Below are 54,780 nucleotides of genomic sequence, written 5' to 3'. Positions count from 1 at the left end.
CGAAGTGGTGAACGTCTGCAAGGCGGCCCGCAACCACGGTATCCGGGTCCTGGTGGTCACGGACATGTCCAACTCCCCGCTGGTACGCCACTCCGAACAGGCCCTGCTGGTGCCACACGAAAGCAGCTTCATCTCGAACAGCATGGTGGCTTTCCTGAGTGCCGTGGAATGTCTGGTCAATGCGTGCGCCACGCTATCGGGAGAAACGGCTGCCGAGGCGCTGTCACGCCGCGACCGCTTCATCGACGAACTGAAAATCGAGATGCGTTGATCTCTTGTGCGCGTGGCTTGGAACTCGATGCCTGGCACGGCATCATGTGGCCCCTGAAAAATTCATCCATCCCGGGGTCACAATGAGAATCGTGTTGCGCTACTTCTTTCGCGGCGTACGGCTGGTGCTGTCGCCGGTCATGCTGATCGCCGAAAAGCTCTCCACACCGCAGAGCGTCGAACGCAGCGAACAGGAGCAGGCTGAGGTCGACGAGGCGTGCCGCCAGTTGGCGCTGTATCAGTTTCGCTCTTGCCCGTTCTGTATCAAGGTGCGCAAGGAGATGGCACGGCTGGGACTGAAGATCGAGATCCGCGATGCCCAGCTCGACCCGGATCGCCGCCGTGAGCTGGAAGAAGGCGGTGGCAAGGTCAAGGTCCCGTGCCTGCTGATCGAGCATGACGATGGCCATCAGGAGTGGCTGTACGAGTCCAACGCTATCAACGCCTGGCTGCACCGCCGCTTCGGTGCCGAGCCTCAGACGGGCTGAGCGCACTCGGCGGTGAACAGCAGCGTATCGGCCAGGTGGCGGGCATCGTCCTCCTTCAGATAAGGTAGCGTCTGGCGACCGTTGGCCAGCTCCAGATGCAGGGTGGCAACGCCGCGCCGGCGTTGCAGCCAGCTCTGCTGAAGCCGCAGCGAGATGAGATGGTGCATGGGAAAGATACCGGTGCGCTGGCCCACGACTCCGCGCCGCACGCGCAAGAAGTCTCCCTCTTGAGCCCAGCCGGTCGCGATCCAGCGCCAGTGGGCCAGCACGGCGGCCAACAGTGGCAGCCCCGCGGCCAAGCCACCCCAGGCCGGCCATGAGAGTTCGAGCGGTATCAACAAGCCCAGCACCAGTGCCGCCCCGCCGGCGAGCAGCAACAGGTAGCGCAGGAACAGCACCCGCCGATAGCTGGGGTCGACCCGCCGCAGCAGCTGCCCGCTACCGGCATGACCCGTGAAACGGCCCGGCTTGAAATAGCCCGAACCTGCACTGCCCTGCCAAAAGTGCGCCGTCAGCGCCTCCCCCTGCGCCTCGCTGAGCCCCGGTACCATGAAGCGGCGCGACTCTCCCGCATCGCCGCCCAGTGCGCCGTACTGGTGGCACACCAGATAGCCACGCCCGAGCAGCCGGCCGAGCCCCGTCTGTACCCACTCCACCACCTGCAGCCGCGCCAGGCTCAGGGTCTGCTCCTGGCGATGAAACAGGCCGCTGCGCTGAATCTGTCGCTCGCCGGCGTCGAGCAGCACGAAACCGTGAAAGCGCCACCAGGCGGCCAGAATGGCCAGCAGTGCCAGCAGGATCACCACCGCCAGGAGCCCCACGGCAACCGCCAGCAGCGGCGAACCCGGCATCCAGGCCTCGAAATCGAGCTGCGGCAGCCGGTCGTGCAGCCAGCGCTCGAGCGGGCGTACCAGCGGCGACAACATCGCCGCGATGAGGTAGATCGAGCGGCTGGCCAGGCCGTGCAGCACGATGGCTTTGGCACCGATGACAAAGCGCGGCACGGCCTGCATCTCGTCCGCCGGGGAAGACTCGGACGTTGCGCCCGGTCGTGGCTTGGTCGGCCGACGCCTGCCATCGGGCGGCCGCAGCTCCCTTTCGAGCACTTCCGCCCGTTCGCGGCGAATGCCCGGCAAGGCAATACGCGACGCCTCGCCGGCCAGCGTTTCCACTTCCCACAGCACCAGGCCGAAGGGGCGCATGTAGACCGGCTGACGAATGACGATGCTCTGTACGTGGCGTGCCGCCACCTTGAACTCGCGGTGTTCCAGCAATCCTTTCTGCACGATCAGCACGTCGCCGTCGCAGCAGTAGCGAAAGCGACGGTAGTAGAGCAGGCTGATCAACACTGCCAAGATCAACAGCACCGCCCCACCCAACGCCAGCTCACGCAGGCCCAGGCGCTCCACCAGTGCCAGGCCGGCCCCGGCGCCGAGCACCAGCGGCATGTGCTGGCGCAGCAGCGACGCACAGCCGCTGAGCAGCAGCAGAAGTACCGCCCAGGGTGAAAGACGCTGCCACTTCAACTCCCCGCCCAGCCCTCCGCCGAGCGGCGACGCTTCGCTCATGGCGCATCCGCCCCCGTAGGTTCCGGTTCCGCACGCTCCAGGCGGGCCAGCAGATACTGACGGATCGCCGCGGCCCGATCGGCGGTCAGGCCCTCCAGTACCATGTCCGCCCCTCTCCCGCCCGCCGTGAAACACACCAGGCGTACCAGGCCAAAGGCGCGTTCGACCGGGTTGCTCGAGGTCTCGATGTGCTGCAGACGAGCCAGCGGCAGCACCTGGGTGCTCTGAACCAGCAGACCGCGACGATAGATCAGATCGTGCTGACGCAGGCCGTAGGTCCGGCGTCGGGCCTCGAGCCAACCCAGCACGACGCTGATGACGCCCAGCAAGCCCACTCCCACCGCCGGCCACGGCTGCCAGGCAGCGATCTCAGCAATCATCAAGGGCATGAAGGCGGCCAGCGCCGTCAGCAGCAGCCAGTGCAGGCTGCGCAGCACTGCCTGGCAGGGGGCCAGACGAGGAGAAACGGGCTCCAATGGCGCCTCCGCAAGCGCAGGGAGATTCTGTGGATCCAGCGAGACATTGGTGAAGGTCACATCGGCTCCTTGCTCACGGCTGGGCGAACGCCCCTGCTCAGCAGGCCCACAGGCGCTATGCTGATAGATGAGGAAAACACTGCAGCATGGATGCGCTCCACCAGCGAACGTCGGCCTGCGTGCCGAGGGAGACAGTGTCATGGCGATCCCGGCCACCCTTAGGGAATACTTGAGAGCCTGTGATATCGACTACGAGGAGGTCAAGCACGACTACGAAGTCAGTGCCAGCCGCATTGCCCAGCAGTCGCACGTTACCGGCGAACAGCTCGCCAAGGCCATCATGCTGCACAGCCGCTCCGGCTATCGCGTCGCGGTACTGCCCAGCACCTGCGATGCCGATCTGGAGAGCCTGTCGCGGCTGTTCAACGAGCCGGTAGAACTTGCCGAAGAAGATGAGATCGTGAACCGCTTCAACGACTGCGACCCGGGGGCCATCACCCCGGTCGGCCAGGCCTATGGGCTGCAGGTCTATGTCGACGACATGTTGCGGCACCAGCCGGACATCTATTTCGATGCCGGCGATCACGAAACGCTGCTGCACATGAGCGGCAGGGAGTTCGAGAAGCTGATGGGCGCATGCCCCCACGGCCAGTTCAGCCGGCATCACTGAACGAGCCAGTGGTCGTGATTTTCGCACCCGGTCGCCCCGGCCGGGTGCCTCCGGGTCTCGCCCGCGCGGGGCTCCGGGTCTGCTGCTGCGCTATCGTTGGGCCATGCTCTCGAGCATGTGCGCCAGGGCCTCGGCCACCCTGGCCATGGTGACGTAGTCCAGTCGCTCGTGGGTGTCGCTTGGGCGATGGTAATGGGGATTGCGGAAGTTGGCGGTATCCGTGAGCATCATGGCCGGAAAACCCATTTCCCAGAAGGCCCAGTGGTCCGAGCGATGGATGTCGCCCATCTGTGGCGGCGCCACCAAGCCCTCCGAGGGTACCGTCGCGTGACGACGAAACTCACCGATGGCCTGATGGAGCAGCCGGCGCGACCCCAGATGAGTAACGAAAGCGAGGAAGTTTCCCCGGTCCGGATAGAACAGATCGAGGGGGAACGGATAGAACTGACTGTCGGGCTCGTCGCTGTAGTAGCCGAGCATCTCCAGCGAGATCATGCCCACGACGTTCCACCCCTCGGCCTTGGCCTGCCGCGCGTAGTGCAGGCTGCCCATGGCATCGCTGCCGAAGAACGGCGCCTCTTCATTGACGAACGCCACCAGGCGCAACGAGCGATCGAGCTCGGCCTCCTGCAGCAGACGCGCCAGTTCGATCAGCACGGCCACGCCGGAGGCGTTGTCATCCGCCCCCGGGCTGCCGCGCACCGTATCGTAGTGGGCCCCCACCACGAGCACTTCGTCGGCGCGGTCAGCGCCGGGGAAGACCACCTCGATATTGTGGAAGACCCGGCTGCCCGCAGGCACCTCCTGGCGCCTGGGCCGATGGCCGGCCTCTGCCAGGGCCCCTTCGATGTAGTCGGCAGCGGCTTCGAGCGCCTCCGGTCGCCAGTAGTGGCGTTCGCCGATGTCGTCGGACAGGGCCCGAACGTGACGCTGGAGTCGCTCCCGCAACAGCTCGCCTTCGGCACCCAGCGGCGGGGGGGCGCCATGGAAGGATGTGCCCGGCATATGCAGCATCAGCCAGTAGCCTCCTCCCAGCACGAGAACGAAGACGCAGCCGATCACGCCCAACACGGTCGCCAACGGCGAGCGTCTACGCTTCATCTCGGGCTACTCCCGGCAGTGCCAAGCCCGTTACCGACGTCTTCGCGGTCCGTTGCCATTCATCTCCCCTCTCCCTGGACACCCACCTTCCTCAAGATAGGTGCCTGACCTTTCGCTGAAAAGGGAAACGTTCACGCCGATTGGACGGCTTGGCTTTCATCAGAGAATACCGTCAAACTGAGGCCATACACAGCGAGGAGGCAGGCGATGTTCAAGTCCGTGCTGGTGATAGGCCGTTTCCGCGGCATTCGTCTGGAAGTCCATGTCAGTTGGCTGATCATCTTTGCCCTGCTGTTGACGACCATGAGTGCAGGGTTCAGACACCAGTATCCGGACTGGACCACCGCCACCGCCGTGCTCACTGCTTTGGTGACCGCTCTGCTCTTCTTCTCCTCGATACTGGCCCATGAATTGGGGCATAGTCTGGTGGCCATTCGCCGCGGCGTGCCCGTGACGGCCATCACGCTGTTCATCTTCGGCGGCGTAGCCCAGATGGCCCGCGACCCCGACAAGGCCAACGACGAGTTCTCGATCGCCATTGCCGGGCCGATCGTCAGCTTTGTTCTGGCGGCCAGCTTCGCTGTGCTGGCCATGCTGACGGCAGGCTGGTACCAACCGCTTACCGTAGCGCTGAACTGGCTGGCAACGATCAATCTGCTGGTGGCGCTCTTCAACCTCATTCCCGGCTTTCCCCTCGACGGCGGTCGCGTGCTGCGAGCACTGGTGTGGAGAGTTACCGGCGACCCCAAGAAGGCCAACGACACCGCCTTTGCCAGTGGCAAGCTGGTCGCCTACGGCCTGTTCGGCCTGGCCATCTGGAACCTGGTGGCCGGCAACCTGGTGGGCGGTCTGTGGATCATGCTGATCGCCTGGTTCCTGCTCAACATGACGCAGGCACAGGGACGCATGCACCTGCTCAGGGAACGACTTGCCGGGGTGCGCGCCCGGGACCTGGCTGAAGCGGAGATACCGCTGGTCGCTCCGCAACGCTCCATCGAGGCGTGGCTGCATGAGGACGTATTGCCTTCCGGTCGCCGCGCCTTCCTGGTGGGTACCGATATCGCCGATGTACAAGGGCTGATATCGCTCAGCGATGCGCGCCATGTGGAGCACGCCCAGTGGGCCACGACTCGGGTTGCCGACATCATGACACCGCTGCACAAGCTGCATCACGTTTCACCCGGCGCCAAAGCCGACGAGGTTCTCCAGATGCTCAATGAGCATGGGCTGAATCAGATTCCGGTGATGCAGGATGGGCGGGTAAGTGGCTGGATCGATCGGCAACGTGTGCTTCGCACTATCGAGATTCATCTGGAAGTGAACCGCTGAGTGCCTCCGGCTCAGCCACGCAGACTCGATTGCGCCCATTCGCCTTGGCACGATAGAGCGCCGCATCGAGGCGCTTGTAGCAGTGCGCCTCTGCCTCCTCCGGCCCCAGTTCGGCGACACCGAAGCTGCTGGTAAGGATCGGAACCGGCGGAAACGGCTCCTCAGCAATGGCCTGACGCAGCCGCTCGGCCAGATACACCGCCCCCAACAGTGGCGTAGCCGGCAGCAGCAGCATGAACTCCTCGCCGCCCCAACGCGCCAGCACGTCCACCTCACGCAGCAGGCCATGGCAAGTATGCACCAGTTTCTTCAATACCATGTCGCCCACGCTGTGACCGAAGGTGTCGTTGATGTGCTTGAAGTGGTCGAGATCGAACATGACCAGGCTCAGCGGCTCGCCGCTGCGACGCGCTCTCTTGCGCTCGCGGGCCAGCAGGTCGAGAAAGCGGTTACGGTTGACCGCTCCGGTAAGCGGATCGTGGCCGGCGTGATACTCGAGCTCCGCCTGGTGCTGCTTGGCCTGACTGATGTCGCGCATGATGGTGGCGATGCTGTCGATTGCGCCGCTTTCGCTGCGTCGCGTCACGATCAGCTGGGAAACGGGAATCTCGCCTTCGCGACCCACCACGGCGGTCTCCGCGTACCAGTAGCCATGCTCCATGGCGTAGGGAATGCCTTCCTCCTCGATGAGACGGCGCACCCACGGCGGATGCGCGCTGACCAACGCATCGGCCAGCATGTCGGGCAGAGTGCCGAACAGGTCGCGCCCGGCCTTGTTGAGATAGACCACGCGGCCCTGGCCATCGGCAATCGAGACGATGTCGGGAGAAGCGTCCAGTAGATGGGTCAGCCGGTCCCGGTTCACCTCGGCGGCATGGCGAGCCGTCACGTCCTCGACGATGCCGCTGAAGTCGACGCTGCCGTCCTCCGCGACCTGGCGCAGCGCGGTGACCTCGGTATGGATGAGGGCTCCCTTCAAGGTACGCAGGCGCAGCGGGCGACGGCTCACGACCCCGTCCCGCTCCAGATCGGCGATGAAGGACTTGAGCTCGTCGGCGCTCTCATACAGCGATGAGGGCCGTACGCTCAACAGCGCCTGAAGCGACTCGGCCTCGAAGATCGTCAGCATGGCGGGATTGGCCGCCGTGAAGCGGCTTTCCGGCTCGGCGGAATTGCGATAGACCCCTACGGGCAGGTTGTGGAACAGGTCGTTATAGGTCTCCAACAGAGCGCAGTAGCGCTTCTCGTCGGTGACGTCGATGATGATCGAATGGAGATATTCGCGTCCGCCCAGACAAACCGGCCCCGAGTAGACGTGCACGTCGCGCACGTCCCCGTTGGCCAGGCGATGCTTGAACTCGAAGAACAGCTGCTGGCAGGCTTCCGCCTTGGCCATGTTGGCAAGCACCACCTCAGGATCGAGGCAGTTGATGTCGGTGATCTTCAGCTGCTTCAGCACGTCGGCGGGATAGCCGTAAAAGCGCACGGCGGAAGCATTGGCGTCGACGATACGCCCATCACTGGGATCGATCAGCAGCTTGATGGCCGGATTGGTATTGAACAGCTGCTCGAAGAACGAAGCGTGATCGTCACTGGTCAACGGCGAGCCCCTTGCGTATCGACGTCTTGTCTCGAGCATGAGCAAGCGTCGTTATAATAATGTCTTATCGATATTTCGGCAGTTGCAGCCTGAGCTGAAGGCGTGAGCCTGCCGATAGTTTGAGCTTATGACGTCCTGGCGCGAATGCATAGGTTGCGCGGCGTCAATCGATGCGCACAGAAAGTGCCGATCTCTACCCTGAAGCCGGCTTCTTCGAGCCGTTGGACGCGGTCCATGGCCAACCACATCTCCAGCGGACGCCGAAACAGATGGCGTACCAGCTCCAGCCGGCTCACTTCCGCCAGCCGCTGCCAGCCCGCGGACTCGTAACGCCGATAGTCGAGCCCGTCCGGAAGCGTCAGCCCCTTGCGCTGCGCTGCCCAGTGGCAGAAGTCGTCGAAGCGCTCGGGCATCTGGCCATAGGCCAGGCTCGGCACGGGCAGGTAGGTATCTTCACCGCGCAGTTCACGCTGCAGCTCATCGAAGCCCAGCCGCCAGGCATTGGCCCGCTCACGATGCCGACGCACCCCCAGCGGCGCCGTAACGGTTTCCTGCACCGCCAGTGCCAGGTCGTTACGTTCCAGATGCAGGGAGTGGCTGTGGCACAGCGCCCGCCCGAGCTGCGATACGGGGCGATAGTCCGCCGCTTGCGTGCGGTGGTAGCAACATGGCGCCAGGGTCACGGTACAGCCCGCTGCCACGGCACGTTCGAGCAGCCCGAGATGCAGGTCGCCGCAGGCGTGCAGCGCGACGACATGCGTATCGGCAGAGAGAAAGCCCGCCACCTCGTCGGCCAGCACGTCCTGGCGGTACAGCCGTACCGGTGCCTGCTGCGCCGCGGCCAGCCGGCGGCCTTCCTCACACAAGCTGGCCTGCCACTCCAGGGCGCCGACCTCGCGGCCATGTCGCCGGGCCAGGGTCCGTGAGAGATGCCCCTTGCCGGCGCACCATTCCAGCAGGCGTTCATGAGGCGTGACGTCCAGGCATCGGATGAAGGCCTCGATCTGCTGCCATTTGCGCCCGCCGACATGCTGGCTCCAGGCCGCCGGCAACGGCTCGCCCTTGGCAGCCAGCGGCGGCAGCTCGACCAGCCCGGCCAGCTCGGCGACCGGCAACCGACCCGCGAGCGGCGAGGCGTGCCAGGGATCGGCCTGCAGGCGGGCGAGCTGGGCGTCGCTGAGCCCCAGCAGCGTTTCGGTCAGTTCCGGATGTCGCTCGCACCAGGCGGCACGACGCTGAGTGAACGGGAGCGGACGCCAGACCGATTGCCATTCGGCAAGCAGAGCGGTAAGGCGGGAGAAGCGCGACTCAATATTCGATGCGGGATGCGTTGGCATCGAACTCCACCGCGATGTCGATGCCCTCTTCCAGGCTTGCCTCTTCGCCCAGCGCCTGCTGCAGGGCCAGCACGCCCTCCACCCTGCCCGCCACATGGGCCTTGCTGCCTTCCACCTCGAAGGTATCCAATGCCAGGCGAACCTCGGCATTGTCGGAGGTGAACACCGGCGGCATCACGCTGGCGCCGATGGGGTGCAACAGATCGAACTTGGCGATTTCCCCCTCATCCAGGGTGATGCTGAGCGAGAGCGAATCACGCACACGCCAGCTGTCCGGCGCGCTGAAGCCAACCAGATCGATCACGACCCGATCGCCCAACTCGGTGAAGGTGGCGTTGGAATCCACCCCCTGGCTGAGAATGAACCATTCGCGCTCCTGGCCATCCAGCAGCCCCGTCATCATGCCGACGGTCTCGGCTTCCTCCTGGGCATGGGCCGCCCCCGTCATGGCCAACAGCATCACAGGCCCCAGCCATGACCGCAGCGTCGTTCTACACCTCATGTTTCCCCCTTGACGTGCTTCGGCACGCATCGGCAAACCGCGTCGCGGCCATTCTCCCGGGCACTTGTGAGACTGACAAGCCCCGTACAGAAGCGCCAAAACCCGTGTATGGCACACACTGAACTCCCCCGACCGTGCCACGCTATCCATTCAGCATAGCCGGCATGGAGCCACCACGAACCCGACCGCGCCGACAGTGCGCGCAGGCCGTTATGTCGATGAGCGACGAAATGGTAAGGTCTCCGACAACCCCGCGGGTCTGATGTTGCGCAACCCTCTCCCGGTGACAAGGACTACACGATGATCGATTTCTGGACCTGGACCACCCCCAATGGCCGCAAGGTTTCCATTCTGCTCGAAGAGCTCGGCCTACCCTACCGCACCCACGCCGTGGACATTACCCGGGGCGAACAGTTCGAGCCAGCCTTCCTCGAGGTGAGCCCCAACAACAAGATCCCCGCCATTCGCGATGCCGAAACCGGCACGGCATTGATGGAGTCGGGCGCGATCCTGATCTATCTGGCCGAGAAGGCGGGCCGCTTCCTGCCCAGCGAACCCGAAAAACGCTACCGCACCCTGGAGTGGCTGATGTGGCAGATGGGCGGCCTTGGCCCCTTTCTGGGACAAGCCCATCACTTCCTGAAGTTCAACGCCGGCAAGGCCCCCTATGCCGAAGAGCGCTTCCACGCCGAGGCCGAGCGCCTCTACCGCGTACTCGACGCACGTCTGGCCGACAATGCCTACCTGGCCGGCGATGAGTACACCATTGCCGACATCGCCTGCTGGCCCTGGGTGTCGCGCTACGAGTGGCAGCGCATCAGTCTCGACGACTACCCCAACGTGAAGCGCTGGTACCTGGAGGTTGCCGCTCGCCCGGCGGTGCAGCGCGGTTACCAGGTACCGCACAAGGTCAACGAGATTCCTCTGCCATGAGCCGCGATGCCACGACGAAAAGGCATGACGCAGCTCAGCGCAGCGTGCTGGTAACGGGATGCTCCAGCGGAATCGGTCATGCCGCTGCCCATGCCCTGGCCAAGCGGGGCTGGCGCGTGTTCGCCACCGCCCGCCGCGAAGAAGATCTGGCACGCCTGCGCGACGAAGGGCTCGAGGCGCTGCCCCTGGAGCTGGCCTCGAGCGACTCCATCGCCGCCTGCATGGAGCAGCTGTTGGCGCACACCGGCGGCAGGCTCGACGCGCTGTTTAACAATGCCGCCTACGGCCAGCCGGGGGCCGTCGAGGACCTCTCCCGGGACGTACTGCGTACTCAGCTGGAGGTCAATCTGCTCGGCACTCATGAGCTGACCACGCGCATCGTTCCTGTCATGCGCGAACAGGGCTTCGGCCGGATCGTACAGAACAGCTCGGTGCTCGGTTTCGCCGCCCTGCCGTATCGCGGGGCCTACGTGTGCTCCAAGTTCGCCCTGGAAGGACTCACCGATACGCTGCGTCAGGAGTTGTACGGCAGCGGCATCCACGTCAGCCTGATCGAGCCTGGCCCGATCGCCAGCCGCTTCCGCGAGAACGCCTACCGCGCCTTTCTCGAGCACATCGATGCCCAGCGCAGTTACCATCGCGATACTTACCGCGCCGTCGAGGCTCGGCTGGCGGGAAAGGGAGCCTCCTCCGGGGGCGCTTTCACCCTGGGGCCCGATGCCGTGGTCGACAAACTGATCCACGCGCTGGAGAGCCGCATGCCGAAAGCGCGCTATCATGTCACGCTGCCCACCCATCTCTTCGGCGTGCTCAAGCGTCTGCTCACCACCCGGGGGATGGACCGGGTACTGCTGGCATCGACACGCGACGAACGCAAAGGAGACTGAACTTGGGCCGACTCATTTCGTTGATCTTCCTGGCCGCCCTTGCCTATGGCGGCCTCTACTTCTATTACGGTCACGTCGTCAGGCAGGCCATCGATCAGCAGCTCGAGGCACGCGGCCTCACCGCCCTGGAAGTACAGCGCGTCGGATACGCGCCGTTGGCGCCACTCAGCACCCAGGCCACGATCCGTGCCGAGGTCAGTTATCGCGGTGCCGACGCCACGGTCACCGTGCGCCTGCATGGCCATCCCATCTTCTCCGACGAGGTGCGCATGGAACTCGACGGCCTGCAGAACCTGCGGCTAAGGTTTGGCGTGAACGGATAACCAACGAGGAGGCCCCCATGGGTAGTGCCTACGTGGTCGGACAGGTAACGGTACATGATCCCGAGCGCTGGATGGAGTATGTCGAACGCGTCCCCGAGACCCTCGCCCCCTGGGGCGGCGAGGTGGTCATGCGCGGGCAGCGTACGGCCATGCTGGCCGGCGAGCCGGGCCATCCCAACATCGTGATGCTGCGCTTTCCCGACCGCCAGGCCGTGGAGCAGTGGTACGCCTCCCCCGAGTATCAGGCCCTGGTACCGCTGCGCGACTCGGCGGCCCAGGTCGAGCTGGCCGCCTACGAGGGATGACCTTCGGCAGCGCGCGTGTGCATGCTATGCTGCGCGCTTTATCCCACGACAGGCTCGCATGCACGACAGGCTCGCATGAGAGCCTCTCACGACAGGAGTAAGACATGGCCAAGGCAACTGCGCGACACATTCTGGTGAACAGCGAAGAGAAGTGCGAGGCTCTCAAGGCCGAGATCGAAGGCGGTCGCGACTTTGCCGAGGTGGCGCGCGAGCACTCCACCTGCCCCTCGGGCGCCCGCGGCGGCGACCTGGGTAGCTTCGGCCCCGGCCAGATGGTGCGCGAATTCGACGAGGTGGTGTTTTCCAGTGAGCTGAACAAGGTACATGGGCCAGTGAAGACCCAGTTCGGCTATCATTTGCTGGAGATCACCAGCCGTAGCTGAAAACCAGCCATAGCCGGTTTTTGGCGGTAGCATGACGCCGCCCGCCAGGAGAAGCCGCTCGTGCCTTGAACTGCACGGCGGCTTTTCTCATTTGGCCCCCTGTGTCGAGCGGCCTCACGCGCTAGGATAGAGCCAAGTCGAATCGATCTTTCGCCAACAGGGACGTCGCATGACTCTCTCAGCCAACCCTTCGCGAATCAGAATGCCGGAGCCGGGCTCCACGGCCGGTGGCAGCGGCGAGGCCGGTACGCCGATGATTCAGGTCGAACAGCTCTCCAAGATCTATGGCGGCGGTTTCCAGGCACTCAAGGAGGTGAACCTGACCATCCGCCGCGGCGAGATCTTCGCCCTGCTCGGCCCCAACGGAGCCGGCAAGACCACGCTGATCAGCGTGATCTGTGGGCTGGTCAATGCCAGCAGCGGCAGCGTCCGGGTCGATGGCTTCGACAACGTGGCCCACTACCGAGAAGCCCGCGAGCGCATCGGCCTGGTACCCCAGGAGCTGACCAACGAGGCCTTCACCACGGTATGGGACACGGTCAGCTTCAGTCGCGGGCTGTTCGGCAAACCCAAGGATCCGGCGCATATCGAGAACGTGTTGCGCGCCCTGACCCTGTGGGACAAGCGCGACAACCGCTTGCTGGAGCTCTCCGGCGGCATGAAGCGACGGGTGCTGATCGCCAAGGCGCTGTCGCACAACCCGCAGGTGCTGTTCCTCGACGAGCCCACGGCCGGTGTCGACGTGGAGCTGCGCCGGGAAATGTGGGAAGTGGTGCGCGGCCTGCGCGACCAGGGCGTGACCATCATTCTCACCACCCACTACATCGAGGAAGCCGAGGAGATGGCCGACCGCATCGGCGTGATCCGTCGCGGCGAACTGGTGCTGGTGGAAGAGAAAGCCGCCCTGATGCGGCAGCTGGGGCGCAAGGAGCTCACCCTGCACCTCGCGGTACCGCTCGAAGCCCTGCCTGCCGCCCTGAGCGGCCACGACCTCGTGTTGGCCGACGAGGGACATGCGCTGGTCTACACCTATGACGTCAGCCGTCAGGACGAGGGCACCGGCATCGCCGGGCTGCTGGCCGACCTGGAGGCAACGGGCATCCGGGTGAAGGATCTGCACACGCGACAGAGCTCGCTCGAGGAGATCTTCGTCAACCTGGTCAGGGAGAGCGCATGAACCTGCAATCGGTGAAAACCATCTACCAGGCCGAGATGGCCCGCAGCCTGCGTACCGTGCTGCAGAGCATCGTCTCCCCGGTGGTCTCCACGTCACTCTACTTCGTGGTGTTCGGCGCGGCCATCGGCACCCGCATCAGCGAAGTGGACGGCGTGAGCTACGGCGCGTTCATCGTGCCGGGGCTGATCATGCTGATGCTGCTCACCCAGAGCGTCTCGACCGCTTCGTTCGGCATCTTCTTCCCACGCTTCTCGGGTGCCATCTACGAGATCCTCTCGGCGCCGATCTCCTATTTCGAGATCGTGCTTGGCTATGTCGGGGCGGCGGCCACCAAGTCGATCATCCTGGGGCTGATCGTGCTCGGCACGGCGCGGCTCTTCGTGCCCTTCTCCATCCAGTATCCGCTGATGATGCTGCTGTTCCTGATTCTTACCGCAGTGACCTTCAGCCTGCTCGGCTTCATCATCGGCATCTGGGCCGACGGTTTCGAAAAGCTGCAGCTGGTACCGCTGCTGATCGTCACGCCGTTGACCTTCCTCGGCGGCACCTTCTACTCCATCGACATGCTGCCCCCTCTGTGGCAGGCGGTGACACTGCTCAACCCGGTGGTTTACCTGGTCAGCGGCTTCCGCTGGAGTTTCTACGGCACCGGCGACGTCAGCATCTGGGCCAGCCTCGCCATCATCACACTGTTTCTCGGTGTAGCCCTGGCGGTGATCAACTGGATTTTCCGCACCGGCTATCGGCTCAAACCCTGAGACAACGCATGAGTTCAGGGGTTAGCGATGGCATTGAGCGCTACGGCACAGTCGTCGCTGGCGCTCCCGAGCGTAATTGTCCATGCTTTCACAGATTGCGTTTACATACTTGTAACAGGAGGCACAGCCTACTTACAGCACGAGCAGAACATGAGAATAAGCGAGCAGCGGAGTGATCCATTCCACGACGACTCCATTGCTCCATTACAAGGGAACTGCAATGACTGCTGGCAAGAACGAAGCTAGGCAGGGAGCTTCGCTCAATTGGTGCGTCGAGTTTCACGACGCCCCGCTGGAAGCCCTCTATCGCCGCACCATGCGCTTACAGGACGCACAGCAGTTGCGCTATGCGCTATGGCTGATTGCTGCCACCTTCCTCCTGTTCATCATGGCCGACTATGTGCTACTTGGCGCGAGCGGCACCTTTCTCATCCTGGCCGCCACCCGTATCGGCGTGACGCTCAGCTGCCTGGTGCTGGCCCGTTACATCACCCGATACCCTGCCCAAGCCCACCGGCCGCTGCCGCTCAATCTGGTCTACTTCGCCGCCATCAGCGGTTTGCTGCTGACGATCTATCTCCACCCGGGCAGTGTCGGGCTGCACATCTCGAGCATCGTGGTGGCCAGCCTGACCATCTATCTGCTGGTGCCCAACCGGCTGACCTGGATTCTCGTCTGGAATGGCTATCTGTCGTTCGGCTTCATTCTGCTGGCGCTGCTGTGGAAACCCCTGGCCCCCGGCATGCTGGCAAGTGCTCTGATGATCATCGCCTTCGCCAATCTGATGGGCTGGCTGACCTTCAGCCGACTGAACCGGCTGCAGCGCAAGCAGTTCGCCCTGCTGATGGATGAGCGCGACGTCAATCGCAAGCTGCAGAGCGAGATCGAGGAGCGCCAGATGCTCGAAGCCCAGCTGCGCCACATGGCCAGTACCGACCCGCTGACCGGCATTGCCAACCGGCGCCACTTCTTCGAACTGGCCGAGCGCGAGTTGACCCGGGCCCAGCGCGAGCACACGCCGCTGGCCATCTGCATGGTCGATATCGATCTGTTCAAGACCCTCAACGATCATCATGGCCATGCCGTGGGCGACCTGGTGCTGACGACGGTGGCCTCCTGCTGCGCCTCGGTGTTGCGCGAGACGGACATCATCGGCCGCTACGGCGGCGAGGAGTTCGTCATCGCCCTGCCCCAGGCCGATCTCGAGACCGCCAACTCAATCGCCGAACGCCTGCGAGACAAGGTGACCTCCCTGCAACTTCCCATGCTGCCACTCGGTCAGCGTCTCTCCGTCACGGTCGGCATCAGCCAGGTGGCGCACGGGGAAACGAGGCTGGAGCCCGCACTGCAGCGCGCCGACGAGGCGCTCTATGCCGGCAAGTCTCGCGGCAGAAATTGCGTCGTGGTCGCCGGCGAGGCGCCGCCTGCCATCACCGCGAAAGCGTGAGAATTGCGCTCCGTCGCGGCTTGAACTCGACGCCAGGCCCGGTATGATTCGCCTTCCTGCCTAGCGGCACAGTCCACCGGCGCTTGCCCAGCGTCACGACGGCGGAGATGGTCATGCCGATACAGCACTGCATCGTCCACGAGATCGACAAGGAGACCAGCGAGCAGCCGGCAAGCCTGCGGGCAGCCACTGCCGAGCTGGTATCGTCGCCGCTGCTGGAAGACCTGCTGTCGGGATTTCACGATGCCTACCATGCCAAGACCAAGGCATGGGGACACTTCGTAGAGCCGGACACCAGCGAACCGGCTTCGGCAACGCCCTTCGCCCAAGAGCTGACCGACTACCTGGAAGCGCGCAGCGACTTCGTCGCCTTCAGCCAGGCTCTGGCCAATCGCCTGCTGCCGCTGGTCGACGCGCACCTCTCCACCTCCGGCCACCTGTTGTGCATCGACTATCGTCAGGGTGAGACCCACTATCTCGGCGTGGCACTGCTGCATCAACGCAGCGGGTTCGGCATCGACAAGGCCATGCAGGTCGTGCCCGCCTCGCAGCTCAACCTGGCGCGCATGAGCCTGGGGTTGCGGCTCAATCTGACCCAGTGGCGCGACGGCGCTGCGTCGCGCCATTACCTGTCGTGGATTCACGATCGCGGCGGCAGGAAGCTCTCCGAGGACTTGGCCACCGCACTCGGCGCCGCCGAGGGCATCGATGCCACCGGCGAGACCCGCACCCTGCTCAAGGCCTTCAGCGATTACGTGGAGCGTGAGGATCTTCCCGAAGAGCAGAGCCGGGAGAAGACCGAAGCGCTGATCGACTACGCCAACGAACAGGCCAGCCGCGGTGAGCCGATCACCCTGGAAGAGCTCTCGGAGCTGCTCGACGAACAGCAGCCCAAGGCGTTCTACGACCACATCCGCAACGCCGACTACGGCCTCTCGCCCGAGATACCGCCGGACAAGCGTACCCTCAGGCAGTTTCGCCGCTTCACCGGCCGCGCCGGGGGCGTCTCGATCAGCTTCGATTCCCACCTGCTGGGATCGACCATCGAGTATGACGAAAGCCAGGACCGGTTGATCATCAAGCAGCTGCCCAAGCAGCTCAAGGAACAGCTCAAGCAACGCAAGGAGTGAGGCGCCCGAGGCTACTCGATGCCGTAGGCTGCCTCGGCGTTGGCCAGCCACTCGCGCAGTACCTGACGGCCGCGCTGGGCAAGGTCTTTCCCATGTCGCAGTGCCTGCTCACGCAGTTCGACCGGATCGACCTCCGCTGCGGCCAGCTCGGCCGCATGACCGATCAGCCAGGGCTCGATTCGGGCAGGATCCACCTCGAGATGAAACTGCAGCCCCAGCACCTGATCGCCCACGGCGAAGGCCTGGTGCGAACAGGGGTGGCTGTAGGCCAGCCGCGTCGCACCGGGTGGCGTTTCGAACATGTCGCCATGCCAGTGCAGAACCAGATCGGGATTGCCCAGGTGGCGTAACGGCCCCTCCTGCCCCTCGCGCGTCAGGTAGACGTCGGCAAAGCCGATCTCCTTTTCCGGCATCGGAAAGACCCGCCCGCCCATGGCGCGGGCGATGAGCTGTGCCCCGAGGCAGATGCCGAGCAGTGGACGTCCCGAATCGAGCCGGTGACGAATGGCATCCAGCTCGGCGGCGAGAAAAGGATAGAGCGCATCGTCATTGGCCCCTAGCGGGCCTCCCAGCACCACCATCAGCTCGGGGCTGTCGACGTCCAGCGATTCCAGGGCATCCGGCCCCAGCAGCCCCGGGTCGAGGTAGCGGATCCGGTAACCGAACTCCTCGAGAATCGGCTCGAAGATACCCAAGTCCTCGAAGGCAACGTGGCGGATGGCAACGACACTCTTCATGCGCAAGAAACTCCTTTTCCGTTCCGGCGGTTTGGCTGATGCGCCAACCACATCAGCAGCATAGCCAATGGAGCCCGACTCGCGGAACCGCTCCCGTTTGCCGTTCGGGCAGAAAGCCGACTAGCTTGAGTGTGCAGCTGCGCGTAGGCGCTTCAACGGAGTGGCAAGAAGGGAGTCCGCTCATGCAAGACAAGGAAGTGGCAACCGAGAACAAACCGCTGGTCGTCATCACGGGGGCCTCGGGCGGCGTGGGCACGGCATTGACCCACAGCCTGAAGGCGGACTACCACATCATCGGGCTGGATCGCAGCAAGGGCGAAGAGGCCGACGAGAGCTACGAATTCGACCTCACCGAGGTCGACTCCATCAAGCGGACGATGCACGAGATTGCCGAACGGCACGGGCGCGATATCGCCGCCGTGGTGCACCTCGCCGCCTATTTCGACTTCACCGGCGAGGAGTCGCCGCTCTACGAGAAGGTCAACGAGCAGGGTACACGCAACCTGCTCGAGGCGCTTGCGGACATGAACGTGGAGCGCTTCATCTACTCCAGCACCATGCTCGTGCACGAACCTCAGGTGCCGGGGCGCCGGGTCAACGAGGAGACGCCGATCGGCCCCACCTGGGCCTACCCCAAGTCCAAGGCACGCACCGAAGAGGTGATCCGCGAGCACGCCACGATGCCCTACACCCTGCTGCGCCTGGCCGGCATGTACGACGAGAAGACCAGCGTACCGACTCTCTCGCACCAGATCGCGCGCATCTACGAACACACCCTCAAGAGCCACTTCTACTCGGGCAACACCAACGCCGGCCAGGCCTGCGTGCACAAGGAGGACATGGTCGAGGCCTTTCGCCGCACCATCGACCGGCGCCGCGAACTGCCCGAGAAGAACGAAATTCTCATCGGCGAGGAGCATGCCGTCAGCTACGAGGCGCTGCAGAACCGCCTGGGCGAGCTGATCCACGGCAAGAAGAAGTGGAAGACCGTGGTCATGCCCAAGCCGTTGGCCAAGACCGGCGCACTGCTGGAAGAGAAGAGCGAGCCGCTAGTGCCGGACGATTTCGACAAGGGCGAAAAGCCCTTCATCCGGCCGTTCATGATCGACATGGCCGACGACCATTACGAACTCGACATCCGCCGGGCGCGGGAACAGCTCGGCTGGGAGCCGCAACACGAAGTGTTCGACACCCTCGAGGCCATGGTCGATCATCTGCTCGCCGACCCTCACGGCTGGTACCAGGCCAACGGCATCACCCCACCGGACTGGATCGAGGAGGCCGAGGAGAAAGGCGTCAACCCCGAGCGCGTGCTGGAGGATTATCAGGCACATACCCAGCGCGAGCACTATCGTTTCCTGTGGGCACACTTCTTCAACATCGCCTTGGGTGCCTGGCTGGTGGTCTCCCCCGCCACGCTGGGCTACGACGGCGCCATGGCCTACAGCGACATGGCCTCGGGCCTGCTGCTGACGCTGTTCGGCGCGCTATCACTGTCGCTCAAGCTGATCTGGGCGCGCTGGGTGTGCGCAGTGATCGGCCTGTGGGTGCTGTTCGCACCGCTGGTATTCTGGAGCGACAGTGCCGCCGCCTACCTCAACGGCACCATCGTCGGTACCCTGGCCATCGGCTTCGCCGCGGTGGTGCGACCGGCGCCCGGCATCTCGCCGGCGGCGGCCATGACCGGCCCTACCACGCCCCCCGGATGGAACAACAACCCGTCGAGCTGGCGCCAGCGCATGCCGATCATCGCGCTGGCCTTCGTCGGCTTCTTCATCTCGCGCTATCTCGCCGCCTACCAGCTTGGCCACATCGACGCGGTGTGGGATCCCTTCTTCGACGGCACCCGCGAGGGTCTCAACGGCACCGAGGACATCATCACCTCGGAGGCCTCCGAGGCCTGGCCGATACCCGACGCCGGCCTGGGCGGCATCGTCTACATGCTGGAGATCCTGCTCGGCTTCATCGGCGCGGCCAACCGCTGGCGCACCATGCCCTGGATCGTGGCCTCGTTCGGCGTGCTGATCGTGCCGCTGGGTGTGGTCTCGGTGACCTTCATCATCATTCAACCGATCCTGATCGGCACCTGGTGCACCCTGTGCCTGATCCAGGCCGGGGCGATGCTGCTGCAGATCGCCTATGCCTTCAACGAGTTCGTCGCCACTGGCGAATTCCTCAAGCGGCGCCGCCAGGCCGGTGCACCGGTGCTCAAGATCTTCTTCACCGGCGACACCGACGAGGGGCCCAACGAATCGCCGGACGAGGACTTCCAGCGCAAGCCCACTGCCATTCTCGGCGACGCGCTCGGTACCGGGGTCAACCTGCCCTGGAACCTGGCCCTGTGCATCCTGATCGGCGCCTGGCTGATGCTGACCCGCATCACCTTCGGCGCCGAGGGCACCCTGGCCAATTGGGATCATCTGGTCGGTGCGTTGCTCATCACCCTGGGTATCATCGCCATGGCCGAGTCGGCCCGCCCGGTGCGCTGGCTGATGATACCCCTGGCCACCATCCTGCTGTTCACGCCCTTCCTGCACGGCGCCGACATGGCGGCGACGATCAACAGCCTGGTCTGCGCAGTGGCGGTGATCGCGCTCTGTCTGCGTCGCGGGCCGATTCGCGGCGAATACGGCAGCTGGAACCGGCTGCTGTCATGAGAGAGCTGCCGGGGCGCCTGCGGGCGCCCCGTCGCGTTCATGCGCCGATGCGGCAGCCCTGATATCGTATAGCCATGCCTGCCATGAGCGACATCCCGACATGACCCCACGCCCCGACCCGCGGGTATTGCTGCGCCTGCTGACGCTGCTCACACCCTATCGCGGCCGCCTGGCCATTGCCGCCCTGGCGCTGCTGGTGGCCTCCGGCAGCGTGCTGCTGCTGGGCCAGGGGCTACGCCTGGTGATCGACCAGGGCTTTCTCACCGCGGACGCTGCCCGCCTCAACCAGACCCTGGGCGTGATGCTGGCCGTCGTCAGCGTACTGGCCGGTGCCTCGGCGCTGCGTTACTACCAGGTGAGCTGGATCGGCGAACGCCTGGCGGCGGACCTGCGACGGCAGGTCTTCGATCATCTACTCGAGCTGGAGCCGGCCTATTTCGAGAGCGCTGACCGACGCGACCGCGGCGCCGCCGAGATCGCCTCGCGCCTGACCGCCGATACCAGCGTGCTGCAGACCCTGTTCGGCTCGTCGATCTCGCTGGCGCTGCGCAACCTGGTCATGCTGCTGGGTGCGGTGACGCTGATGCTGGTGACGCAACCCTGGCTCTCGGCGCTGGTGCTGATCGGCATACCCGCCACGCTGCTGCCGATCCTGTGGTTCGGCCGCCGCGTGCGGCGGCTTTCCCGCCACAGCCAGGACCGGGTGGCCGAGTTGGGCCGCTACGCCAGCGAAGCGCTGGATGGGATACGTACCGTACAGGCCTTCTCCCACGAAGCGATCGATCGGCGCGACTACGGCGAGCGGGCCGAGCAGGCCTTCGCCACTGCCGTGGTGCGCACCCGCCAGCGGGCCTGGCTCACCGCCGCCGCCATGTTGACGGTATTCGCCGCCGTGGGCCTGATGCTGTGGCAAGGCGGCCAGGCGGTACTGGCCGGAGAGATCAGCGCGGGCGAGCTCTCGGCGTTCGTCTTCTATGCGGTACTGGCGGCCGGGGCGGTGGCGACCCTGGCCGAGGTGGCCGGCGATGTGCAGCGCGCCGCCGGCGCCGCGGAACGTCTGCTCGAACTGCTCGATGCCGAGCCGGGCATTACACCGCCGGCCGTGCCGGCAGCGCTGCCCTCCCCCTTACGCGGCGAGATTCGCCTCGAAGGCGTGAGCTTCACCTACTCCGGGCGGGAAACTCCGGCCCTTGATTCACTCGACCTGGAGATTCGCTCCGGCGAGCGCGTGGCGCTGGTGGGTCCTTCCGGCGCCGGCAAGAGCACGCTGTTCGCGCTGCTGCTGCGCTTTCACGACCCCGACCGCGGCCGCGTGCTGCTCGACGGCATCGACCTGCGCGAGTTCGATCCCAAGGCGCTGCGCGCCGGCCTGGGCCTGGTGGCCCAGGAACCGGTACTGTTCACCGGCACGGTGGCCGACAACCTGCGCTACGGCAAACCCGACGCCAGCTTGGACGAACTGCGCGCCGCGGCCCGCGACGCCAACGCCCTGGGCTTCGTCGAGGCGTTACCCCAAGGCTTCGACACCGAACTCGGCCCCGGCGGCGTGCAACTCTCCGGCGGCCAGCGTCAGCGCCTGGCGATTGCGCGGGCGCTGCTCAAGAACCCGAGCGTACTGCTGCTCGACGAGGCCACGAGCGCGCTCGACGCCGAGAGCGAACGGCTGGTTCAGCAGGCATTGGACCGCCTGATGGCCGGGCGCACCAGCCTGGTGATCGCCCATCGCCTGGCCACGGTAACCGCCGCCGACCGCCTGCTGGTCTTCGATGACGGCAAGCTCGTCGCCGCCGGCCGCCACGGCGAACTGCTCGAACGCAGCCCGCTCTACCGCCACCTGGCGGAACTGCAGTTCGGGCGCCACAAAGCGGGGACGTGATCGCGTCCCCTTTCAGATCGCATTGCGTAAACCGAGCTCATAGGGATGCGGATCGAGATAGGTCTGCTGGCGAATGTACTCCGAGCCGTGACGCTTCATGTAGTGGTTGAGCAGCCTGAGCGGCACCGCCAGATGAACATGACCCAGGCGATACTCCTCGATCGCCTGCAGCAGGTCCTGCTTGACCTCGCTTTCCAGCTCCTGCTTCAGATACCCCATCACGTGCATCAGCGCATTGGTATGGGTCTTGCGCGTGGCCGGGCGTGACAGCGCCGCCATGAAGCGTTGCAGGTAGGAGCGCTTGACCTCCTCCAGCGGCAGGGCATGAGCCTCGCTACCCAGGTAGCGGCCCAGCTCGCGGTAGGCTTCCACGTGGTGCGCCATCAGCAGATATTTCTGGCGGCTGTGAAACTGGATCAGAGCGTGGTACTCCTGCGCCGGTTCGACGTGGCGCTTCCAGTCGTCGAGGGCGAACACCCGGGTAATGAAGTTCTCGCGCAGCACCGCATCGTTCATGCGCGCCTCCTCCTCCAGCGGCAGCTCGGGGAAGTGCTCGCGCATCACCTGGACGAAGAGCCCGGAATCGGCATGGCTGGGCATGCCGTTCTCGTGATAGACCTTGACCCGCTCGAGCCCGCAGCTCGGCGAGCCTTTCATCAGAATGAAACCGCGCAGATGGCGATGACGCGCCACGAACGCCTCGCCGACCTCACGCAGGCGCTCGGTGACGTCCAGCTCGGGATCTACCGTGCCCTTCACCCGCGGCGGCTCGCCAGGAGCGCCGACCAGACGAATCGGCTCCCGCGGCACGCCCAGGCCGGCTTCGAGTTCGGGGCAGAACGGTTCGAAAGCGAAGCACTCCTGCAACACTTCCAGGCAGTAGCGGGAGCGCTTGTGGCCCCCGTTGTAGCGTACCTGCTCGCCCATCAGGCAAGCACTGATGCCTACCGGGATGGCATTCGTCGTGGTGATGTCGGCCAAGGCAAGGCTCCCTTCCCGTTACCTTGGCTCATCGTCGCTTCTTGGCCGCCTGCGGGCAAGCATGAAGCAGCGTTCGGCGAGGCCTAGAAGGCCTCCCATTCGGCCTCGGCCTGCGCTTTTCCAGCGGGCGCTTTTGCTCGAACCGCCATGGGCGCGGGCGGTGCCGGCAAACGCTCCAGGGGCGGTGCCACCACGGCGGGCCGCTCCAGCTCCCCGCCAAGCACGAAGGTATTGATCAACTGCGTCAGTTTTTCCGCCTGGCTGCGCATGGCCGCCGCCGTATCGGTGTTGTGGCCCACCATCGCCGCGTTCTGCTGGGTCATCGTATCCATCTGACTGACGGCCGTATTCACCTCGTGAATGCCGATACTCTGCTCACGCGAGCCGGCGCTGATCTCGGCGATGACGTCATTGACCTTGGCGATGCTGTCGAAGATCTCCTGCATGGTAACGCCAGCCTGATGCACGATGTCGGTGCCCTGCCGGGTATGCGTGATCGATGCTTCGATCAGCCCCTTGATCTCACGAGCCGCATCCGCCGAGCGCTGCGCCAGGGAGCGTACCTCCTGGGCTACCACGGCGAAGCCACGCCCGTGCTCGCCCGCCCTGGCGGCCTCGACCGAGGCGTTGAGCGCCAGGATATTGGTCTGGAAGGCAATGCCATCGATGAGCGAAACGATCTCCCCGATCTTGGTCGAGGAGGCATTGATCCGTTCCATCGTCTCCTCGACTCTTTGCATCGACTCCTTGCCCTGCCGCGCCACCTCGGCACTGCCCCGCACCAGTTTGTCTGCCTGCCCGGTGTGATCGGCATTGTTCTGCACCGTCGAGGTGATCTGCTCCATCGCCGAAGAGGTCTGCTGCAGGCTGGCGGCAGCCTGATCGGTGCGTACCGCCAGCTCGTCGCTGCTGCGGGCGATGCTCAACGAGGCCGAGTAGACGTCATTGGCACCGGTTCTGACTTCGCGCAGCGTGCTCTGAATACGTGCCAGAAAGCCGTTGAACTGCTTGGCCAGCTCGCCGATCTCGTCGCGGCTGGTAACGCGCAGACGACGGGTCAGATCGCCCCGGCCCTCGGCCACACCCTGGGCGATCTCGTTCATGTCGCTGGCGGTCTGGCGAATCTGGCGGACCGTGCGACGGGTGATCCAGATGGCCAGTAAGGTGATGGTCAGGTTGATCACCGAAGCAATCACCCAGAGCCGCACCAGGGTCTGGATCAGATTCTGCCTGGCCGCCTGTTCGATCACCGCCATGGCGGCATCGACACCGGTGGCGTATACACCTGCACCGATCACCCAGTTCCATTCGGGAAAGGCGACGGCAAAGGAGTACTTCGGCTCCACTTCACCGCTCGCCGGATTGAGCCATTGGTACTCGTAGCGCCCGCCACCGCCGCGTGCAATCTCGATCATGTCGCGAATCAACGGCTTGCCGTTGGGATCCTGGACCGCCAGCATGTTGCGCCCTTCCTGCTCGGGCACGGCGGGCTGTACCAGCATGGTGCCGTCATAGTCGAAGACGAACACATAGTTGTCCTCTTCGAAGCGCAGATCGCGCAGCAGTTCGATGGTGGCCCGACGCGCCGCATCCGGATCCTCGACGCTGCCGGCAACGCTTCCCACCAGCGTCGTCGCCATGCCGACGATGCTCTCTACGCCGTGGCGTCTGGCCTCGAGCATCAGTTCTCGTTGCTGTGCCAGCTGCGCACGGTTGGCGTCGATGCGCTCCAAGCCCTCGAGCACCAGCAGGCAGGAAGAGGAGATGATCAACGGCACCAGTACCAGAAGCAGGATCTTGTTCTGCAGATTGAGTGCCAGCAGCCGCCTGAGGCTGGCAAACCCTTCCCCATTGGATGCGTACGTTTTCATGACAAGGCCGTTCTCGCTGTTGAGTGGGCAGGTATTGTTGTTCAAGCGTTTCATGCTGCTAATGAAGCCTCACCCCGGCCAACCGCGCCAGATCCTTTCATACCAAGGAATGCCGCCACCTCACTCTCCGTTGATCTACATCAACTATTTCCGCCGGTGTTCCTTTGACCATGCGCTCGCATCTCGACCTTGCCGTTCGGGACCCCACCGTCGTGCCAGCGAGAAACGAAAAACTACACGCCGATAGCTCTGCGGCTGGCCCGAAAATGTTTCCGCTGAAAAACTTTCCATAGAGACTCTTCGATAGTGAATCAAAGAGTTGAAACGAGGCGGCTGAAAAGCTCACTGCACTTTCGATTCATCGCGCAATCTTTCTTTAGAAACACCAACTTTTCTTAGCATTAGGAAACCTGCCCCGGCTTGATATGCCGGTTGGGCGTTCCTACGTTTAACCATGCTGGCAAACGCCAGAAGCGCCGGACAGCCGGTAAATGGAAGTACGTAAACGCTTGTTGAACCGACAGGCAACGTGGAAGGAGTTCTGACATGGCACAGCGCAACCAGAATCCGGGCAATTTTGCCAACGATCCGAAGAAGGCATCAGAGGCTGGCCAGAAAGGCGGCCAGGAGAGTAGCGGCAATTTCGCCAATGACCCTCAACGCGCCTCCGAAGCCGGCCAGAAAGGCGGCCAGATGAGCGGCGGCAATTTTGCCAACGACCCGCAGCGCGCCTCCGAAGCCGGCCAGAAAGGCGGCCACGAGAGCAGCGGCAATTTCGCCAACGATCCGCAGCGTGCCTCGGAAGCCGGCCAGAAAGGTGGCCAGCACAGCGGCGGCAACTTCGCCAACGATCCGCAGCGTGCCTCCGAAGCCGGTCAGAAAGGCGGCCAGCACAGCGGCGGCAATTTCGCCAACGATCCGCAGAAGGCCTCCGAAGCAGGCCGCAAGGGCGGCAAGAACCAAGGCCGCTGATAACCGCCGGTCAACGGCTGCAAGCGACAGGGAAGTCGTGAAGAGCGTTGGCTCAGTCTGCCAAGGAAGGCAGAAAGGTTTGTAGCCGGCCGGATAGAACGAGCTGTCAGGGTCTCCCCTGGCAGCTCGATCATTTTACGGCGTTCCTCGTTTGCCTCGTGGTTGCTTCAGCTCAAGGAAGCACCGAGGCCAGTGCCCGCTCCGCATCCGCCTCGCCCTGCCCTATCAGATATGCCAGGCGATCCGGTGCCCAGTCAGTCAACCAGAGCGAAGCGCTCTCACCGGGATGGGGATCACGGCGAATGCGGGTCAGGCGCAGCTTAGGGTAACGCTCGGCCGCCTCGCGGGCTTCATCGTCACTCCGCGCGCCCAGGAACAGACGCCTGAAATGATCCAGGCCCTCGCCTAGACCTTGCGGCATGCCCGGCGCCCGTTTGAACAATTCAACCGTAATGGCATGCCACCGCTGCTCGCTCGTTGGCGACGAGAGGCGTTCGAGAGCCGGCAGCAGCAAGCCGCGATGCCAGACATCTCCATCCCAATAGGCCCGCCCCTCGTGCCTCCCGGGCGTGAACAGCAGCGGAATCGCACTGCTGGCACCGATCATGCTGGGCACGATGGGCCGCTCCTGGCTGTCGAACCAGACCGGCTCCGCGGCTTCGATATCGATGGCACGTATCATCAGCCGAGGCCCAGCTTTCTCCGCCGTATAGTGCTGGGCATGACGAGCCACGGTCTCGACCAACCTACGGTTGTCGTAGCCCGCCGTAGCAGGATAGAGCCCCAGGGCGGTCAGGAAACCGCCTGGAACGGCCGAGAAAACGGGTGGATTGCCAAAGGTGAGGCCGGTGAGGGTGGCGCTCAGCCGCTGGCTTCTGGCATCGAAGAATGGGACGAACGGCAACGCGGGTTGGGCCACCTCGCGCCAGAAGCTGGCCAAGGCTTCCAGGCCCGCATCCGGAGCTGCGTGGTGCGCCGCCAATAAATACCCGTTCACTGCCCCAATCGATGCCCCTACCACGACCATGTCGCGTCTTGCGCGCTCGTCCAGGCGGTTTACCAGGGTGCGATAGACGCCGTACTGATAGGCCCCCAGGGCACCACCACCGTTGAGCACGAGCATGATCCTTTCCTGCATGTCACCTCCCTGCGACTTGCTGCATTGCGAATACCGTTTCGCAAGGGTAGACCCGTCAAGCACATGTGAACACCACCGACCGACAAAGGTCGCATTGCCTTTGCCGATACGTTCGCCCAAGCTCGGGAAAATAAAAAAGACCCCCCGAAGGGGGTCAGGTGGAGCACGCCAGCTCACATCGGTATATCGCCTGCTGTCGTTCAGCCTTTGGCGACGTTGCTCGGAAGGCAGTGTAGTTGCCCGACCTTCCGAAGCGTTGATCGGTGACTCAGTGCATTCGTGACTCAGTACTGAGCTTCTTGCTTCGTTGCCCAATACAATGCGATAGCCGCGCCAACAATTATAGAACCCTTGAAAAAACAAAGACCTGCAAGAAAAGCAGTACGCAGGCTTTGTGCCACACGCCGCCAGCTCACACCTTTCTGCACCATCGATGCCCATAAAAGTTGCCTGCTGACTTATTTTGATGCAATGCAAAATCAGCGAGCCTTCATATGCCAAGCGCTCATCTAAAGCATTTCGCGTGAGACTTTCAGCACCCGGCCGTCCACCGTGCGCTGCAGCTTGTCTTCGATCTCGCTGCACAGCGACTCCACCTTCTGCCGCTCGTTCCCGGTCACCACGAAAGTCCACTCGCTCGCTTCGAGCCGATCGTGCTGGCCGCTCTCGCACACTGCCACGGCTGGATGGCGTCCGAAGCGCTCGTGAATGCCCCCCATGCGCTGACGCTTCTCCTTGAGCGACGCGCAGCCCGGCAAGGAAACGTCGAGTGTCAGTACGGCGATGAACATGCAGCTGAGGCTCCTGTCGGTGGTTGGCTGCCTGGGCCAGGCGAGTTGACGCCTTATCCTGTTCAGATGTGGACCAGGCAGGCCGCTTTCAACCGGCAGCCGCGGTGCTTCAGGCGCTATCGACGTTGCCGGTCGACAAGGCCACTTTCATGTTCATCATGACGTTGATCGTAAACGCCAGGATGCCGAGGCCGACGATCACCGAGGCCAGCGCCACCACTGGCTCGAGCTGTCGCATGCCGCCCGCGTAGAAGTGCAGGCATACCAACAGCACCGGAAGACCGCCGTTGTGCAGGTAGAAGTGAAGCCGGCCAAGAAGGCTGCGCGCGGCTGTCGGATACAAGTGATACATCAGACCGGCCAGGGCCAGGCTTGCCCAGCCCAGCAGGTTGATGTGTGCATGCACGCTTCGGAAGACATATTGATGGCTGGCGGCCATCACGATGCCGTAGATGACCCCAACCAGTAGATACACCACCGCAATTTTCAGCCACAGAAGGGCCATTTTCTTGTCTGCCATTGCACCGGTCATTTTCGTTCTCCTACGGATCCCCTGCTCGGCGAGCGGCGCCGGGTTGGCATGGCCCCGATGAAGCATGTGGAGCCTTCATGATGCCAGGACAGCGCAGACAGCCTGCCGTTGACGGGTCGATTTCGTTATTGTCAGGGTGGTGACAGGCTGCGCTGCCAAGATTGAAACGGCGCAACCACGTACCATGGGTACGCCATTTCTTTATGGCACCAAATCGGAGACTTGGGTACTAAGCTTTGTCTGAAAAGTCGGCGAGCGCAGCCAGTTTCCGGACAAGGGCCTAGCTTTGCTTGGGCTGCGTTACGAATGCTCCTGCCCCATCGGAACATGTCGCGGGTGGGCAGCCACCCTGGCGAGCCAGGCCTGCACGGCAGGATAGTCAACGAGCGAGAAGCCGCCTTCATGGGCGACGTGGGTATAGGCATACAACGCGACGTCCGCCACGCTGAGCGTCTCCCCCGCCAGGTAGGGCGAAGCGGCAAGCGTCTGCTCCATGACATCGAGCGCCTTGTAGCCACCCGCCTGCTTGCCTTCGTATTCCGCCCGGCGCTCTTCGGGCAGACCAAGGTACTTGGCGATGAAGCGCGCTACCGCAATGTATGGCTCATGGCTGTACTGCTCGAAGAACTGCCAGCTCAGTACCCGCGCCATGGCCAACGGTTCATTGGGAAGATAGGCAGTACCGTGGGCCAGATAATCGAGAATGGCGTTGGATTCGGCCAGGTACTCGCCAGAAGGCAGTTCGAGCAACGGAATCTTGCCGTTGCGGTTCTTGGCCAGAAACTGGGGACGGCGCGTGTCGCCGGCCAGAATATCGACATCGATCCATTCGTGTTCGATGCCCAGATGGCTCATCAATAGCTGTATCTTGTAGCAGTTGCCGGACCGACGATCACCGTAAACCTTGAACATTGTTCTCATTTCCTTCTTCTCGCTCATATTTCGACGATCAGGTCGTTCACGAACAGCGGCGGCTCGAACTCACCGGGGTAGCCGCCTGGGTTGGCCAAGATCCGTGTGTCGCCGAACACGGCATCCACCGGCTCATGCACGTGACCGTGAATCCACAGGTCCATGCGCCCCATCAGGCCAGGCAGATGCGACGCAAAGGCAGGCGACAGCGCATCGCCCCGATAGCGCGGCGGAATGCACTCAGACAGAGGGGCATGGTGGCTGATCACCACCCGCGGCCCATCGAAGGGCCGGGCCAGCTCCGCTTCCAGCCAGGCCAGCGATTCGGCATGCAGTCGCCGGCTCTCCTCCGGGCTGAAGCTCTGCCCTTCCGGCTGTTCGATGATGCTGAAATCGGGCATCAGCCAACGCGCTTTCTGCTCGGTCAGCTCAGGATCATGTTCCGGCTCAGCGTCGTACAGGGCGAAGTCGGTCCATAGCGTCGTGCCATGGAAGCGCACCCCATCCAGCGTCAATGAGCGATTGTCGAGCAGTTCGATGCCCAGCCGCTCGGCTTCGTACGCCATGGCCAGTCGCAACAGCGGCATACTGGCGCCATAGAATTCATGATTTCCCGGCACGTAGAGAATGGGTAGCCCGGCGAAACGCTCGGCCGCCCAGCTCAATCCCTCGGCATGCCGGTGGATGTCACCGGCGAGAACCACAGCATCTGCCGGAACGTCCGGCAGTTCACGCCCTTCATCGAAATGTTCCAGATGAAGGTCGGACAGCACCCTGAGTCGCATGACACCCTCCCTTGTTTCGAGGCGCAGGACCGTTGTCCCCGCCTTCCGGCGGGCGCTTCAGCATAAGCGGGCAGTGCCAGACTGCGCCAGGTTTGGCTGAAGCAGCCACTCACGGCTATGTTGAGATGGCCCGTTGCAAAGGGCGCAACGACTCAATGGAGGGAGTCTCATGAATCAGCATACCAACGCATCCCAGCACGACGTCGTCGATATCCTCACCCTCGACCATCGCGAAATGGAGGACCTGCTGGAGCAGATCCAGCGCTCCCCCGACGCCGAACAGCGCCGGGAGCTCACCGATACGCTGATTGCCGAGGTGATGCGCCATTCGGTGGCCGAGGAGATGTACGTCTATCCGGTGATGGAGAAGCGCATTCCCGACGGCAAGGAGGAAGCCGAGCACGACAGGGAGGAACACGACGAGATCGTCCAGGTGATGAAACAGCTGGAAGACGCCGACGCCGCCGAACCGGCTTTCATGGACCGCGTGCACAAGCTGGACGAGCTGCTGCGCCACCACGCCAAGGACGAAGAGGCCGATCAGTTCCCCAAGCTGCGTCAGCGCCTCCCCGAAGAGGAGCGAATCAACCTGGGCAAGAAGGTGGAGAACGCCAAGCAGCTGGCGCCAACCCGCCCCCACCCCAGCGCGCCCCACTCCGAACTGTTCCACAAGACCGTGGGGCCGGGTGTGGGCATGGTCGATCGCCTGCGTGACAAGCTCAGCGGGAGAATGACCGGCTGATAATGTCATGCCGGATCCAGGTGCCTGATTCCAGGCACCTGGATGGCCACTCACATCTTTTAGCCAGGGCTGCACATTACTGCTGCCGCTCTCATCTGTTAAAAGGCACTATTTTCATCCTTTCAGCGAAGTAATCTATGAGCAAACGTATCCGAGCGGGCAAATTCTGGCTATAAGGGTATACTGCGTAAATATCGGCATTCGGGAGTTCGTATTCATCGAGAATTCTTCTCAAACTTCCGTCCTTCAGATGGTAGTACACATCCCACTCCGCACGTATCGCTATGCCCTGGCCCCTCAGGGCCCAACTCAAAACACTTTCCCCATCGTTTGAACTCAAATTTCCTCTGACTCGGACATGGCAAACTTGATCCTCTTTGCTGAACCTCCAATTACCGTAGGTATCTTCATTCTGCCTGAGCACAATACAGTTATGACTGGATAGTTCATGAGGATGCCTGGGTTCCCCATGAGCCGAAAGATAAGAAGGAGATGCACAGACAAATCTCTGGTGTGAAGCAATTTTTCTGGCATGCAAACCTGAATCCGGAAGCGTCCCAAACCGGATGCCAATATCGAATGAATTGGCAATCAGATTGAGCGGATGATCCGAAAGATGTAGCTGACATTCGACTTTAGGGTTTTCTTCAATGAAATCGGCAACGAACCTTGACACGTACCGCCGCCCGAAACCGAAAGGGGCGTTGATACGAATTAGCCCCTCGGCCTCATCGCTCTGCTGACGAAGGAGCTTGTTCATATCCTCTATCGTCGTTGTGACTTTCCTGGCATAGTCCAGATAAATCCGCCCGTTGTGCGTCAAGCTCATCGAGCGTGTGGACCTCGAAAGCAACTGGCATCCGACAGCCTTCTCAATGCTAGAAAGCCGTTTACTTGCTGCTGCGGGTGTAATATCCAATTCCCGAGCCGCCTGGGAAATACTTCCAGCCTGACAAAGATAAATAAAAAACTCGAAGTCGCTGCTCGACATGGACATTAACCCTCAAGTTATTACTATTTCAACCCTAAGTATATTGCATGAACCATGGTGTGTCACCTACCTTGAAACATCATCACCAAAACAGATCTAGTATAAACTTGGAGAATTGAACATGCGGAGCCACCGTATCGCCGTAATTCCCGGAGATGGCATAGGCCAGGAAGTCATAGAAGCCGGAAAAAAAGTACTCTCGGCATTGGCGGAGAAAAGCGGTGACTTGCGTTTCGAATTTGTAGATTTTGACTGGAGCTCGCAGCGCTACCTCGAAAAGGGCGAATATATTCCAGCAGGCGGACTGGATGAACTTTCTCGATTCGATGCCATATATTTTGGTGCCGTGGGCAGCCAAGACGTACCTGATCATATCTCGCTCTGGGAGCTCAGGCTTGCTATCTGCCAGGGCTTTGACCAATACGCGAATGTCCGTCCGGCACGCGTGCTGCCGGGAGTCAATAGTCGACTAAAAGGTGCCGAGGACATCGATTGGATAATCGTCCGCGAAAATAGCGAGGGAGAGTACTCAGGTAATGGTGGTAGAGTGCATCAAGGTTTCCCCGACGAGGTTGGAACGGAAGTTTCCGTCTTTACCAGGAAAGGCGTGGAGAGGATACATCGCTTTGCCTTCCAGTTGGCCCAAAGCCGCCCACGCAAGCAGTTGACCCTAGTGACCAAGTCCAATGCGCAGCGTTATGGAATGGTACTCTGGGACGAAGTGTTCTTTGAAGTTGCGAAGGACTATCCAGATGTCAGTATCGATCGAGAGCTTGTAGATGCCGTCACCACTCGCATGGTGTTAAAACCCGAGACGATGGATGTCATTGTGGCCACCAACCTTCATGCCGACATTCTTTCTGACTTAGCCGCCGCACTCTCAGGAAGTCTCGGCATTGCCCCAACAGCTAACCTGAATCCCGCAGGGACTTTCCCTTCCATGTTTGAGCCGATCCATGGATCCGCATTCGACATCGCAGGGAAAGGTATCGCCAATCCGGTTGGTTCCTTCTGGACGGCAGCCATGATGCTGGAACATCTAGGCGAGAGCACTGCGGCTGAACGGCTCATGGCTGCCATTGAAAGACTGACAGCCTCTGGTCTCCAGACCAAAGACCTCGGCGGAACCGCCACGACTCGAGATGTGACCCAAGCGATCTGTGCAGACATCGAGAGGCAGTGAACGGTATCGAGCATTGAAATCGTCAACAATTCATGAGCCGTAGCTGATTCAAATGATCGATCGTCGCTTGAACGCGACCAGACCACAGAGGCCCCCACGCAACGTCAGAAAAATGAAATTACAAGTATAATCAGATGGAGCACACACCATGAAACTTACCAATCTCACACTTTTTGTGTTTTGCACTGGCGTTACACTAGGTGCCAGTGCTGATAGTGATCGCGATAGTTGGCCAAGTAGCCTGACCATCGGCACGGGCAGTCAGGGAGCCACCTATTACATTTATGGCTCTGGCTGGGGGAACCTGGCAAGTGAGGCAACCGGCGCTTCCTTTGGCGCCGAAGTAACAGGCGGCCCGGTTCAGAACGTGACACTCGTGCAGATGGGTGAGCATGAGTTCGGGATGGTCACCACAGGGCCGGCCTACGAGGCATGGCGCGGCAACAGCGAGCTGGCACCCGGAGTCGAGCATACCGATATACGTGCCGTTTTCCCGATGTACCAAACCGCTTTACAAGTCATCGCTCTGTCGGGTTCAGGCATTTCTTCGATTTCGGACCTTGATGGAAAGACCGTAGGTATTGGCCCAGCAGGCGGCACAGGCGACATGTATTACCCCCAGCTCTTCGAAAAGCTGGGGCTGAACGTACGTACACGAAATGCCGGCGCTGCCGATCAGGCTAGTCAAGTACAAGATGGCCTCTTGGATGCCTTTGCGTTTGCTGCGGGAATACCGGTTTCTGCATTTAGCCAATTGGAAGCGCAAGTGGATGTCAACATCTTCTCCTTTTCCGAAGAGGAGATGGAGGTGTTTCTGGAAGACTTCCCAGAGTTTAGCCCAGCCACGATTCCAGCCAGCGCCTATAGCAGCCTGGATGCAGACACCTCTGCCATTTCATTGTGGAACTTTGCGATCACACACAAGGACATGCCTGAATCGCTAGTTTACGAGGTCACGAAAGCGGTAATGGAAAATCATGAGCGCATGGTGCAAGTACATGGCTCTGCCAGTGAAACGGTACCCGAGAATTTCGTGGAGAATACCTTCATACCATGGCACCCGGGTGCCGTTCGCTGGTTCGAAGAGAACGGCTACGACATTCCGGAAGAGCTGCGCGGTTGATAGACGAGCCTTGCGACGCCGGCCCAAAGCCGGCGTCGATCTCACCCAAACCGGGGTGGCAACCTTGCTCAACCAATGTCCAGACGTTTACCCATGATGCAGAGGCTGTACTCCTTGCCATCCATTTCCGCGATGTCAGGAAGTCGCCCCCACTCCTGGTATCCAAGCGCCGACAGTAGCCGCATGCTCCGGGTGTTATGCGCAAATACGTAACCCACCAAGGAACGCAACCCCAGCGCTGGCGCCAATTCTTCTGCCTTCTGTAACAGTCGCTTGCCGATGAGTCGGCCTTGTTGCTCCGGTGCGATATAGACACTCAGCTCGGCGGTGTGTCGGTAGGCCGGTCGGCCATAGAAGTCCTCGAAGCTCATCCAGGCGACAACACCTTCTTCTCGCTCGTATACGAGCAATGGTCTGCGGTCGGGCTCATGGCGAAAAAACCACGCCTTGCGGGACGCTACCGACACGGTTTCGGTATCTGCCGTAGAACTCCGCGTAGGAATCGCTGCATTGTAGATTTCCACGATCCTTGGCAGATCGTACTCAACTGCGTGACGGATGCTCATTGGTGTCTCCCTGCTGCATGCCCTCGGTTGCCTACGGCTCGATCATGGCTTCAAGGGGCTTTAAGGATATCCCGCCGCCAATGCCAGGAATGCCAACCCGGCCACCAGGGGCTATTGTCCGACTCGCCGCCCCGATGAGTCGACTGGCAGCGCGCATTTTCAGTTATGGCTTACGTGCAGAGAGAGAATCACTGACAATCCATAGCTCATGAGCTGCACGCAGATACGCGTCCAGACGTGCGTCAAGGCTGGAGCAAAACCGTGCCTACTGTTCCCAGGGATCGTAGGTGCCGAAGTTCCAGAGATGGCCTTCCAGGTCGCGACAGCTGAAGCCCCTGCCGCCGTAATTTTCGTCCTTGATCTCCATGACGATCTCGGCACCGGCCGCTTTGGCGCGGGTGTAGACGGCGTCGGCATCCGAAACGATGAGATAGGCACACTGCGTTTCGGCACCACCGATCTCATCAGGCTGTTTCATCAGGCGCCCGAACTCACTGTCCGTGGCAGACCCCAGCATGATCATTCCGTTGCCGAACGTAAGTTGAGCATGGGCTATGGAACCATCATCGTTGGCGGCCACGAACTGCTGCTCGAAGCCGAAGACCTGGCAGAGCCACTCGATCGCCGCTGGTGCATCCCGATAGCGCAGGCATGGAATCACCGTGGCACGCGTGTTCTTTGCGTCGCTCATCTTACTTCCCTCTTGCTCCCTTCTTGCGCGACCGCGCTTTCCAGTGCCGGCCACCATGACCGGCCGGCTCCATTTCGATGGCTGCCTTGAAGCGTAGCCCGATGCGGATCGATTCACTGAACTTTGCGCTGTGATATACATCGGCCATCTTGATGGAAAACCCTTCCATCCCGCATGCTAGGAGTCTCCTTCCGCTCGCTCACCGGAGACACGACATGACACAGCCCCGTCTCGGTTTCATCGGTATCGGCCTGATGGGTGACCCCATGACGCGCCGCCTGCTGCAGGCCGGCTTTGCCGTGACGGTGTGGAATCGCACTGTGCAGAAATGCGCCCCGCTGCGCGAGGCCGGCGCCACGGTGGCGAACTCCATCGCTGAACTGGTAGCGAACGCGGATGTGGTGATGCTGTGCCTGGCCAACACGGCCGTAGTGGAAGAGGTGGTGTTCGGCGATGACGGCGTGGCGGCGCACGGTCGCTCGGGTCAGCACCTGGTCGACCTCTCCAGTAGCGACCCGGCGGCAACGCGCCTCTTTGCCGAGAGATTGGCAGAAGCGTGCGGCATGCACTGGGTGGACGCGCCGGTCTCCGGTGGCGTGACAGGAGCCGAGGCCGGGAGTCTGGCAATCATGTGCGGTGGCGAGGAAGCGGACATCGCGGCCGTACGCCCCCTGCTCGCACCTCTCTCGGCCAGGGTCACCCACATGGGCTCCGTGGGCGCCGGCCAGGTCACCAAGGTGTGCAACCAGATGATCGTCGGCTGTCAGGCGGCGGTGATCGCCGAGATGGTGGCCCTGGCCGAGACCAGCGGCGTGGATGCCTCGCGCTTGACCGAGGCGCTGGCCGGCGGCTTCGCCGATTCCAAGCCGTTCCAGATCCTGACCCCACGCATGGCGGCAAGGGAGTTCGACAACCCGGCCTGGCACCTGCGCACCCTGCTCAAGGATCTCGACATGGCCGTGGCCCAGAGCCAGCGCGCCAGCAGCGGCACGCCGATGACCGGCCTGGCGGCACAGTTGATGCGCACCCACGTCGGCCACGGGCACGCCGAGCACGACCCGGCAACGCTGATAGAAGCGTATCGCCATGAGCCGTAATGGAAGCCGCCTTCAAGCGGCAAACTCATATCACCGGTAAACCGGCGGCCTTCCACTCCGGATAACCTTCCTCGAAACGCCTGATACGGTAGCCAAGTTGGCGAAGGCGTACTACGGCCTCGTGGGAAAGCACGCAGTATGGGCCGCGACAGTAGGCGACGATATCCCGATCCAACGGCAGTCGATCCAGCATGGCTTCCAATTGCTCCAGCGGTATGTTGATCGCCTCGGGCAGGTGGCCAGCCTGAAACTCCTCCTCGGGCCGCACATCGAGCAGCACTACCCTGCCGCTCTCCATCCCTTCAAGCAGCTCATTGCGAGAAACGGCCTCCAAGGCGCCGGCGGTATCCTCCTCTGAGAAGAGCTGGCTGACCAGGCGCTCCATTTCCGCCAGATTGGTTTCAGCGATCTGCCGGAGCAGCCCCATCAGGATGACGATACGCTCATCGGTAAGACGATAGATCATCTGTTTGCCGCTGCGGCTGGCAGTGACCAGCCCCGCCCTTCGAAGCTGCTGGAGGTGCTGTGACGTGTTACCCACCGTAAGACCGGTAGCAGCGGCCAAGACCTCTACCGGCGCTTCGGCTTGGGCCAGACGCTGCAGTAGCGCCAGCCGGTGACCGCTGCCTAGCGCTCGGCCAACCTGAGCCAAGGTGTCTAGAAGCTCCTGCTGCGATGCCATGGCCGTACCTCTGCTATTCAAACCGGCTAATGAGTCGAGAAGTGTATCACTTGACAGAACGTAACAGCTCCGGCCAACATTCTATCATTCAATAGAATGACCATAAAAGGAGTAAGATCGTGCGCTCTCTCATCATCATCAACGACCCACCCTACGGTACCGAACGGCTCTACAACGCTCTTCGCCTGGCTCAGGCGCTGCTCACGCGCGACAGTGAGGTCACCGTGTTTCTGATGGGAGATGCCGTAGCAGGTGCTAAGCTTGGGCAAAAGACGCCCGACGGTTTCTACAATACGGAGCGGATGGTCAGGCGGGTCACGAACAAGGGGCGTGTCCTGCTGTGTGGCACCTGCATGGATGCACGAGGAATCACCGAGGAAGAGACCGTGGCTGGCTCCGAGCGCAGCACCATGGATGCCTTGGCCGAGGCAATAGAGCAGGCTGACAAGGTTCTCGTATTTTGACCTCGCTTCCCGACCAGACCACAAGGAAACCGACATGGCATCTCCATCTCACGAGAGATCCAACGTAGCCATTCTGGTCACCGGCCAGACCCTATTCTTGATCGCCGCCATCACCGTGATGACCCTGAGCGGTGTGGTGGGCCATCAGCTGAGCCCCGATCCGGGGCTGGCCACGCTGCCCATCGCGCTGATGATGGTGGGCACGGTGGTTTCCACGCTGCCCGCTTCGCTATTCATGAAGAGCGTGGGGCGGCGGCTGGGCTTCATCACCGGCGCTGCCCTGGGTGGTGTAGGCGGTGGCCTGCTGAGCTTCGCGGCCATCGCGGCGGGCTCGTTCTGGCTGTTCTGCGCCGGCAATCTGCTGCTCGGGCTCTACCAGGGCTTCGCCATGTACTACCGCTTCGCCGCCGCCGACGTGGCCAGCCCCGCCTTTCGCAGTCGCGCTATCTCGCTGGTGATGGCAGGCGGCGTGGTGGCCGCTTTCCTGGGGCCATGGAATGCCAGCGCCACCCTTGACTGGGTGGCCGGGGTGCCTTCAGGCGGCCCCTATCTGGTGATTGCCGTGCTGGCTGTGGCGGCCATCGGCCTGTTGACTCAACTACGCGTGCCGCCAAGCGGCGAGCCAAAACCCGGCGACATTTCCCGTCCCATGGCGGTGATCGGCAGCCAGCCGGCCTTTCTGGTCGCTGTGCTGGCCGGCGCCGTGGGCTACGCCATCATGATACTGGTCATGACCGCCACACCGTTGGCCATGCGGGCGGCAGGTTTCGAGATGAGCCAGGTTGCCTTCATCATGCAGTGGCACGTGCTGGGCATGTTCGCTCCCTCGTTCGTCACCGGCAGCCTCATCGCCCGCTTCGGCGTGGACCGCATCCTGCTGGCCGGTGCCGCCATGTTTGCGGCTGCCGTGCTGCTGGCCAACCTGGGCCAGACGATGGCCCATTTCTGGGTGGCCCTGGTGTCGCTCGGCATCGGCTGGAACTTCCTCTTCGTCGGCGGCAGCGCGTTGCTTTCCACCGTGCATACCGAGGCAGAGCGGGGCAAGGTACAGGGCATCAACGACCTGACCATCTTCTCGCTGGTTGCCATCGGCTCGCTGATGTCGGGTCACCTGTTCCACCGGCTGGGCTGGGAGGCACTCAATCTGGCCATGCTGCCGTTGATCGTGCTGGTGACACTGTCCGTGCTGGCCTGGCTGCTGGTGTGGCGACACGCCTCGCGCCCCAGCGTCGATTGAGCGCCTCTTCCCGTCTCGTTGTAAGCCATGGCGGACGCGAGCGTCTCCGCCGTTGTATTTGTCGCCTGCCCCACCCTTCCGTACACTTGTTTGATTATCCCCTAAACGATCTATCGCCGAGGCACCCATGGCTTTCGATTCGACCTCTACCTATGTGGCTACCGATGCCTTGAAGCAGGCGGTGAACGCCGCCGTGACCCTGGAGCGCCCGCTGCTGATCAAGGGCGAACCTGGCACCGGCAAGACCCTGCTGGCCGAGGAGTTGGCCCGCTCGCTGGGCACACGGCTGATCACCTGGCATATCAAGTCCACCACCAAGGCCGCCCAGGGGCTCTACGAGTACGATGCGGTGAGCCGTTTGCGCGACTCCCAGCTTGGCGTCGAGGGCGTGGAAAACGTAGAGAACTACATCAAGCCCGGCAAGCTGTGGGAAGCCTTCACCGCCGACGAGCGCGTAGTGCTGCTGATCGACGAGATCGACAAGGCCGACATCGAATTCCCCAACGACTTGCTCCAGGAGCTGGATCGCATGGAGTTCCATGTCTACGAGACCGGCGAGACCGTTCGTGCACGCCACCGGCCGATCATCGTGATCACTTCGAACAACGAGAAGGAGCTGCCCGACGCCTTCCTGCGCCGCTGCTTCTTCCACTACATCGAGTTCCCCGACCGCGAGACGATGGCCGCCATCGTCGACGTGCACTTCCCCGACATCGCGCCGAAGCTGGTCAGCCAGGCGCTGGAGGTGTTCTTCGACCTGCGCCAGGCACCGGGGCTGAAGAAGAAGCCCTCCACCTCGGAGCTGGTGGACTGGCTGAAGCTGCTGATGGCCGACGAGCTGGCCCGTGAGGCGCTCTACCACCGCGACCCGGTGAAGGCGATTCCGCCGCTGGCCGGCGCCCTGGTGAAGAACGAGCAGGATACCCAACTGCTCGAACGGCTGGCCTTCATGATGCGCCGCCAAGGCAATCAGAGGCGCTGAGCCATGTTCATCGGCCTGTTCGAAACCCTCAAGCGCGCCGGCGTACCGGTCTCGCTGCGTGAGCTGCTCGATCTGCATGCCGTGGTGGAGCGCGGCGTGGTGTTCGCCGACATGGAGGCGTTCTACCAGGTGGCGCGTACCGTGATGGTCAAGGACGAGCGCTACTTCGACCGCTTCGATCGCGCCTTCGCGGCCTGGTTCGACGGTCTGGAAAATCTCGACGCCGCCATCGAGGCGCTGATTCCCGACGACTGGCTGCGCCGCGAGTTCGAGAAGCAGCTCTCCGAGGAGGAGAAGGCGCAGATCGAATCCCTGGGCGGTCTGGAGCAGCTGATCGAGACCTTCAAGAAGCGGCTGGAGGAGCAGAAGGAGCGCCATGCCGGCGGCAACAAGTGGATCGGCACCGGTGGCACCAGCCCCTTCGGTGCCTATGGCTACAACCCCGAGGGCATTCGCATCGGCCAGGAAGGCTCGCGCCACCGCCGCGCGGTGAAGGTGTGGGACGAACGACGCTTCCGCGACTATGACGACTCGCTCGAGCTCGGTACGCGCAACATCAAGATGGCGCTGCGCCGGCTGCGCAAGTTCGCCCGCCAGGGCGCGGCCGAGGAGTTCGACGTCGACGCCACCATCCGCGACACCGCCCGCGACGCCGGCCTGCTCAACGTGCGCATGCGCCCCGAGCGCCACAACACGGTGAAGGTGCTGCTGTTCCTCGACGTGGGCGGCTCCATGGACGATCACATCCGCGTCTGCGAGGAGCTGTTCTCCGCCGCCCGCTCGGAGTTCAAGCACCTGGAGCACTACTACTTTCACAACTGCTTGTACGAAGGCGTGTGGCGCAACAACTACCGTCGCACCAGCGAGCGCATCCCCACCATGGACGTGCTGCACACCTACGGCCGCGACTACCAAGTGGTGATCGTCGGCGATGCCGCCATGTCGCCCTACGAGGTGACCCACCCCGGCGGCAGCGTGGAGCACTTCAACGACGAGGCCGGTGCCGTATGGCTCAAGCGCCTGGCCGACAAGTTCCCCCGCCTGGCCTGGCTCAATCCCATGCCGCCGCGAGCCTGGGAGTACACCCACTCCACCCAGTTGATCCGTCAGCTGATCGACGACCGCATGTACCCCATGACCCTGGAAGGGCTCGAAAACGCCATGCGCGATCTGGCGCGCTGATGCTTGCCCCACGCCTGGCTCACCCATATACTGTATATTCATACATGTTTCGTATGGCTGGCCACCCTGTTCGGCCAGCCCGGGCAAACGACAATGGCGAATGGACTCGCTATAGCCCTTTTTGGTTATTATGTTGAAAAATAGCCTTTAAGGGCTATTATCAGGACATCACCGACGCGTAGAGCAAGCCTATGGCGCAGCGCATTGCCGTTCTCACGGGCGATCTGGTCGACTCCCGCAAGGCCAGCGATCCCCAGCGGCTCTTCCAGGCACTCGATACCGCCATCGAGGCGATCACCGCGCGCTACGGCGGGCAGAGCGAGCGCTATCGTGGCGACGGCTTCCAGATCGCCCTGCCCGACCCGGCGGCCGCCCTACCCGCCGCGGTGCTGCTGCGTGCGGCTCTGATTCGCCATTCGGAGGAGCGCCAGCGCTGGGATGCGCGCATTGCCGTCGCCATCGGCCGGGATCCCTGGCAGCTTGGGCAGCGGGTCACCGAAGCCAGCGGCGAGGTATTCGTGCGCTCCGGCCAGACCCTGGATACCATGAGCGAAGGCACGGCTCACCTGGCGCTCAGCTTGGTCGAGGAGCCCGGAAGCGATTGCCTGGCGCTGCTGACCCGCTTCGTCGACGACCTGATCGACGGCTGGTCGCGCTACGCTGCCGAGGCCGTCTACCTGAGCCTGTGGCACGAGGAATCCCAACAGGCGCTGGCCAAGCGGCTCGGCATCAGCCAGCCCAGCGTACACAAGCGGCTGCGGGCCGCACGCTGGGCACTGCTCGACGACTATCTGCGCTACCTCGGCCAACGATTCAAGGACGACCCACGATGAACGCCGACATCTCGCTGCTGCTGGGGCTTGTGCTGGTCCATCTGCTCGGTGACTTCGCCCTGCAGCCCAGTCGCTGGGTCGAGGCGCGTTACATGCACAAGGTGCGCTCCGCCCAGCTCTACCTGCACGCAGCATTGCACGGCGCTCTGGCCCTGGCGGTACTGAGCGCGGCCACACTGACTCAAGCCACTGGCGCCTCCTGGAACATGGTGCTGAGTGGCGCGGCAGCGATTGCCGTGAGCCATGCCGTGATCGACCTCGGCAAGGCCTATCTGTCGCCGATGCGGCTGCGCTGGTTCATGCTCGACCAGTTGCTGCATCTGCTGGTGCTTGTGGGCGTATGGCTGGTCTGGCTGGGCCACTGGCAACCGCTGGTGGCGTTCTGGCACTGGCTGTTCACGCCGCGGGTGCTCGGCACCGCCGTCGCCTACGTGCTCGTCACCCGCCCGCTGTCGATCGTCATCGCCCTGGTGATACAACGCTGGAGCGCCCAGATTGACAATCCCGGCACACTCATTGCCGCCGGCGCGCGTATCGGCATGGCCGAGCGCGTACTGGTGCTGACCCTGGTGCTGCTCGACCAGTTGACCGCCATCGGCTTCCTGCTGGCAGCCAAGTCGGTACTGCGCTTCGGTGAGCTGCGCGGCGCGCAGGATCGCAAGCTGACCGAATACGTGCTGATGGGCACCCTGCTCAGCGTCTCGACTGCCATGGTGCTCGGTTTGCTGATACGGCTAGCGGTTCAAGGGGGCTGAACATGCCGATACGTTGGACCGCCATTCTCATTATCGCCCTGGCCGGCGCGTGGCTGGCCGGCTGTGCTGCACCGGAACAGTTGGAGCGGCGCAGCGGCTATGCGGTGGATCACTCCTGGGTGGCTCCCTCGCACAACAGCCGGGTGCGCCACCTGGTGATGCACTACACCGATATCGACGAGGCCGAGTCGCTGGCCGTGCTCACCGGCCCCCATGTCAGCGCCCATTACGTGCTTCCGCTGCCGCCGCGAGACCACCGCGGCATGCCGCTGGTCTATCAGTTGGTCGACGAGAACCGCCGTGCCTGGCACGCCGGCGCCAGCGCCTGGCGGGGGCGCACCAACATCAACGACACCTCCATCGGCATCGAGATCGTCAATCTCGGGCCCGACCGCCCCTATGCCGAGGTGGAACTCCTGCTGGAACAGAACCCGGAAGCGTCGGTGGATATCCAATGGGCACCCTATCCCAAGGCTCAGATCGAGGCGCTGATCGCACTATCGCGGGACATCATAGAGCGCCACGGCATCCACCCCACCGACGTGGTGGCTCACTCCGACATCTCGCCCACACGCAAGATCGACCCCGGCCCGCGCTTCCCCTGGCGCGAACTGTACGAAGCGGGTATCGGGGTGTGGCCAGAAGACGATGCGGTAGCAAGCTGGCAGGCGCGCTTCGAGGCGCAGCCGCCGGCGCTGAGCCTCTTGCAGGAGGCGCTAAGGGTATGGGGCTATCCACTGAAAGAGACTGGCGAGCTGGACCGTGAAACCCGCGCCGTGCTGCGGGCCTTCCAGATGCGCTTCCGCCCCAGCGACTATCGCGGCACGCCGGATGCGGAAACCGCCGCCATCCTCTGGGCGCTGCTGGAACGCTATCGTCCAGCAGCGCTGGAGGGCCTCGACCAGCCGTTACAGACCAGTTAGCCGTTACGAAACAGTTAGCCGTTACGAAACAGATAGCTGTAGGCGTTCAGCGCCGGCACCCCACCCAGGTGGGCGTAGAGCACACGGGATCCCTCAGCGAATTCACCGTTGCGCACCATGTCGATCATGCCCTGCATCGACTTGCCCTCGTAAACCGGGTCGGTCAGCACGCCCTCGAGGCGCGCACAGAGACGGATCGCCTCCAGCGTCCCTTCGCTGGGCAGGCCGTATTCGGGGCCGCCATAGCGGGTATCCAGTACCACATCCTCATCGGCGATCCCCCCTTCCAGCTCGACCAGTTCGGCAGTGTGGCGGGCAATGCGCAGGATCTGTTCGCGGGTGCGCTCCGGCTTGGCCGAGGCGTCGATGCCGATCACCCGCCGCGCCCGGCCGTCGGCGGCGAAGCCGACCACCATGCCGGCCTGGGTGCTGCCGGTCACCGAGCAGACCACGATGTAGTCGAACTTGAAGCCGAGCTCCCGCTCCTGCTGGCGCACCTCCTCGGCGAACCCCACGAAGCCCAGGCCGCCATAGGGATGCTCGGAACAGCCGGCGGGAATCGGGAATGGCTTGCCGCCGCGCTTGCGCACGTCCTCCAGCGCCTGCTCCCAGCTAGGGCGAATGCCGATGTCGAAGCCCGCCTCGTCGAGGCGCACCTCGGCGCCCATGATGCGCGACATCTCGATGTTGCCGACTCTGTCGTACACGGCGTCCGAGTAGTTGACCCAGTCTTCCTGTACCAGCACGCATCGCATGCCGAGATGGGCCGCCACGGCAGCGACCTGGCGCGTCTGGTTGGACTGGATGCCGCCGATGGAAACCAGCGTGTCACAGCCCTGTTCCAGGGCCTCGGGTATCAGGTATTCGAGCTTGCGTGTCTTGTTGCCGCCGAAAGCGAGGCCGCTGTTGCAGTCTTCACGCTTGGCGTACAGCTCGACCTTACCGCCAAGATGTTCGCTGAGGCGCTTCAGCGGGGTGATGGGTGACGGTCCGAAGGTCAACGGGTATCGGGGAAAGCGCTGCAAGTTCATGGAGTTTCTCCTACTGACGAAGCAAATGGCATGGTCGGTCCGCTCGGCCACCGGAGCTCGACCTTTTTTCATACTAACCGTCAGAAAGAGTTTCCTGGTTGCAAAACAGGGGCAATTATTCAAACTAAAGGACGCCCTTCCTCGATTGTTGTGAATATGGATTCGTTAAGCACCACGAACAGGAAACAAAATTGCGCGACACAACCACTCACCCCACTTCCGCAACTGCCATCGAGCTGGATCGCATCGACAAGCGCATTCTCAGGCGGCTGCAGCAGGACGCCTCGATCTCCAACGTGGCGCTGGCGGCCGAGGTCAATCTCAGCCCACCCGCCTGCCTGCGGCGCGTCGAACGGCTAAAGCGGGAAGGTCTGATCCGCGGCATCGTCGCGCATCTCGATCCCGAACGGCTCAATGCCGGCATGGTGGTATTGATAGGGGTTGTGCTGGATCGCTCGACGCCGGCATCCTTTGCCGCCTTCGAGGAGGCCGCGCAGCGCGTCACCGGCTGCATGGAGTGCCATGTCGTCACTGGCGAGTTCGACTATTTCATGCTGGTCAGAACCCGGGATAGCCAGAGCTTCAACAAGCTGCACGCCGAGCAACTACTCTACTTGCCCGGGGTGCGTCAGATCCGCTCGTTCATGGGACTGAAAGAAGTGGTTTCGACCCACCGGGTGCCGCTGTAACACCATAGGGCAGCACCTGGCAGGTCGAGGGAGGGCCCTCGACAATTACAGCGTGGCCAACCGCTCCTTGTCGTTGATGCCGGCCATGCGCACCAGCGCCAGGGCCTCGTCGAGGCTTTCCACCTCTTCGACCCGCAGCAGTTCGCTGTCGAGCCGGACCCGCTTGCCGGTCTTCTCCGAAAGCAGCTTCTCGAGAGTCGGCACGTCCATGCTCTCGTCCATGATAAGGGTATCGACACTGGCCGTATCGTGGGTGCCGGGAAGGTAGATGGTGCCGTTGGAGAAATCCACGGCATAGGCGATCACGCCAGGGACGATGAAGAACAGCAGGCCCACGCCGTTGGCAATGGCGACCACCGGGTCGATACGCCCGCTCATCTGTCCCTTGCGCTCGGGGTGGAATACGGTACCGCAACCCACCAGGGCGGTGATGGAAACGCCAAGCACCAAGCCGGTCAGGGCACGACGGATCTGAGTCCTCATGGAAGGCATGCTCCGCAGAATTCGGGTTACCGGCGCCAGGGCAATTGCCGCCCTGGGCGCCGCCATGGAGAATGGCGGGAGATTACCACAACCACCAATGATACGAGCGTTTAGATCTTTCACGGAGGCCCACATGAGCGATATCGGATTACATACCCTCAAGGGCAGCGCCATCGAGCCGCGGCTGGATGAACTGGCACATTTGCGCATTACCGTGTTCCGTGACTATCCCTACCTCTACGACGGCAGCTTCGCCTACGAGGCCGACTACCTGCGCCGCTACGCCGAGTGCCCCGACAGCCTGTTCGTGCTGGCAGAAGATGGCGATGCGCTGGTGGGAGCGGCCACGGGCATGCCGCTGGCCAAGGACGTGGCGGAGTTCCGCGCCCCCTTCGAGCAGGCCGGTTTCGATGTGAAAAGCGTGTTCTACTACGGCGAGTCGGTGCTGCTGCCGAGCTACCGCGGCCGCGGCATCGGCAAGGCCTTTCTTGCCAAGCGCGAGCGCCACGCCGCCGAGCGCGGCTTTACCACCGTCGCCTTCTGCGCCGTGGAGCGCCCTGACGACCACCCGCTGAAACCGGCAGGCTATGTGCCGTTGCACGGCTTCTGGCGCTCCCAGGGCTACGAGCGCCACCCGGAGCTCGCCACCACCTTCCGCTGGAAGGACATCGGCGAGCCGACGGAGACCGACAAGCCAATGGTGTTCTGGCTGAAATCGCTGCAGTAACCTGCACAACAAGCTGAGCCACCGCGAACGAGGGGCGCCGGGGACAGGGCGCAGAGGAGGTCTTTTGCCATGGGGGAGGAGCATTGCTCCGAACGGGCTGGCCATGGATGGCCAGCCCCGGTCCTGCAAGCGGAGCAGGATGCGAGAGCGAAGCAGGGCAAAAGTAGCGCCCAGGGATGGGTTTACAGCGCCTCCTCGGAGCCCTGTCGACGGATAAGCCCCGAGCAGCCATGCCAGGTTGAGCAACGCTTTTGCCGCCGTTCCCCGTTGGCCTTACAATGCCCCGAACGCCGCTCGCCGCGGCATCTCGACTCATGTCAGCCCACGCTGAAGGAAACGCCGGACCCATGCGCGCCACCCAACTGTTGATTGCCACCCTCAAGGAAACGCCTGCCGACGCCGAGGTCATCAGCCACCAGCTGATGCTGCGCGCCGGCATGATCCGCCGCCTCACCTCGGGCCTGTACACCTGGCTGCCAATCGGCCTGCGCACCCTGCGCAAGGTGGAACGCATCGTGCGTGAGGAAATGGACCGCGCCGGCGCCCAGGAGGTGTTGATGCCGGCGGTGCAGCCCGCCGAGCTGTGGCAGGAGTCGGGCCGCTGGGAGCAGTACGGCCCCGAGCTGCTGCGCCTGAAGGACCGCCATGAGCGCGACTACTGCGTCGGCCCCACCCATGAAGAGGTGATCACCGACCTGATGCGTCGCGAGCTCTCCAGCTACAAGCAGCTGCCGGCCAACTTCTACCAGATCCAGACCAAGTTCCGCGACGAGATCCGTCCGCGCTTCGGCGTGATGCGCTCGCGCGAATTCATCATGAAGGACGCCTACTCCTTCCACCTGGACCAGGACTCCCTCAAGGAGACCTACCAGGCGATGTACGATGCCTACACGCGCATCTTCACCCGCCTGGGCCTGGATTTCCGTCCGGTGCTGGCCGACAACGGCGCCATCGGCGGCACCGGCTCCCACGAATTCCACGTGCTGGCCGACTCCGGTGAGGACGACATCGCGTTCTCCACCGAATCGGACTACGCCGCCAACATCGAGAAGGCCGAGGCGTTGCCCGCGCCGCTGGGCACCAGTCCCGAGCGCGCCGCGCCGAGCGAAGCGCTGCGCCTGGTCGACACGCCCAACGCCAAGACCATCGCCACCCTGGTGGAGCAGCACGGCCTGCCCATCGAGAAGACCATCAAGACCCTGATGGTGCGCGCCGCCGAGGGCGGCCTGATCGCTCTGCTGGTGCGCGGCGATCATGAACTCAACACGGTCAAGGCCGAAAACCTGCCCGAGGTGGCCGCACCGCTGACCATGGCCACGGAAGAAGAGATTCGCGCCGTGGTGGGCGCCGGCCCCGGTTCGCTGGGCCCGGTGAACCTGAACATGCCGATCATCGTCGACCGCAGCGTGGCCCTGATGAGCGACTTCGGCGCCGGTGCCAACGTCGACGGCAAGCACTACTTCGGCATCAACTGGGAGCGCGACGTGGCGCTGCCCAAGGTGGCCGACATCCGCAACGTAGTCGAAGGCGATCCCTCGCCGGACGGCAAGGGCACGCTCTCGATCAAGCGCGGCATCGAGGTCGGCCACGTGTTCCAGTTGGGCAAGAAGTACTCCGAGGCGATGAACGCCACGGTGCTCGACGACACCGGCAAGGCGGCGCATCCCTGGATGGGCTGTTACGGCATCGGCGTGACCCGCGTGGTGGCAGCTGCCATCGAGCAGAATCATGACGAGAACGGCATCATCTGGCCCAACGCCATCGCCCCCTTCCAGGTGGCACTGGTACCGATGAACGCCCACAAGTCGCAGCGCGTGCGCGAAGAGTCCGAGCGGCTCTACGAGGCGCTGACGGCAGCCGGCATCGACGTGCTGCTGGACGACCGCGACCTGCGCCCGGGGGTGAAGTTCGCCGACCAGGAACTGATCGGCATCCCCCACCGCCTGGTGGTCGGCGACCGCGGGCTGGACAATGGTGAGCTGGAGTACAAGGGGCGGCGTGACAGTGAAGCGACCATGGTCCCGGCCGATGGCATCGTCGAGTTCCTGCGCGAGCAGATCGGCGCCTGACCGACGCCTGGCCGCCGCGGCCCTGCTGGCCGCGGCCGGCCTTTTCGCCCCACCATTGACGGGTGAAGAACGACTCGTCGGAGGTGGTAGCGAGCCAGCGAACCTGGCCGACGCCCTGCCCGTGGCCTTGCAGAGCCCGTCCGCCCAGCGCGTGCGGGTGGAGCCCGACATTCCGCCCTCGTTGCGCCAGACTCTCGACACCCTGGTTGCCGTGCCGCCCTCACCGGATCAGGTCTGGGCGGCGCGGCGCTGGATGAGCCAGATGGAACCCAAGCTCGCCCGCTTCATCCCCGACGAGGCGCTGCGTGGCGAAATGCTCACCCGCATCTACCACGAAGCGCGCCTGGCCGGTCTGGCGCCGGAGATCGTGCTGGCGGTCATCCAGGTGGAGAGCGCCTTCCAGCCCGAAGCCGTCTCCTCAGCCGGCGCGGTCGGGCTGATGCAGATCATGCCGTTCTGGATTCGCGAGCTGGGCCGCTCCGCCGACGACCTGATGGACCCGTGGCTGAACCTGCGCTACGGCTGCACCATTCTTGCCCACTATCTCGCCGTGGAGCGCGGCGACCTCACCCGCGCCCTGGCCCGCTACAATGGCAGCCTGGGCCAGACCTGGTATCCCGAACGGGTAATGCGCGCCTGGCGCGACAACTGGTGGCTCGCACGCTGAGCCGCGTCACTCCGAACCGCGGCGACGCTCCCACCACAAGTGAGCAGCCAACGGTGCCAGCGCCAAGGCCGGCGCCAACAGCGTGAAGCCGACCCGGGTCTGATAGACCGACGTGAACATGTTCTGCTCGATGGCCACCACGCTGCTGGCGATGCCGATCGCCACCGCGGCCAGCAGGATGACGAACCAGGCCAGGTGCGCCCGCCGCAGGCCGCCGATACCGAAGCGCAGAAAACCGATGGCCAGTCGCCAGGCCGCCAGAATGCCGAGCAGCTTGACCAGCATGCCCAGGTCGAACGCCAGCAGCGTGGCCTGGAGATCCGGAATCGGATAGGCCACGTAGGTGAGCGGCACCAACAGCGCCATCAATAGGGTCAGAGGCACCAGCAACAGCACCACCTCGGCCAACAGGATCCGCTTCCTGGCTGTCAACGTCATGCGTTCTCCTCCATGAAGCGCCGGGTGACCTCGGCCAGCGGCCCCGGTGCCGTGAATACCAGCGTATGGGCAACATCCGGGAGTATCAGTAGCTCGCCCCGCGGCAGACGCCTCGCCAGCATCTCGGCGAATGCCTGATGGGTAATGGGATCGTGTTCGCCACGCACCACCAGGGTCGGCGCCTCGATATGGCGCACCTTCTCCTCGATGGGATCGGTGACCTGAAAGACATAGGAGCGGATCATGCGCCACAGCCCTGCCTTGGCGTACTCGGGTGCCGTCACCTCCCCCAGCATCTCGGGGTTGTAGGGCTCGTTCTGACGCCAGCGGATGAACTGCCAGAAGGTCGAGCGCTCGTCGGGCGGTGTGGTGGGCCCCTGCAGTATCAGGCGATCCACCCGCTCGGGGTAGCGCATCGCCAGATCGACGATGACCTGGCAACCGAAAGAGTTACCGAGAAAGGAGGCGCGCTCGAGACCAATGGCATCCATCCACGCCACCAGCCAGTCCGACATCTGGGGGATGTTCAGCACTTCGCCGGGATCCTCGCTGTCTCCGTATCCCGGTATGTCGGGCACGTAGACGGGGAAATCCTGTGCCAGCAGGCGGGCGGTGGGCACCATGTAACGCCCCGAGAGCCCCGAACCGTGAATCAGCACCAGCGGCGGCGCATCGACAGGTGCGGCTTCGGTAGCGACCAGCGCATGCAGCGAGACGCCGTGTACCGACGTTCGCCTTGGCTCGAGCGGGCCGAGGTCCATCCACTCGTGGAACGGAGGAAATTCAGGCGCGAGGAGTTCATCGTCGGTATCGCCACAGCCACCGAGCATGACGCCTAGGCCACCGGCCCCGAACAGCTGCAGAAAACGGCGGCGATCAACGTTGCCGGCGGCATGGATGCCGCAGTGACGTTCGGGCGTTTCCCTGCCCTCGTGCGGAGTCACCATCCGACTCCCCCTTCCCTTCCGTGGCGCTGAAGAATGAACGTTCTGTATGGGAGAATGTGCTTAGGCTCTGTCTGAAAAGTCGGCGAGCGAAGGCCAGACAAGGCAAAAATCAGCGAAAAGACGGAGTTTACGGGGTGTAAATGAGGACTTTGAGCTGATTTTTAACGCCGTATGGCCGAGTGCAGCCAGTTTTCGGACAGAGCCTAGTACCCACCCTAGCCAGCCATCTCACGGCTGTCCAATGCCGCCACCTGCCAACCGTCGCGCCCCTTCTCCTTGACCTCGTACAGTGCCACGTCAGCGGCGGCATAACCTCTCTCGTAACCGGCATGGTCCGCCTTGAAACGTGCCGCTCCGACGCTGAACGTCACATACGTGGAATGCGGGTGTGACGGATGGGGCAAGGCAGCAGCGCGCAGTGACTCGACGAGGTTGCGACAGCTGTCATCCAATGACCGATCCTCCTGGCACTCGAACAGTACGGCAAACTCATCGCCCCCCAGGCGATAGAGCTGTACCCCCTGCCCCATGGCCTGCTGGATCAATTCGACCAGACGACGCAGCAGCCGGTCGCCATCGGGATGGCCAAGGCTGTCGTTGTACTGCTTGAAATAATCGATGTCGACGAGCAGCAGCCCCATCTGCCGCCCATGCTTGGCCACGACGTCATCATGCAGCGCGCTGCGGTTGCCCACGCCGGTAAGCGGGTCTCGCAGGGCTCGGCTCATCCACTCGAGGCTTTCTTTCGCCGACCTGGCGGCACGGCGGCGCTGCAGTTCGTGCATCAGCCAGAAGCCCAGCCCCAGCACGAAGATCACCAGGCTCCCGGCCAGCACCTGCCCCTGGTGACGACGCGTCTTGTCGACGAACTCCGCCGTGACGGCGCTGCGCCGGTCCAGCTGGTGCATCTCGATCCGGGTGAGGCAACGCATCGGGGCGAGCACGCTCTGTCGCAGGTGGGTGGCCGTGACAGGCTCATCGCCCTCGAGGCGTACGAGCAACTCGTCGATGACAGCGAGACTCGGCAGGGTGCAATCGTACTCGCGCCGATAGAGACCGATATCGAACAGACTGTAGGCAAGCTTTATCTGGAAGTGGGCCTGTTGCCGGATGTCGGCATCGTCCGGCGCCTGCAGCAGCAGATCGAGCCCCTGCTGCAGGTAATCGCGGGCACGCGTGGCCAATTGCTGACCGGTGAGGTTGCCCGACTGGCTGAAATAGGCATGGATCTCGGGGTAGACCCATCGCGTCTGATAAGCGATCAATAGCATCAACGCCACGAAGCTCATCAGGCTGAGCCACAGCCAGCGCACGTGCCGCCACCAGGGTTGCCCCGGTTCTACCATACCGCCTCGATGCTGCGGATCATCCACACCCAGTCGTTGAAATTGCGCAGATTGGCAGGATCCCGGCTACCGTAGTCACGCTCTACCAGGCGCACGGGGCCACGCTGGCGAAGGCTGATCGGCTCGTCGTCCTGGTGGGTGACGAGAATCCAGTTCGGATCGTCCCAGTCTGACAGCGTCACGTCGTAATCGTCCCAGGCCTCGAAATGCAGTTGGGGCGGCACCCGACCGAAGTGTTCGACGAGAAGATCGCGGAAGACCAGCCCACGGATGCTTACCTCTTCGCTCAGATAAGGCTCGAAGAAACGAAACTCGACGTCGGCCCGCTCCCGCAGCGACTCGATGGAGAGTTCGATTTCCCGTTCACCATCGTGCAGCAGCAGCGAATCGGGGTTGGCCTGTACCGCCGGAGCCAGCAGCAGCACTCCAAGCAGCACTGCCAGGGCACGGCCGTAAACGTCGCGTCCAGACTGGAACATGATCAAGACCCCTCGTTCTTTTTCTTGCTGTTATCGATCACGCCATCGGCGTATCGTTTCGCTGGAGTCTAACACGAAAAAATGCCGGCCCAATTGGGCCGGCTACTGGGGGGAAAACTCCCCCCTCCCCTGACGACTTGCCTACAGGCTGATTCAGTGCTTGCGCTTGCGACGATGGTCGCGAATCACGAAGCCGACCCAACCTGCCATGAATGCGATCATCATCGCGACGGTTACCAGTCCGAAAATTACGGCGTCATCCCAGTACATATCGTCTTCTCCCCGTCACTCGATGCGATGAGTTCACTCTAGCCCGTTGAAGGCAGAGGAAAACTGACCTGCATCAAATTTCGCCTCAGCCATGACGAGTGGCGCTCGGCGAATTGATGCAGGTCAGTTTTTCAGGGGGATTCGTGCGAGTTCGGCTCTAAGAAAAAGCCTAGGGGTGCTTGCGATCTTCGACTTGGGAAGGCGTCACATCGTTGGGAAGCGGGTGCCCCTTGGCCAGCTCGGCACGATTCGCCTCACGCACGCTAAGCACTTCCAGGGCATAGCTCAGGGTTTGGCCGGCTAGCGGGTGGTTGGTGTCGACCAGCACCTCGTCGTCGCTGACTTCGAGCACGGTGACGACCTGCGGGCCGTCGTCGCCCGGCGTCTGGAAGCGCATGCCCGGCGTCAGCTCCTGCTGGGGAAAGGCGCTGCGACCGAACGACTGCACCAGTTGCTCGTTGCGCTCACCGTAGGCGTCCTGCGGCGGCAGCGTCACGTCAAGTTTGTCGCCGGGTTGGTGGCCCGCCAGTGCGCGCTCGAGGCCGGCCATGATGTTGTCGTGGCCGTGCAGATACTCGAGCGGCTTGCCGCGTGCCCGCGAATCGTCGAGAACCTGGCCCTGCGCATCGCTCAGCACGTAATGAAGGGTCACGACCCGCTGCGGGGCGATGTTCATGGCGATCTCCTGGGCTCTGTGAACGTTTGGGTAGTGTGGGGGTAAAGGTCGTCGCAGGCTCAGCTGCCGGGGCGCAAGCTGGCCACGGGCATCTCCAGCTGCTGCTGCCGGTTGAGCAGATTGAGCAGCACGATGGCTCGCTCATCCCCCTTGTGGCTGGCAAAGACCGCCTGCAGGTCCTTGAACGGCCCTTCGGTGATCTCCACCTTCTCGCCGGCGCGGAAATAGACGTTGACGGCGCTCTCCAGTCCCTGCGAGCCCTGCTCTCGCAACATCGCGATGAGCTCGTCGTCGACCGGCAACGGATGGTTGCCGAAATTGACGACACGCAGCACACCGCGGGTCGAGCGAATCGGCCGCCAGTTGCTGGCAATGCGATCGAGGCGAATGAACAGATAGTGCGGGAACAGCGGCTCGTCCAGCCAGACCAGCTTGCCGCTGCGCTTCTTCTGCACCTGCAGAATGGGATGGAACAGCTCATAGCCCTGATTTGCCAGATGCTGGGCGGCACGGAAGGATTCTCCACCCTTGCACTGAACGACATACCACCGAGGCAGGTTATCGTCCGTGTCATCGATCGGCTGACGTTCGCTATGGCTCATGAAGGCCTCCTGATCGGAATTACCTGCTGGCATCGATGCCGGTGCTCTGCAACAATCGAGCGGCCGGACGATGGGTCCTCCTGGACCGTCCACCTCCGCCGAACGGCTGGTCATTCTATCATCGTTATCGGCCCCGGGCCGCCCCCTGGCCATCGTTACATCGAGGAGTTTCGCCACGCATGACAATCCCTACCGCTCAGCGCAGTTGGGGAGCCGCCCTGGCCATCTACCTTCGCGCACCCGTGATCACCATGCTGTTTTTGGGTTTCTCGGCCGGGCTGCCGTTCCTGCTGGTCTTTTCCACCCTTTCCGCATGGCTGCGCAGCGATGGCATCCAGGTGGCCGCCATCGGCTTCTTCTCCTGGATCGGCATGCTCTACTCGATCAAGTTCTTCTGGGCTCCCATCGTCGACCGCCTGGCCCTGCCGGTGCTGACCCGCACCTTCGGCCAGCGCCGCGGCTGGATGCTGCTGGCCCAGGCCATGATCGCCGGCGGGCTCATCGGCCTGTCGAGCCTCGATCCACAGCAGAACCTGGCCCTGGTGGCTGCCTTCGCCCTGCTGGTCGCCTTCGGCTCGGCAACCCAGGACATCGCCATCGACGCCTTTCGCATCGAGTCGGCGCCGGACGACATCCAGGCGGCCATGGCCTCCACCTACATCATCGGCTATCGCGGCGGCCTGCTGGCGGCCGGTGCCGGCGCCCTCTACGTGGCCTCCTGGATCTCCTGGCAGGCGGCCTACCTGACCATGGCCCTGCTGGTCGGCGTGGGGGTGATCACGGTGCTGCTGCGCCCGGAGCCCAAGCGACTGTCGCTCACTACTCAGTTGATTCACGAACCCAAGGTGCGAGCCTTCATCCGGGCCAGCCGCGGCAAGCCGCGAGCGCTGCGCCGCCTGGGGGCGTGGCTGATCGGCGCGGTGATATGCCCCTTCACCGATTTCATTTCCCGCCATCGCCTCAAGGCGC

Annotated in this window: 59 protein-coding genes (2 of these 59 running past the window's edge); 32 read left to right on the top strand and 27 right to left on the bottom strand. The window is 63.1% G+C overall.

From position 1 onward, the window contains the following. Together C4S71_RS08950 and C4S71_RS08945 are read left to right on the top strand one after the other, a co-directional pair. Positions 1 to 271: the 3' portion of a MurR/RpiR family transcriptional regulator gene (locus C4S71_RS08950; RefSeq protein ID WP_235014275.1), read on the top strand. 656 nt of this gene lie to the left of the window's left edge; the window shows 271 of its 927 coding nt (coding positions 657-927); its start codon lies off the left edge, out of view; its stop codon occupies positions 269 to 271. An 82-nt stretch (positions 272 to 353) separates the two neighbouring features. After that, positions 354 to 758, top strand: a complete 405-nt coding sequence (locus C4S71_RS08945) for a glutaredoxin family protein (protein ID WP_086510330.1) — start codon at positions 354 to 356, stop codon at positions 756 to 758. Here C4S71_RS08945 and C4S71_RS08940 read toward each other — a convergent pair. Then, entirely contained in the window at positions 746 to 2,326 is a 1,581-nt protein-coding gene (locus C4S71_RS08940; protein ID WP_103968904.1) for a PH domain-containing protein, read from the bottom strand. The genes C4S71_RS08945 and C4S71_RS08940 overlap by 13 nt on opposite strands. Beyond that, positions 2,323 to 2,862 carry a PH domain-containing protein gene (locus C4S71_RS08935; RefSeq protein ID WP_103968903.1) on the bottom strand — a complete coding sequence of 180 codons (540 nt, stop codon included), beginning with the start codon at positions 2,860 to 2,862 and terminating at the stop codon, positions 2,323 to 2,325. Before C4S71_RS08935 ends, C4S71_RS08940 begins: the two co-directional genes overlap by 4 nt. A 139-nt stretch (positions 2,863 to 3,001) precedes the next feature. Here C4S71_RS08935 and C4S71_RS08930 point away from each other — a divergent pair, with 139 nt between their 5' ends. Further along, positions 3,002 to 3,472 (top strand): aminoacyl-tRNA deacylase, encoded by a 471-nt coding sequence (locus C4S71_RS08930; protein ID WP_086510327.1) that lies wholly within the window; start codon positions 3,002 to 3,004, stop codon positions 3,470 to 3,472. A gap of 90 nt (positions 3,473 to 3,562) precedes the next feature. Here the strand turns inward: C4S71_RS08930 and C4S71_RS08925 are convergent, their stop codons facing one another. After that, positions 3,563 to 4,573, bottom strand: a complete 1,011-nt coding sequence (locus tag C4S71_RS08925; RefSeq protein WP_103968902.1) for a M28 family peptidase — start codon at positions 4,571 to 4,573, stop codon at positions 3,563 to 3,565. Between the two features lie 207 nt (positions 4,574 to 4,780). On the opposite strand from C4S71_RS08925, the gene C4S71_RS08920 reads away from it, so the two are divergent. Continuing rightward, positions 4,781 to 5,902: a site-2 protease family protein gene (locus tag C4S71_RS08920; protein WP_103968901.1), complete on the top strand. Its 1,122-nt coding sequence runs from the start codon at positions 4,781 to 4,783 to the stop codon at positions 5,900 to 5,902. Here C4S71_RS08920 and C4S71_RS08915 read toward each other — a convergent pair. The 3 genes from C4S71_RS08915 to C4S71_RS08905 form a co-directional block, all read right to left on the bottom strand. Further along, positions 5,871 to 7,502 (bottom strand): sensor domain-containing diguanylate cyclase, encoded by a 1,632-nt coding sequence (locus C4S71_RS08915; RefSeq protein WP_160113373.1) that lies wholly within the window; start codon positions 7,500 to 7,502, stop codon positions 5,871 to 5,873. The genes C4S71_RS08920 and C4S71_RS08915 overlap by 32 nt on opposite strands. Before the next feature lie 125 nt (positions 7,503 to 7,627). After that, positions 7,628 to 8,839 carry a methyltransferase gene (locus C4S71_RS08910; RefSeq protein ID WP_103968899.1) on the bottom strand — a complete coding sequence of 404 codons (1,212 nt, stop codon included), beginning with the start codon at positions 8,837 to 8,839 and terminating at the stop codon, positions 7,628 to 7,630. Continuing rightward, the gene (locus C4S71_RS08905; protein WP_140162490.1) at positions 8,811 to 9,341 is read right to left on the bottom strand and encodes a hypothetical protein; all 531 of its coding nucleotides are present in this window, start codon (positions 9,339 to 9,341) and stop codon (positions 8,811 to 8,813) included. Before C4S71_RS08905 ends, C4S71_RS08910 begins: the two co-directional genes overlap by 29 nt. Positions 9,342 to 9,641: 300 nt before the next feature. Between C4S71_RS08905 and C4S71_RS08900 the strand changes: the two genes are divergently transcribed. From C4S71_RS08900 to yejK, 9 genes are all read left to right on the top strand, one after another. Next, entirely contained in the window at positions 9,642 to 10,274 is a 633-nt protein-coding gene (locus tag C4S71_RS08900) for a glutathione binding-like protein (protein WP_103968898.1), read from the top strand. After that, a complete protein-coding gene (locus C4S71_RS08895) occupies positions 10,271 to 11,161 on the top strand; it encodes an SDR family NAD(P)-dependent oxidoreductase (protein WP_103968897.1) in 891 nt (296 codons plus the stop codon). Before C4S71_RS08900 ends, C4S71_RS08895 begins: the two co-directional genes overlap by 4 nt. A gap of 2 nt (positions 11,162 to 11,163) precedes the next feature. Next, entirely contained in the window at positions 11,164 to 11,484 is a 321-nt protein-coding gene (locus C4S71_RS08890) for a hypothetical protein (protein ID WP_103968896.1), read from the top strand. Positions 11,485 to 11,501: 17 nt separating this feature from the next. After that, positions 11,502 to 11,789: a DUF1330 domain-containing protein gene (locus C4S71_RS08885; RefSeq protein WP_086510318.1), complete on the top strand. Its 288-nt coding sequence runs from the start codon at positions 11,502 to 11,504 to the stop codon at positions 11,787 to 11,789. Positions 11,790 to 11,893: 104 nt separating this feature from the next. Then, positions 11,894 to 12,172: a peptidylprolyl isomerase gene (locus C4S71_RS08880; protein ID WP_103968895.1), complete on the top strand. Its 279-nt coding sequence runs from the start codon at positions 11,894 to 11,896 to the stop codon at positions 12,170 to 12,172. 253 nt (positions 12,173 to 12,425) lie between these two features. Continuing rightward, positions 12,426 to 13,349 (top strand): ABC transporter ATP-binding protein, encoded by a 924-nt coding sequence (locus tag C4S71_RS08875; RefSeq protein WP_371832030.1) that lies wholly within the window; start codon positions 12,426 to 12,428, stop codon positions 13,347 to 13,349. Then, positions 13,346 to 14,107, top strand: a complete 762-nt coding sequence (locus C4S71_RS08870) for an ABC transporter permease (RefSeq protein ID WP_086510315.1) — start codon at positions 13,346 to 13,348, stop codon at positions 14,105 to 14,107. Before C4S71_RS08875 ends, C4S71_RS08870 begins: the two co-directional genes overlap by 4 nt. A 220-nt stretch (positions 14,108 to 14,327) precedes the next feature. Then, a complete protein-coding gene (locus C4S71_RS08865; protein ID WP_086510314.1) occupies positions 14,328 to 15,554 on the top strand; it encodes a GGDEF domain-containing protein in 1,227 nt (408 codons plus the stop codon). A 113-nt stretch (positions 15,555 to 15,667) separates the two neighbouring features. Beyond that, on the top strand, positions 15,668 to 16,684 hold the full coding sequence (gene yejK, locus C4S71_RS08860; protein WP_103968945.1) for a nucleoid-associated protein YejK: 1,017 nt from the start codon (positions 15,668 to 15,670) through the stop codon (positions 16,682 to 16,684). Positions 16,685 to 16,695: 11 nt separating this feature from the next. Here yejK and C4S71_RS08855 read toward each other — a convergent pair whose 3' ends face one another. Beyond that, complete coding sequence (locus C4S71_RS08855) at positions 16,696 to 17,421, bottom strand: glutamine amidotransferase (RefSeq protein ID WP_086510313.1); 726 nt, start codon at positions 17,419 to 17,421, stop codon at positions 16,696 to 16,698. Between the two features lie 182 nt (positions 17,422 to 17,603). On the opposite strand from C4S71_RS08855, the gene C4S71_RS08850 reads away from it, so the two are divergent. Together C4S71_RS08850 and C4S71_RS08845 are read left to right on the top strand one after the other, a co-directional pair. Then, positions 17,604 to 20,078: an NAD-dependent epimerase/dehydratase family protein gene (locus C4S71_RS08850; protein WP_103968894.1), complete on the top strand. Its 2,475-nt coding sequence runs from the start codon at positions 17,604 to 17,606 to the stop codon at positions 20,076 to 20,078. A 100-nt stretch (positions 20,079 to 20,178) separates the two neighbouring features. Continuing rightward, the gene (locus C4S71_RS08845) at positions 20,179 to 21,954 is read left to right on the top strand and encodes an ABC transporter transmembrane domain-containing protein (RefSeq protein ID WP_103968893.1); all 1,776 of its coding nucleotides are present in this window, start codon (positions 20,179 to 20,181) and stop codon (positions 21,952 to 21,954) included. Between the two features lie 12 nt (positions 21,955 to 21,966). On the opposite strand, the gene C4S71_RS08840 is transcribed toward C4S71_RS08845, so the two are convergent. Then, entirely contained in the window at positions 21,967 to 22,935 is a 969-nt protein-coding gene (locus C4S71_RS08840; RefSeq protein WP_103968892.1) for a YbgA family protein, read from the bottom strand. Between the two features lie 83 nt (positions 22,936 to 23,018). Continuing rightward, positions 23,019 to 24,806: a methyl-accepting chemotaxis protein gene (locus C4S71_RS08835; RefSeq protein ID WP_103968944.1), complete on the bottom strand. Its 1,788-nt coding sequence runs from the start codon at positions 24,804 to 24,806 to the stop codon at positions 23,019 to 23,021. A gap of 546 nt (positions 24,807 to 25,352) precedes the next feature. Here C4S71_RS08835 and C4S71_RS23020 point away from each other — a divergent pair. Continuing rightward, on the top strand, positions 25,353 to 25,778 hold the full coding sequence (locus C4S71_RS23020) for a con-10 family general stress protein (RefSeq protein WP_086510309.1): 426 nt from the start codon (positions 25,353 to 25,355) through the stop codon (positions 25,776 to 25,778). Positions 25,779 to 25,950: 172 nt separating this feature from the next. Here the strand turns inward: C4S71_RS23020 and C4S71_RS08825 are convergent, their stop codons facing one another. From C4S71_RS08825 to C4S71_RS08805, 5 genes are all read right to left on the bottom strand, one after another. Continuing rightward, complete coding sequence (locus C4S71_RS08825) at positions 25,951 to 26,901, bottom strand: patatin-like phospholipase family protein (RefSeq protein WP_191224343.1); 951 nt, start codon at positions 26,899 to 26,901, stop codon at positions 25,951 to 25,953. A gap of 524 nt (positions 26,902 to 27,425) precedes the next feature. Next, the gene (locus C4S71_RS08820) at positions 27,426 to 27,707 is read right to left on the bottom strand and encodes a DUF503 domain-containing protein (RefSeq protein WP_086510307.1); all 282 of its coding nucleotides are present in this window, start codon (positions 27,705 to 27,707) and stop codon (positions 27,426 to 27,428) included. Positions 27,708 to 27,816: 109 nt separating this feature from the next. Beyond that, complete coding sequence (locus C4S71_RS08815; RefSeq protein ID WP_086510306.1) at positions 27,817 to 28,239, bottom strand: heme-copper oxidase family protein; 423 nt, start codon at positions 28,237 to 28,239, stop codon at positions 27,817 to 27,819. 300 nt (positions 28,240 to 28,539) lie between these two features. Then, positions 28,540 to 29,178, bottom strand: a complete 639-nt coding sequence (locus tag C4S71_RS08810; RefSeq protein WP_235014272.1) for a glutathione S-transferase family protein — start codon at positions 29,176 to 29,178, stop codon at positions 28,540 to 28,542. Then, complete coding sequence (locus C4S71_RS08805) at positions 29,175 to 29,936, bottom strand: metallophosphoesterase (protein ID WP_103968889.1); 762 nt, start codon at positions 29,934 to 29,936, stop codon at positions 29,175 to 29,177. Before C4S71_RS08805 ends, C4S71_RS08810 begins: the two co-directional genes overlap by 4 nt. Positions 29,937 to 30,105: 169 nt before the next feature. On the opposite strand from C4S71_RS08805, the gene C4S71_RS08800 reads away from it, so the two are divergent. Further along, positions 30,106 to 30,678 carry a hemerythrin domain-containing protein gene (locus C4S71_RS08800; protein ID WP_086510303.1) on the top strand — a complete coding sequence of 191 codons (573 nt, stop codon included), beginning with the start codon at positions 30,106 to 30,108 and terminating at the stop codon, positions 30,676 to 30,678. A gap of 91 nt (positions 30,679 to 30,769) precedes the next feature. Here the strand turns inward: C4S71_RS08800 and C4S71_RS08795 are convergent, their stop codons facing one another. Beyond that, positions 30,770 to 31,669, bottom strand: coding sequence for a LysR family transcriptional regulator (locus tag C4S71_RS08795; protein ID WP_200825262.1), 900 nt, complete (start codon positions 31,667 to 31,669; stop codon positions 30,770 to 30,772). A gap of 121 nt (positions 31,670 to 31,790) precedes the next feature. On the opposite strand from C4S71_RS08795, the gene C4S71_RS08790 reads away from it, so the two are divergent. After that, a complete protein-coding gene (locus C4S71_RS08790) occupies positions 31,791 to 32,852 on the top strand; it encodes a tartrate dehydrogenase (RefSeq protein ID WP_086510301.1) in 1,062 nt (353 codons plus the stop codon). Positions 32,853 to 33,000: 148 nt separating this feature from the next. Further along, a complete protein-coding gene (locus tag C4S71_RS08785) occupies positions 33,001 to 33,975 on the top strand; it encodes a TAXI family TRAP transporter solute-binding subunit (RefSeq protein WP_086510300.1) in 975 nt (324 codons plus the stop codon). 68 nt (positions 33,976 to 34,043) lie between these two features. Here C4S71_RS08785 and C4S71_RS08780 read toward each other — a convergent pair whose 3' ends face one another. Together C4S71_RS08780 and C4S71_RS08775 are read right to left on the bottom strand one after the other, a co-directional pair. Then, the gene (locus C4S71_RS08780) at positions 34,044 to 34,541 is read right to left on the bottom strand and encodes a GNAT family N-acetyltransferase (protein WP_086510299.1); all 498 of its coding nucleotides are present in this window, start codon (positions 34,539 to 34,541) and stop codon (positions 34,044 to 34,046) included. A 265-nt stretch (positions 34,542 to 34,806) separates the two neighbouring features. Then, positions 34,807 to 35,232, bottom strand: coding sequence for a VOC family protein (locus tag C4S71_RS08775; RefSeq protein ID WP_103968888.1), 426 nt, complete (start codon positions 35,230 to 35,232; stop codon positions 34,807 to 34,809). Between the two features lie 215 nt (positions 35,233 to 35,447). Here C4S71_RS08775 and C4S71_RS08770 point away from each other — a divergent pair, with 215 nt between their 5' ends. Next, positions 35,448 to 36,329 (top strand): NAD(P)-dependent oxidoreductase, encoded by an 882-nt coding sequence (locus C4S71_RS08770; RefSeq protein ID WP_103968887.1) that lies wholly within the window; start codon positions 35,448 to 35,450, stop codon positions 36,327 to 36,329. 25 nt (positions 36,330 to 36,354) lie between these two features. Here C4S71_RS08770 and C4S71_RS08765 read toward each other — a convergent pair whose 3' ends face one another. After that, positions 36,355 to 37,011: an ArsR/SmtB family transcription factor gene (locus tag C4S71_RS08765; protein ID WP_103968886.1), complete on the bottom strand. Its 657-nt coding sequence runs from the start codon at positions 37,009 to 37,011 to the stop codon at positions 36,355 to 36,357. 119 nt (positions 37,012 to 37,130) lie between these two features. On the opposite strand from C4S71_RS08765, the gene C4S71_RS08760 reads away from it, so the two are divergent. The 7 genes from C4S71_RS08760 (at position 37,131) to C4S71_RS08730 (ending at position 43,387) form a co-directional block, all read left to right on the top strand. Beyond that, positions 37,131 to 37,475, top strand: a complete 345-nt coding sequence (locus tag C4S71_RS08760) for a DsrE/DsrF/TusD sulfur relay family protein (RefSeq protein ID WP_086510295.1) — start codon at positions 37,131 to 37,133, stop codon at positions 37,473 to 37,475. A 34-nt stretch (positions 37,476 to 37,509) separates the two neighbouring features. Further along, positions 37,510 to 38,712: an MFS transporter gene (locus tag C4S71_RS08755; protein ID WP_103968885.1), complete on the top strand. Its 1,203-nt coding sequence runs from the start codon at positions 37,510 to 37,512 to the stop codon at positions 38,710 to 38,712. Positions 38,713 to 38,839: 127 nt separating this feature from the next. Further along, positions 38,840 to 39,694, top strand: coding sequence for an AAA family ATPase (locus tag C4S71_RS08750; RefSeq protein WP_103968884.1), 855 nt, complete (start codon positions 38,840 to 38,842; stop codon positions 39,692 to 39,694). 3 nt (positions 39,695 to 39,697) lie between these two features. Continuing rightward, positions 39,698 to 40,876, top strand: coding sequence for a vWA domain-containing protein (locus C4S71_RS08745; protein WP_103968883.1), 1,179 nt, complete (start codon positions 39,698 to 39,700; stop codon positions 40,874 to 40,876). 191 nt (positions 40,877 to 41,067) lie between these two features. Next, positions 41,068 to 41,709, top strand: coding sequence for a helix-turn-helix domain-containing protein (locus C4S71_RS08740; RefSeq protein WP_103968882.1), 642 nt, complete (start codon positions 41,068 to 41,070; stop codon positions 41,707 to 41,709). Next, complete coding sequence (locus C4S71_RS08735; protein WP_086510290.1) at positions 41,706 to 42,464, top strand: DUF3307 domain-containing protein; 759 nt, start codon at positions 41,706 to 41,708, stop codon at positions 42,462 to 42,464. The genes C4S71_RS08740 and C4S71_RS08735 overlap by 4 nt, the downstream gene beginning before the upstream one ends. Positions 42,465 to 42,466: 2 nt before the next feature. Beyond that, a complete protein-coding gene (locus C4S71_RS08730; RefSeq protein WP_103968881.1) occupies positions 42,467 to 43,387 on the top strand; it encodes a peptidoglycan recognition protein family protein in 921 nt (306 codons plus the stop codon). Between the two features lie 14 nt (positions 43,388 to 43,401). On the opposite strand, the gene C4S71_RS08725 is transcribed toward C4S71_RS08730, so the two are convergent. After that, positions 43,402 to 44,418, bottom strand: coding sequence for a 1-aminocyclopropane-1-carboxylate deaminase (locus tag C4S71_RS08725; protein ID WP_086510288.1), 1,017 nt, complete (start codon positions 44,416 to 44,418; stop codon positions 43,402 to 43,404). A gap of 191 nt (positions 44,419 to 44,609) precedes the next feature. Between C4S71_RS08725 and C4S71_RS08720 the strand changes: the two genes are divergently transcribed. Next, positions 44,610 to 45,107 (top strand): Lrp/AsnC family transcriptional regulator, encoded by a 498-nt coding sequence (locus C4S71_RS08720; protein ID WP_086510287.1) that lies wholly within the window; start codon positions 44,610 to 44,612, stop codon positions 45,105 to 45,107. Between the two features lie 45 nt (positions 45,108 to 45,152). Here the strand turns inward: C4S71_RS08720 and C4S71_RS08715 are convergent, their stop codons facing one another. Then, complete coding sequence (locus tag C4S71_RS08715; protein WP_103968880.1) at positions 45,153 to 45,590, bottom strand: hypothetical protein; 438 nt, start codon at positions 45,588 to 45,590, stop codon at positions 45,153 to 45,155. 133 nt (positions 45,591 to 45,723) lie between these two features. Between C4S71_RS08715 and C4S71_RS08710 the strand changes: the two genes are divergently transcribed. From C4S71_RS08710 to C4S71_RS08700, 3 genes are all read left to right on the top strand, one after another. Beyond that, positions 45,724 to 46,317 (top strand): GNAT family N-acetyltransferase, encoded by a 594-nt coding sequence (locus C4S71_RS08710; protein ID WP_103968879.1) that lies wholly within the window; start codon positions 45,724 to 45,726, stop codon positions 46,315 to 46,317. Between the two features lie 347 nt (positions 46,318 to 46,664). Continuing rightward, positions 46,665 to 48,386 carry a proline--tRNA ligase gene (locus tag C4S71_RS08705; RefSeq protein ID WP_103968878.1) on the top strand — a complete coding sequence of 574 codons (1,722 nt, stop codon included), beginning with the start codon at positions 46,665 to 46,667 and terminating at the stop codon, positions 48,384 to 48,386. Between the two features lie 121 nt (positions 48,387 to 48,507). Then, positions 48,508 to 49,053 carry a lytic transglycosylase domain-containing protein gene (locus C4S71_RS08700; RefSeq protein WP_422666845.1) on the top strand — a complete coding sequence of 182 codons (546 nt, stop codon included), beginning with the start codon at positions 48,508 to 48,510 and terminating at the stop codon, positions 49,051 to 49,053. 6 nt (positions 49,054 to 49,059) lie between these two features. Here the strand turns inward: C4S71_RS08700 and C4S71_RS08695 are convergent, their stop codons facing one another. The 7 genes from C4S71_RS08695 to rfaH all read right to left on the bottom strand — a co-directional run bounded on the left by C4S71_RS08695 (position 49,060) and on the right by rfaH (position 53,811). Continuing rightward, positions 49,060 to 49,491, bottom strand: coding sequence for a hypothetical protein (locus tag C4S71_RS08695; RefSeq protein WP_140162489.1), 432 nt, complete (start codon positions 49,489 to 49,491; stop codon positions 49,060 to 49,062). Then, entirely contained in the window at positions 49,488 to 50,438 is a 951-nt protein-coding gene (locus C4S71_RS08690) for an alpha/beta fold hydrolase (RefSeq protein WP_103968877.1), read from the bottom strand. The genes C4S71_RS08695 and C4S71_RS08690 overlap by 4 nt, the downstream gene beginning before the upstream one ends. Positions 50,439 to 50,653: 215 nt before the next feature. Continuing rightward, a complete protein-coding gene (locus tag C4S71_RS08685) occupies positions 50,654 to 51,784 on the bottom strand; it encodes a GGDEF domain-containing protein (RefSeq protein WP_103968876.1) in 1,131 nt (376 codons plus the stop codon). After that, a complete protein-coding gene (locus tag C4S71_RS08680) occupies positions 51,778 to 52,263 on the bottom strand; it encodes a hypothetical protein (RefSeq protein WP_234239180.1) in 486 nt (161 codons plus the stop codon). The genes C4S71_RS08685 and C4S71_RS08680 overlap by 7 nt, the downstream gene beginning before the upstream one ends. 153 nt (positions 52,264 to 52,416) lie before the next feature. Then, the gene (ccoM, locus tag C4S71_RS22935; protein WP_275949231.1) at positions 52,417 to 52,533 is read right to left on the bottom strand and encodes a cytochrome c oxidase subunit CcoM; all 117 of its coding nucleotides are present in this window, start codon (positions 52,531 to 52,533) and stop codon (positions 52,417 to 52,419) included. A 169-nt stretch (positions 52,534 to 52,702) separates the two neighbouring features. Then, positions 52,703 to 53,209 (bottom strand): FKBP-type peptidyl-prolyl cis-trans isomerase, encoded by a 507-nt coding sequence (locus C4S71_RS08675; protein WP_103968875.1) that lies wholly within the window; start codon positions 53,207 to 53,209, stop codon positions 52,703 to 52,705. 59 nt (positions 53,210 to 53,268) lie between these two features. After that, entirely contained in the window at positions 53,269 to 53,811 is a 543-nt protein-coding gene (gene rfaH, locus C4S71_RS08670) for a transcription/translation regulatory transformer protein RfaH (protein ID WP_086510278.1), read from the bottom strand. A gap of 179 nt (positions 53,812 to 53,990) precedes the next feature. On the opposite strand from rfaH, the gene C4S71_RS08665 reads away from it, so the two are divergent. Next, positions 53,991 to 54,780: the 5' portion of an AmpG family muropeptide MFS transporter gene (locus C4S71_RS08665; RefSeq protein WP_086510277.1), read on the top strand. 578 nt of this gene lie beyond the right edge of the window; the window shows 790 of its 1,368 coding nt (coding positions 1-790); the start codon lies at positions 53,991 to 53,993; the stop codon falls past the right edge of the window.

This window comes from Billgrantia desiderata (assembly GCF_900108215.1).
Classification (GTDB): domain Bacteria; phylum Pseudomonadota; class Gammaproteobacteria; order Pseudomonadales; family Halomonadaceae; genus Halomonas; species Halomonas desiderata.
The sequence above is the reverse complement of the archived record's forward strand: the minus strand, read 5'-3'. Positions and strand labels throughout refer to the sequence as shown.

What these genes read in the sequence shown, in the direction of transcription:
- C4S71_RS08945 (WP_086510330.1), top strand. Translation starts at nt 354, where the DNA reads ATGAGAATCGTGTTGCGCTACTTCTTTCGCGGCGTACGGCTGGTGCTG.
- C4S71_RS08940 (WP_103968904.1), bottom strand. Translation starts at nt 2,326, where the DNA reads ATGAGCGAAGCGTCGCCGCTCGGCGGAGGGCTGGGCGGGGAGTTGAAG.
- C4S71_RS08930 (WP_086510327.1), top strand. Translation starts at nt 3,002, where the DNA reads ATGGCGATCCCGGCCACCCTTAGGGAATACTTGAGAGCCTGTGATATC.
- C4S71_RS08925 (WP_103968902.1), bottom strand. Translation starts at nt 4,573, where the DNA reads ATGAAGCGTAGACGCTCGCCGTTGGCGACCGTGTTGGGCGTGATCGGC.
- C4S71_RS08920 (WP_103968901.1), top strand. Translation starts at nt 4,781, where the DNA reads ATGTTCAAGTCCGTGCTGGTGATAGGCCGTTTCCGCGGCATTCGTCTG.
- C4S71_RS08910 (WP_103968899.1), bottom strand. Translation starts at nt 8,839, where the DNA reads ATGCCAACGCATCCCGCATCGAATATTGAGTCGCGCTTCTCCCGCCTT.
- C4S71_RS08905 (WP_140162490.1), bottom strand. Translation starts at nt 9,341, where the DNA reads ATGAGGTGTAGAACGACGCTGCGGTCATGGCTGGGGCCTGTGATGCTG.
- C4S71_RS08900 (WP_103968898.1), top strand. Translation starts at nt 9,642, where the DNA reads ATGATCGATTTCTGGACCTGGACCACCCCCAATGGCCGCAAGGTTTCC.
- C4S71_RS08895 (WP_103968897.1), top strand. Translation starts at nt 10,271, where the DNA reads ATGAGCCGCGATGCCACGACGAAAAGGCATGACGCAGCTCAGCGCAGC.
- C4S71_RS08885 (WP_086510318.1), top strand. Translation starts at nt 11,502, where the DNA reads ATGGGTAGTGCCTACGTGGTCGGACAGGTAACGGTACATGATCCCGAG.
- C4S71_RS08880 (WP_103968895.1), top strand. Translation starts at nt 11,894, where the DNA reads ATGGCCAAGGCAACTGCGCGACACATTCTGGTGAACAGCGAAGAGAAG.
- C4S71_RS08875 (WP_371832030.1), top strand. Translation starts at nt 12,426, where the DNA reads ATGATTCAGGTCGAACAGCTCTCCAAGATCTATGGCGGCGGTTTCCAG.
- C4S71_RS08870 (WP_086510315.1), top strand. Translation starts at nt 13,346, where the DNA reads ATGAACCTGCAATCGGTGAAAACCATCTACCAGGCCGAGATGGCCCGC.
- C4S71_RS08865 (WP_086510314.1), top strand. Translation starts at nt 14,328, where the DNA reads ATGACTGCTGGCAAGAACGAAGCTAGGCAGGGAGCTTCGCTCAATTGG.
- yejK (WP_103968945.1), top strand. Translation starts at nt 15,668, where the DNA reads ATGCCGATACAGCACTGCATCGTCCACGAGATCGACAAGGAGACCAGC.
- C4S71_RS08855 (WP_086510313.1), bottom strand. Translation starts at nt 17,421, where the DNA reads ATGAAGAGTGTCGTTGCCATCCGCCACGTTGCCTTCGAGGACTTGGGT.
- C4S71_RS08850 (WP_103968894.1), top strand. Translation starts at nt 17,604, where the DNA reads ATGCAAGACAAGGAAGTGGCAACCGAGAACAAACCGCTGGTCGTCATC.
- C4S71_RS08845 (WP_103968893.1), top strand. Translation starts at nt 20,179, where the DNA reads ATGACCCCACGCCCCGACCCGCGGGTATTGCTGCGCCTGCTGACGCTG.
- C4S71_RS08835 (WP_103968944.1), bottom strand. Translation starts at nt 24,806, where the DNA reads ATGAAAACGTACGCATCCAATGGGGAAGGGTTTGCCAGCCTCAGGCGG.
- C4S71_RS23020 (WP_086510309.1), top strand. Translation starts at nt 25,353, where the DNA reads ATGGCACAGCGCAACCAGAATCCGGGCAATTTTGCCAACGATCCGAAG.
- C4S71_RS08825 (WP_191224343.1), bottom strand. Translation starts at nt 26,901, where the DNA reads ATGCTCGTGCTCAACGGTGGTGGTGCCCTGGGGGCCTATCAGTACGGC.
- C4S71_RS08820 (WP_086510307.1), bottom strand. Translation starts at nt 27,707, where the DNA reads ATGTTCATCGCCGTACTGACACTCGACGTTTCCTTGCCGGGCTGCGCG.
- C4S71_RS08815 (WP_086510306.1), bottom strand. Translation starts at nt 28,239, where the DNA reads ATGACCGGTGCAATGGCAGACAAGAAAATGGCCCTTCTGTGGCTGAAA.
- C4S71_RS08810 (WP_235014272.1), bottom strand. Translation starts at nt 29,178, where the DNA reads ATGAGCGAGAAGAAGGAAATGAGAACAATGTTCAAGGTTTACGGTGAT.
- C4S71_RS08805 (WP_103968889.1), bottom strand. Translation starts at nt 29,936, where the DNA reads ATGCGACTCAGGGTGCTGTCCGACCTTCATCTGGAACATTTCGATGAA.
- C4S71_RS08800 (WP_086510303.1), top strand. Translation starts at nt 30,106, where the DNA reads ATGAATCAGCATACCAACGCATCCCAGCACGACGTCGTCGATATCCTC.
- C4S71_RS08795 (WP_200825262.1), bottom strand. Translation starts at nt 31,669, where the DNA reads ATGTCGAGCAGCGACTTCGAGTTTTTTATTTATCTTTGTCAGGCTGGA.
- C4S71_RS08790 (WP_086510301.1), top strand. Translation starts at nt 31,791, where the DNA reads ATGCGGAGCCACCGTATCGCCGTAATTCCCGGAGATGGCATAGGCCAG.
- C4S71_RS08785 (WP_086510300.1), top strand. Translation starts at nt 33,001, where the DNA reads ATGAAACTTACCAATCTCACACTTTTTGTGTTTTGCACTGGCGTTACA.
- C4S71_RS08780 (WP_086510299.1), bottom strand. Translation starts at nt 34,541, where the DNA reads ATGAGCATCCGTCACGCAGTTGAGTACGATCTGCCAAGGATCGTGGAA.
- C4S71_RS08775 (WP_103968888.1), bottom strand. Translation starts at nt 35,232, where the DNA reads ATGAGCGACGCAAAGAACACGCGTGCCACGGTGATTCCATGCCTGCGC.
- C4S71_RS08770 (WP_103968887.1), top strand. Translation starts at nt 35,448, where the DNA reads ATGACACAGCCCCGTCTCGGTTTCATCGGTATCGGCCTGATGGGTGAC.
- C4S71_RS08765 (WP_103968886.1), bottom strand. Translation starts at nt 37,011, where the DNA reads ATGGCATCGCAGCAGGAGCTTCTAGACACCTTGGCTCAGGTTGGCCGA.
- C4S71_RS08755 (WP_103968885.1), top strand. Translation starts at nt 37,510, where the DNA reads ATGGCATCTCCATCTCACGAGAGATCCAACGTAGCCATTCTGGTCACC.
- C4S71_RS08750 (WP_103968884.1), top strand. Translation starts at nt 38,840, where the DNA reads ATGGCTTTCGATTCGACCTCTACCTATGTGGCTACCGATGCCTTGAAG.
- C4S71_RS08745 (WP_103968883.1), top strand. Translation starts at nt 39,698, where the DNA reads ATGTTCATCGGCCTGTTCGAAACCCTCAAGCGCGCCGGCGTACCGGTC.
- C4S71_RS08740 (WP_103968882.1), top strand. Translation starts at nt 41,068, where the DNA reads ATGGCGCAGCGCATTGCCGTTCTCACGGGCGATCTGGTCGACTCCCGC.
- C4S71_RS08735 (WP_086510290.1), top strand. Translation starts at nt 41,706, where the DNA reads ATGAACGCCGACATCTCGCTGCTGCTGGGGCTTGTGCTGGTCCATCTG.
- C4S71_RS08730 (WP_103968881.1), top strand. Translation starts at nt 42,467, where the DNA reads ATGCCGATACGTTGGACCGCCATTCTCATTATCGCCCTGGCCGGCGCG.
- C4S71_RS08725 (WP_086510288.1), bottom strand. Translation starts at nt 44,418, where the DNA reads ATGAACTTGCAGCGCTTTCCCCGATACCCGTTGACCTTCGGACCGTCA.
- C4S71_RS08715 (WP_103968880.1), bottom strand. Translation starts at nt 45,590, where the DNA reads ATGAGGACTCAGATCCGTCGTGCCCTGACCGGCTTGGTGCTTGGCGTT.
- C4S71_RS08710 (WP_103968879.1), top strand. Translation starts at nt 45,724, where the DNA reads ATGAGCGATATCGGATTACATACCCTCAAGGGCAGCGCCATCGAGCCG.
- C4S71_RS08705 (WP_103968878.1), top strand. Translation starts at nt 46,665, where the DNA reads ATGCGCGCCACCCAACTGTTGATTGCCACCCTCAAGGAAACGCCTGCC.
- C4S71_RS08695 (WP_140162489.1), bottom strand. Translation starts at nt 49,491, where the DNA reads ATGACGTTGACAGCCAGGAAGCGGATCCTGTTGGCCGAGGTGGTGCTG.
- C4S71_RS08690 (WP_103968877.1), bottom strand. Translation starts at nt 50,438, where the DNA reads ATGGTGACTCCGCACGAGGGCAGGGAAACGCCCGAACGTCACTGCGGC.
- C4S71_RS08685 (WP_103968876.1), bottom strand. Translation starts at nt 51,784, where the DNA reads ATGGTAGAACCGGGGCAACCCTGGTGGCGGCACGTGCGCTGGCTGTGG.
- C4S71_RS08680 (WP_234239180.1), bottom strand. Translation starts at nt 52,263, where the DNA reads ATGTTCCAGTCTGGACGCGACGTTTACGGCCGTGCCCTGGCAGTGCTG.
- ccoM (WP_275949231.1), bottom strand. Translation starts at nt 52,533, where the DNA reads ATGTACTGGGATGACGCCGTAATTTTCGGACTGGTAACCGTCGCGATG.
- C4S71_RS08675 (WP_103968875.1), bottom strand. Translation starts at nt 53,209, where the DNA reads ATGAACATCGCCCCGCAGCGGGTCGTGACCCTTCATTACGTGCTGAGC.
- rfaH (WP_086510278.1), bottom strand. Translation starts at nt 53,811, where the DNA reads ATGAGCCATAGCGAACGTCAGCCGATCGATGACACGGACGATAACCTG.